Annotated in this window: 46 protein-coding genes; 18 read left to right on the forward strand and 28 right to left on the reverse strand. The window is 67.7% G+C overall.

The window, feature by feature from the left end:
• Nucleotides 1–175: 175 nt before the first annotated feature.
• Nucleotides 176–1,963, reverse strand: a complete 1,788-nt coding sequence (gene leuA, locus ACFFN1_RS16375) for a 2-isopropylmalate synthase (RefSeq protein WP_376841966.1) — start codon at nt 1,961–1,963, stop codon at nt 176–178.
• 219 nt (nt 1,964–2,182) lie between these two features.
• Nucleotides 2,183–3,475 carry a DUF6636 domain-containing protein gene (locus ACFFN1_RS16380; RefSeq protein ID WP_376841967.1) on the reverse strand — a complete coding sequence of 431 codons (1,293 nt, stop codon included), beginning with the start codon at nt 3,473–3,475 and terminating at the stop codon, nt 2,183–2,185.
• A gap of 100 nt (nt 3,476–3,575) precedes the next feature.
• On the opposite strand from ACFFN1_RS16380, the gene ACFFN1_RS16385 reads away from it, so the two are divergent.
• The 3 genes from ACFFN1_RS16385 to ACFFN1_RS16395 are packed head-to-tail and all read left to right on the forward strand — an operon-like array spanning nt 3,576 to nt 6,303.
• The gene (locus ACFFN1_RS16385; protein WP_376841968.1) at nt 3,576–4,478 is read left to right on the forward strand and encodes a L,D-transpeptidase family protein; all 903 of its coding nucleotides are present in this window, start codon (nt 3,576–3,578) and stop codon (nt 4,476–4,478) included.
• A 12-nt stretch (nt 4,479–4,490) separates the two neighbouring features.
• Nucleotides 4,491–5,288, forward strand: a complete 798-nt coding sequence (locus tag ACFFN1_RS16390) for a dihydrofolate reductase family protein (RefSeq protein ID WP_376841969.1) — start codon at nt 4,491–4,493, stop codon at nt 5,286–5,288.
• Between the two features lie 25 nt (nt 5,289–5,313).
• Nucleotides 5,314–6,303, forward strand: a complete 990-nt coding sequence (locus tag ACFFN1_RS16395) for a malate dehydrogenase (RefSeq protein WP_376841970.1) — start codon at nt 5,314–5,316, stop codon at nt 6,301–6,303.
• A 57-nt stretch (nt 6,304–6,360) separates the two neighbouring features.
• On the opposite strand, the gene ACFFN1_RS16400 is transcribed toward ACFFN1_RS16395, so the two are convergent.
• Entirely contained in the window at nt 6,361–7,743 is a 1,383-nt protein-coding gene (locus ACFFN1_RS16400) for an alpha/beta hydrolase family protein (RefSeq protein ID WP_376841971.1), read from the reverse strand.
• A 166-nt stretch (nt 7,744–7,909) separates the two neighbouring features.
• Between ACFFN1_RS16400 and msrB the strand changes: the two genes are divergently transcribed.
• Together msrB and ACFFN1_RS16410 are read left to right on the forward strand one after the other, a co-directional pair.
• A complete protein-coding gene (msrB, locus tag ACFFN1_RS16405) occupies nt 7,910–8,347 on the forward strand; it encodes a peptide-methionine (R)-S-oxide reductase MsrB (RefSeq protein ID WP_376841972.1) in 438 nt (145 codons plus the stop codon).
• On the forward strand, nt 8,344–8,889 hold the full coding sequence (locus ACFFN1_RS16410; protein ID WP_376841973.1) for a GNAT family N-acetyltransferase: 546 nt from the start codon (nt 8,344–8,346) through the stop codon (nt 8,887–8,889). Before msrB ends, ACFFN1_RS16410 begins: the two co-directional genes overlap by 4 nt.
• A gap of 20 nt (nt 8,890–8,909) precedes the next feature.
• Here the strand turns inward: ACFFN1_RS16410 and hemQ are convergent, their stop codons facing one another.
• The 3 genes from hemQ to hemE form a co-directional block, all read right to left on the reverse strand.
• Nucleotides 8,910–9,620, reverse strand: coding sequence for a hydrogen peroxide-dependent heme synthase (hemQ, locus tag ACFFN1_RS16415; RefSeq protein WP_376841974.1), 711 nt, complete (start codon nt 9,618–9,620; stop codon nt 8,910–8,912).
• Nucleotides 9,621–9,721: 101 nt separating this feature from the next.
• Entirely contained in the window at nt 9,722–11,185 is a 1,464-nt protein-coding gene (hemG, locus tag ACFFN1_RS16420) for a protoporphyrinogen oxidase (RefSeq protein ID WP_376841975.1), read from the reverse strand.
• Complete coding sequence (hemE, locus tag ACFFN1_RS16425; RefSeq protein WP_376841976.1) at nt 11,182–12,240, reverse strand: uroporphyrinogen decarboxylase; 1,059 nt, start codon at nt 12,238–12,240, stop codon at nt 11,182–11,184. The genes hemG and hemE overlap by 4 nt, the downstream gene beginning before the upstream one ends.
• A 107-nt stretch (nt 12,241–12,347) precedes the next feature.
• On the opposite strand from hemE, the gene ACFFN1_RS16430 reads away from it, so the two are divergent.
• On the forward strand, nt 12,348–12,896 hold the full coding sequence (locus ACFFN1_RS16430; protein ID WP_376841977.1) for a HutD family protein: 549 nt from the start codon (nt 12,348–12,350) through the stop codon (nt 12,894–12,896).
• Nucleotides 12,897–13,020: 124 nt separating this feature from the next.
• Here ACFFN1_RS16430 and ACFFN1_RS16435 read toward each other — a convergent pair whose 3' ends face one another.
• The gene (locus tag ACFFN1_RS16435) at nt 13,021–13,512 is read right to left on the reverse strand and encodes a flavin reductase family protein (RefSeq protein ID WP_376841978.1); all 492 of its coding nucleotides are present in this window, start codon (nt 13,510–13,512) and stop codon (nt 13,021–13,023) included.
• 153 nt (nt 13,513–13,665) lie between these two features.
• On the opposite strand from ACFFN1_RS16435, the gene ACFFN1_RS16440 reads away from it, so the two are divergent.
• Nucleotides 13,666–14,280, forward strand: coding sequence for a DUF3000 domain-containing protein (locus ACFFN1_RS16440; protein WP_376842060.1), 615 nt, complete (start codon nt 13,666–13,668; stop codon nt 14,278–14,280).
• The gene (locus ACFFN1_RS16445) at nt 14,277–15,488 is read left to right on the forward strand and encodes a ribonuclease D (protein WP_376841979.1); all 1,212 of its coding nucleotides are present in this window, start codon (nt 14,277–14,279) and stop codon (nt 15,486–15,488) included. The genes ACFFN1_RS16440 and ACFFN1_RS16445 overlap by 4 nt, the downstream gene beginning before the upstream one ends.
• Nucleotides 15,489–15,582: 94 nt before the next feature.
• Here the strand turns inward: ACFFN1_RS16445 and dxs are convergent, their stop codons facing one another.
• The 4 genes from dxs to ACFFN1_RS16465 form a co-directional block, all read right to left on the reverse strand.
• Nucleotides 15,583–17,523: a 1-deoxy-D-xylulose-5-phosphate synthase gene (dxs, locus tag ACFFN1_RS16450; RefSeq protein ID WP_376841980.1), complete on the reverse strand. Its 1,941-nt coding sequence runs from the start codon at nt 17,521–17,523 to the stop codon at nt 15,583–15,585.
• A gap of 230 nt (nt 17,524–17,753) precedes the next feature.
• A complete protein-coding gene (gene acnA / locus ACFFN1_RS16455; RefSeq protein ID WP_376841981.1) occupies nt 17,754–20,438 on the reverse strand; it encodes an aconitate hydratase AcnA in 2,685 nt (894 codons plus the stop codon).
• Between the two features lie 266 nt (nt 20,439–20,704).
• Entirely contained in the window at nt 20,705–22,093 is a 1,389-nt protein-coding gene (locus tag ACFFN1_RS16460; RefSeq protein WP_376841982.1) for a class I SAM-dependent RNA methyltransferase, read from the reverse strand.
• Complete coding sequence (locus tag ACFFN1_RS16465) at nt 22,090–24,114, reverse strand: APC family permease (RefSeq protein WP_376841984.1); 2,025 nt, start codon at nt 24,112–24,114, stop codon at nt 22,090–22,092. The genes ACFFN1_RS16460 and ACFFN1_RS16465 overlap by 4 nt, the downstream gene beginning before the upstream one ends.
• Nucleotides 24,115–24,188: 74 nt before the next feature.
• On the opposite strand from ACFFN1_RS16465, the gene ACFFN1_RS16470 reads away from it, so the two are divergent.
• Nucleotides 24,189–24,860 (forward strand): potassium channel family protein, encoded by a 672-nt coding sequence (locus tag ACFFN1_RS16470; protein ID WP_376841985.1) that lies wholly within the window; start codon nt 24,189–24,191, stop codon nt 24,858–24,860.
• The gene (locus tag ACFFN1_RS16475; RefSeq protein ID WP_376841986.1) at nt 24,857–25,519 is read left to right on the forward strand and encodes a potassium channel family protein; all 663 of its coding nucleotides are present in this window, start codon (nt 24,857–24,859) and stop codon (nt 25,517–25,519) included. The genes ACFFN1_RS16470 and ACFFN1_RS16475 overlap by 4 nt, the downstream gene beginning before the upstream one ends.
• A gap of 43 nt (nt 25,520–25,562) precedes the next feature.
• On the opposite strand, the gene ACFFN1_RS16480 is transcribed toward ACFFN1_RS16475, so the two are convergent.
• From ACFFN1_RS16480 to dut, 3 genes are read right to left on the reverse strand one after another with little or no spacing between them, the layout of a single operon-like run.
• Nucleotides 25,563–25,934 carry a single stranded DNA-binding domain-containing protein gene (locus ACFFN1_RS16480; RefSeq protein WP_376841987.1) on the reverse strand — a complete coding sequence of 124 codons (372 nt, stop codon included), beginning with the start codon at nt 25,932–25,934 and terminating at the stop codon, nt 25,563–25,565.
• Nucleotides 25,935–25,945: 11 nt separating this feature from the next.
• On the reverse strand, nt 25,946–26,752 hold the full coding sequence (locus ACFFN1_RS16485) for a DUF3710 domain-containing protein (protein ID WP_376841988.1): 807 nt from the start codon (nt 26,750–26,752) through the stop codon (nt 25,946–25,948).
• Between the two features lie 48 nt (nt 26,753–26,800).
• Nucleotides 26,801–27,277 carry a dUTP diphosphatase gene (dut, locus tag ACFFN1_RS16490; protein ID WP_376841990.1) on the reverse strand — a complete coding sequence of 159 codons (477 nt, stop codon included), beginning with the start codon at nt 27,275–27,277 and terminating at the stop codon, nt 26,801–26,803.
• A gap of 148 nt (nt 27,278–27,425) precedes the next feature.
• On the opposite strand from dut, the gene ACFFN1_RS16495 reads away from it, so the two are divergent.
• Nucleotides 27,426–27,890 (forward strand): DUF3093 domain-containing protein, encoded by a 465-nt coding sequence (locus tag ACFFN1_RS16495; RefSeq protein WP_376841991.1) that lies wholly within the window; start codon nt 27,426–27,428, stop codon nt 27,888–27,890.
• A 104-nt stretch (nt 27,891–27,994) separates the two neighbouring features.
• Here the strand turns inward: ACFFN1_RS16495 and ACFFN1_RS16500 are convergent, their stop codons facing one another.
• The gene (locus ACFFN1_RS16500; protein WP_376841992.1) at nt 27,995–28,294 is read right to left on the reverse strand and encodes a DUF4193 domain-containing protein; all 300 of its coding nucleotides are present in this window, start codon (nt 28,292–28,294) and stop codon (nt 27,995–27,997) included.
• 259 nt (nt 28,295–28,553) lie between these two features.
• On the opposite strand from ACFFN1_RS16500, the gene ACFFN1_RS16505 reads away from it, so the two are divergent.
• Nucleotides 28,554–28,781, forward strand: a complete 228-nt coding sequence (locus ACFFN1_RS16505) for a hypothetical protein (RefSeq protein WP_376841993.1) — start codon at nt 28,554–28,556, stop codon at nt 28,779–28,781.
• Nucleotides 28,782–28,987: 206 nt separating this feature from the next.
• Here the strand turns inward: ACFFN1_RS16505 and ACFFN1_RS16510 are convergent, their stop codons facing one another.
• Nucleotides 28,988–30,118 carry a ferrochelatase gene (locus ACFFN1_RS16510; RefSeq protein ID WP_376841994.1) on the reverse strand — a complete coding sequence of 377 codons (1,131 nt, stop codon included), beginning with the start codon at nt 30,116–30,118 and terminating at the stop codon, nt 28,988–28,990.
• 140 nt (nt 30,119–30,258) lie between these two features.
• Here ACFFN1_RS16510 and sepH point away from each other — a divergent pair, with 140 nt between their 5' ends.
• The gene (gene sepH / locus ACFFN1_RS16515) at nt 30,259–31,536 is read left to right on the forward strand and encodes a septation protein SepH (protein ID WP_376841995.1); all 1,278 of its coding nucleotides are present in this window, start codon (nt 30,259–30,261) and stop codon (nt 31,534–31,536) included.
• Between the two features lie 70 nt (nt 31,537–31,606).
• On the opposite strand, the gene cydD is transcribed toward sepH, so the two are convergent.
• From cydD to ACFFN1_RS16530, 3 genes are read right to left on the reverse strand one after another with little or no spacing between them, the layout of a single operon-like run.
• Entirely contained in the window at nt 31,607–35,110 is a 3,504-nt protein-coding gene (gene cydD / locus ACFFN1_RS16520) for a thiol reductant ABC exporter subunit CydD (RefSeq protein ID WP_376841996.1), read from the reverse strand.
• On the reverse strand, nt 35,107–36,144 hold the full coding sequence (gene cydB / locus ACFFN1_RS16525) for a cytochrome d ubiquinol oxidase subunit II (RefSeq protein WP_376841998.1): 1,038 nt from the start codon (nt 36,142–36,144) through the stop codon (nt 35,107–35,109). Before cydB ends, cydD begins: the two co-directional genes overlap by 4 nt.
• A gap of 9 nt (nt 36,145–36,153) precedes the next feature.
• The gene (locus ACFFN1_RS16530; RefSeq protein ID WP_376841999.1) at nt 36,154–37,725 is read right to left on the reverse strand and encodes a cytochrome ubiquinol oxidase subunit I; all 1,572 of its coding nucleotides are present in this window, start codon (nt 37,723–37,725) and stop codon (nt 36,154–36,156) included.
• Nucleotides 37,726–38,045: 320 nt separating this feature from the next.
• On the opposite strand from ACFFN1_RS16530, the gene ACFFN1_RS16535 reads away from it, so the two are divergent.
• Both ACFFN1_RS16535 and ACFFN1_RS16540 read left to right on the forward strand, forming a co-directional pair.
• A complete protein-coding gene (locus ACFFN1_RS16535) occupies nt 38,046–38,405 on the forward strand; it encodes a BlaI/MecI/CopY family transcriptional regulator (RefSeq protein WP_376842000.1) in 360 nt (119 codons plus the stop codon).
• A 17-nt stretch (nt 38,406–38,422) separates the two neighbouring features.
• Entirely contained in the window at nt 38,423–39,313 is an 891-nt protein-coding gene (locus ACFFN1_RS16540; RefSeq protein WP_376842002.1) for a M56 family metallopeptidase, read from the forward strand.
• Nucleotides 39,314–39,373: 60 nt separating this feature from the next.
• Here the strand turns inward: ACFFN1_RS16540 and ACFFN1_RS16545 are convergent, their stop codons facing one another.
• A complete protein-coding gene (locus ACFFN1_RS16545) occupies nt 39,374–41,494 on the reverse strand; it encodes a DNA gyrase/topoisomerase IV subunit B (protein WP_376842003.1) in 2,121 nt (706 codons plus the stop codon).
• A gap of 132 nt (nt 41,495–41,626) precedes the next feature.
• On the opposite strand from ACFFN1_RS16545, the gene ACFFN1_RS16550 reads away from it, so the two are divergent.
• Complete coding sequence (locus ACFFN1_RS16550) at nt 41,627–42,508, forward strand: N-acetylmuramoyl-L-alanine amidase family protein (protein ID WP_376842004.1); 882 nt, start codon at nt 41,627–41,629, stop codon at nt 42,506–42,508.
• A gap of 46 nt (nt 42,509–42,554) precedes the next feature.
• Here the strand turns inward: ACFFN1_RS16550 and ACFFN1_RS16555 are convergent, their stop codons facing one another.
• Together ACFFN1_RS16555 and ACFFN1_RS16560 are read right to left on the reverse strand one after the other, a co-directional pair.
• Entirely contained in the window at nt 42,555–44,348 is a 1,794-nt protein-coding gene (locus tag ACFFN1_RS16555) for an RNA polymerase sigma factor (RefSeq protein WP_376842005.1), read from the reverse strand.
• 243 nt (nt 44,349–44,591) lie between these two features.
• Entirely contained in the window at nt 44,592–45,881 is a 1,290-nt protein-coding gene (locus ACFFN1_RS16560; RefSeq protein WP_376842006.1) for a DUF4192 family protein, read from the reverse strand.
• Nucleotides 45,882–45,984: 103 nt separating this feature from the next.
• Between ACFFN1_RS16560 and ACFFN1_RS16565 the strand changes: the two genes are divergently transcribed.
• Both ACFFN1_RS16565 and ACFFN1_RS16570 read left to right on the forward strand, forming a co-directional pair.
• Nucleotides 45,985–46,794, forward strand: coding sequence for a spermidine synthase (locus ACFFN1_RS16565; protein WP_376842007.1), 810 nt, complete (start codon nt 45,985–45,987; stop codon nt 46,792–46,794).
• Nucleotides 46,795–46,884: 90 nt separating this feature from the next.
• Nucleotides 46,885–49,128 carry a HelD family protein gene (locus ACFFN1_RS16570; protein WP_376842008.1) on the forward strand — a complete coding sequence of 748 codons (2,244 nt, stop codon included), beginning with the start codon at nt 46,885–46,887 and terminating at the stop codon, nt 49,126–49,128.
• A gap of 285 nt (nt 49,129–49,413) precedes the next feature.
• On the opposite strand, the gene nrdR is transcribed toward ACFFN1_RS16570, so the two are convergent.
• The 6 genes from nrdR to ACFFN1_RS16600 all read right to left on the reverse strand — a co-directional run bounded on the left by nrdR (nt 49,414) and on the right by ACFFN1_RS16600 (nt 57,488).
• The gene (nrdR, locus tag ACFFN1_RS16575) at nt 49,414–49,872 is read right to left on the reverse strand and encodes a transcriptional regulator NrdR (protein ID WP_376842009.1); all 459 of its coding nucleotides are present in this window, start codon (nt 49,870–49,872) and stop codon (nt 49,414–49,416) included.
• Entirely contained in the window at nt 49,872–51,212 is a 1,341-nt protein-coding gene (hisD, locus tag ACFFN1_RS16580) for a histidinol dehydrogenase (protein ID WP_376842011.1), read from the reverse strand. The genes nrdR and hisD overlap by 1 nt, the downstream gene beginning before the upstream one ends.
• An 82-nt stretch (nt 51,213–51,294) precedes the next feature.
• Nucleotides 51,295–54,822: a DNA polymerase III subunit alpha gene (gene dnaE / locus ACFFN1_RS16585; RefSeq protein ID WP_376842061.1), complete on the reverse strand. Its 3,528-nt coding sequence runs from the start codon at nt 54,820–54,822 to the stop codon at nt 51,295–51,297.
• Nucleotides 54,823–54,977: 155 nt separating this feature from the next.
• Complete coding sequence (locus ACFFN1_RS16590) at nt 54,978–55,907, reverse strand: RluA family pseudouridine synthase (RefSeq protein ID WP_376842012.1); 930 nt, start codon at nt 55,905–55,907, stop codon at nt 54,978–54,980.
• Nucleotides 55,904–56,455 (reverse strand): signal peptidase II, encoded by a 552-nt coding sequence (locus ACFFN1_RS16595; protein WP_376842013.1) that lies wholly within the window; start codon nt 56,453–56,455, stop codon nt 55,904–55,906. The genes ACFFN1_RS16590 and ACFFN1_RS16595 overlap by 4 nt, the downstream gene beginning before the upstream one ends.
• A 217-nt stretch (nt 56,456–56,672) precedes the next feature.
• Entirely contained in the window at nt 56,673–57,488 is an 816-nt protein-coding gene (locus tag ACFFN1_RS16600; protein ID WP_376842014.1) for a DivIVA domain-containing protein, read from the reverse strand.
• Between the last annotated feature and the right edge of the window lie 183 nt (nt 57,489–57,671).

Raw genomic sequence — 57,671 nt, forward strand, 5'->3', positions numbered from 1 at the left:
TCCTGGCTCGAAGTTCGAATCAATCGAAACTCTTGCTGAAGTCGGTGTGCAGTCAGCGTCCTACGCCACGATCAAACCTGACTAATTTGAGCCAAGTCAGGTTACACCTACTCGGTACCTGCCAGCATCGTATTGCGCTCACGCCGAGCTCGTGTAGCGGGAAATCAATAACGGCTCACTGCTGGCCGGCGAAGTCCTTCTCATCGCGCATATAGCGGTTGATCGCCGAGACCACGGCCTTGAGCGAGGCCTTCGTGATGTTCGGGTGCAGGCCTGCTCCCCACATCACGCGGTCGCCGATGGCGATCTCGACGTAGGCGGCAGCGGTCGTGTCCGCACCGGCGCCGATCGCATGCTCGGTGTAGTCCTGGACGCGCACGTCGACGCCGAAGTTCTCGTTCATGACGTTGACGAGCGCGTTCAGCGGGCCGGTGCCGTGGCCTTCGTAGGAGCGCTCCTGGCCATCGGTCTCCAGGGTGACTTCGAGGCGCTCGGCGTTCCTGCCAGCGGCATCGTCATCGGCATGCGCCGACTCGGTGCGCAGCGCGGTGATCCGGAAGCGTCCCCAGCGGGTGCTGGGATCGTCCGAGGGCAGGTACTCGTCGGAGAAGATCTGCCAGATCTTGGCTGCCGGCACCTCACCGCCGGCCTCGCTGTGCTGCTGGACGACCTTGGCGAACTCCACCTGCATGCGGCGCGGCATGTCGAGGCCGTATTCGCTCTTGAGCAGGTAGGTCACGCCGCCCTTGCCGGACTGCGAGTTGACGCGGATGATCGCCTCATAGGTGCGGCCCAGGTCCTTCGGGTCGACCGGCAGATACGGCATGTCCCATTCCATCTCGTCGATGGGCACGCCGGCGTCGCGGGCCTTCTTCTCACGGTCGGCGAACGCCTTGTTGATCGCGTCCTGGTGGGAACCGGAGAAGGAGGTGAACACGAGGTCGCCGCCATAGGGGTGGCGTTCGTGCACGCCGATCTGGTTGCAGTACTCGACGGTGCGGATGACCTCGTCGATATCGGAGAAGTCGAGTTCGGGATCCACGCCCTGGGAGTACAGGTTGAGCGCGGTGGTGACGAGATCGAGGTTGCCGGTGCGCTCACCGTTGCCGAACAGGCAGCCTTCGATCCGGTCGGCTCCGGCCATGATGCCGAGTTCGGCAGCGGCCACGCCGGTGCCGCGGTCATTGTGCGGGTGCAGCGAGATCGCGATGTTCTCCCGGTAGGGCACGTGGCGGCAGAACCATTCGATCTGGTCGGCATAGGTGTTCGGGGTACCGCGCTCGACCGTGGCCGGCAGGTTGACGACGGTCTCCCGGCCGTCGGCCGGCTGCCACATGTCGAGGACATTGCCGACGATGTCGAGGGCGAACTCCGGTTCGGTGTCGACGAAGATCTCCGGTGAGTACTGGTAGCCGAAGTCAGCGTCGCCGAGCAGCGACTCAGCGTGCTTCATCACCGCCTGCGTGCCGCGCATCGCGATGTCGCGGGTCTGGTCGTAGCCTTCGCCGTCGAAGCCGAAGACGACCTTGCGGAACACCGGAGCGGTGGCGTTGTACAGGTGGACGGTGGGCATCTTCGCTCCGACGAGGCTCTCGACGGTGCGTTCGATGAGGTCCTCGCGCGCCTGGGTGAGCACGGAGATCCGCACATCACCGGGGATCACGTCCTCTTCGATGATCTGGCGGACGAAGTCGAAGTCAGGCTGGCTGGCGGCCGGGAAGCCGACCTCGATCTCCTTGAATCCGAGGCGGACGAGCAGATCGAACATCGCCCGCTTGCGGTCGGGGGTCATCGGGTCGATGAGCGCCTGGTTGCCGTCGCGCAGATCGGTCGACAGCCAGCGCGGCGCCTTCGTGATCCGCTGGTCGGGCCAGGTCCGATCGCGCATATCGAGGGAGAGGCGGTCGAAGAACGACTTGTACTTGGCGAAGGGCATCGGGGTCGGCTGTTGCAGATGTGCCATGGTGTCTCTTCCTCCGTGGTGTGCGTGGAGACCGGGCCTCAGAGCGGGTGGGCGGGTGGGCCCGGGGAATGTCAGCGACCGGCAGCACGGACTCCGCGGCGAGGATGCGGCCTGAGTCAGGCCTCGCCGCGGCACGGAAGGAGGAGGTTGTGCCTAGCCATGTCTTCACCCTAAGACGCGATGGCGTGCTTCCATCTCCGCGTCCGAGGTGTGAGACGGTCAGTTCTTGAAATCGACGCCGGCGCGGGCGATGGAGAATCCCTTGCCCGATTCCATATGGGTGCATTCGACGCCGCTCTCCTCAGAGGTGCAGCGCATGCCGTGGGCTTCCACGCTCTGCCCGTAGGCCAGCTCCTGGCTGTCTCCGGACGCTGGCGGCGGGTCAGCGCAGGAGAAGCCTGCTCCATCGGCGTTGGCGACGACGACCGAACCCCACGGATCGACCTTGCAGTCATCGGGCTTCTCCGCCTGCGGTTCGTAGTCGAAGCTGGAGATCTCGCAGCGGGCCCGCTCATTGCTGATGGTGCAGGAGATGTTGCCTGAGGGCGTGGTGAAGGCTTCAGCGACCTGTTCGCCGGAGGTCTCGGTCGGTTCCTGGCTCGCCTCGCTCGTCGGTTCGGCGGTGTCAGCCGGTGGCGGCGGGGGCGTCTCACCCTGGACGTCGTCGCTGCGGGTGCTGACGTCCCAGACGATGTAGCCGATGCTGCCGGCGACGATGAGTGCGGCGAGGATGATCGCAATGATGGCCGGGACCGGCAGACCGCCCTTCTTGCGCGGCGGCTGTGCCGGTGGCTGCGGAAACGAGCCGGTCGGCACGCCGGGCGGCTGCCCGAATCCGGCATGCTGCCCGGGACTCGGCGCGCCGTGTCCGGGTGCATATCCTGGTGCCGCTCCGCAGCTCTGGACGGGGCTGTGGCCTTGGGCCGCAGGGTAACCGGGCGGGGAGGCAGCGTAGCCGGATGCGGTGGCACCGTAGGTCTGCGAGGCGGCCGGGCTGACGGCCGGCGGCTGTGGCGGCGGTGGTGGCGCATCGGACGGCTGGCGTGCCGGCCACACCGAGGGTGCTGCCTGCTGTTCGGCGAATGCCTCATCGGCTTTGGTGGCCTTCGGCAGGTGATCACGCGGAATGTCCTGTTCCTGGGTGCCGTCGAGCCTGTCGTCGCGGGTCTCTGCAGCGAGTTCGCGCAGCTCTTCGAGGCTGAGCATCTTCGTCGACTCCGCACTGTCTCCGGTCGCGTCGGCTGGTTCCGTCGCCGGCTGGCCGGCAGGTGCCGTCTGCGGCTGGGGAGGCGCGGCAGGTGTTCCGGTCACCGGCGGCATCGCGGCGGTGGCACCAGCCTGAGCCTGGCTGCCGGACTGTCCGCGGCTTGCGGAACCGGCAGGGTCGGCAGAGCTGTCGGCGCCCGGCTTGGGCTGGCCGACGAAGAGCTGGGTCGTCAGCGACTCCTCGGGTTCGGAGTCGGCGCGGCGGCGCGGCTGCGGCCGGTACGACGGCGGTGGTGGCAGGGTCATAGTGCTCCCAGTTTAGTCTGCTGCCGGTATCCGCATACTCAGGAGGTGACCAGGCGCGCCGGAATCTGCACGGCCCGCTCAAGCATGGAATAATAGCCACATGCCCATCGTGCCGAAGACAGTCCTCCCGGCTGCTGTGCTGACAGCGGCCGCACTGCTCGTCTCCGGATGCGGCGCAGTCGGCAGCGCAAACGCGCAGGCAGCCGCTGAAGGCGCCCCGGTCTCTGCAGAGAGTGTCGGCTCCAGCCTCAGCGCCCCGCAGCTGCAGTCACCCGGTGACTTCCCGGCCCCTGCCGTTCAGGAGCCCATCGAGCCGAACGCAGCCGATTCCGCGCCAGGCGGCGAGGCTTCCAGCAGCACCGACGATGACGCTGTCGTACCCGCCGATGACATCGCTGCCGGCCAGACGTTCCCCACCCTGCCCGGTGTCGGCCCGGAGACCCGCGGCGAAGTGCCCGATACGGCCCGCCAGGTGCTGGTGGCCATCGGCGAGGACGCGAAGGACACCCGGAACCAGCTGGTACTCTACCAGCGTGCTGATGTCGAGGCTGACTGGGAGGCTGTCAAGGTCTTCTCCGCCCACAACGGCCGCAGCGGGTGGGCCGAAGAGCGCCGCGAGGGCGACGGCACCACCCCGGTCGGCGTCTTCGCGCTCACCGACGCCGGCGGAGCCAAGGCAGACCCGAACTCGAAGCTACCCTACACCCAGAACAGCGGCCTGCGCGACGGCGCTGCCCAGGTCTACGGTGAGGACTGGCGCGACGTGTTCGACTATGTCATCGCCATCAACTACAACCGCAAGGCCGGCACCGCCCCGACGGACAACACCCGCCCGATGGGCTGGGATGCCGGCGGCAAGATCTGGCTCCACGTCGACCACGACTCCCCCACCCGCGGCTGCGTGACCGTGCCGACCGATGAGATGCAGTATCTGCTGCAGACCATCGACCCCGAGCTCGATCCGCACATCGTCATGGGTCCTGCCGACCTCCTCGGCCGGTGAGCCAGGCAGCGCATGACGGCACACCCCGGCTTCCCCACCCGCACGACACTGCGCGAGCTCACACCGACACTCCGGCTGCTGCCCTATGAGCTCGGCGAGCCGACGCTGACAGCCCTCTACGATTCCAGCCCGCTGAGCGACCCGCACGGCATGCGCGTGCAGGCGAACATGGTCACCACCCTCGACGGGGCCGTCACCGGCGCTCACGACAGCTCCCGGGAGATCTCCACCCCTGCCGATATGCGGGTGTTCTCGGTGCTGCGCTCCCTTGCCGATGCCGTTGTCGTCGGAGCCGGCACCGCCCGGGCCGAAGGCTACACCCGGCTGGCCGCCAAACGCGCTCACCTCGCCCAGCGCCGCCGCCGCGGCCAGGCCGACGTGCCCGCGCTCGTCCTCATCACCGCCTCCGGGCTCATCGACACCAACCGGCTCGATGCCGCCGGCACCTCCGATGTCATCGTCCACACCTCGTGTGCCGATGAGGTGACGCTGGATCGGCTGCGCGGCTACTGCGGGGACGGCAATGTCGTCGCCCATGCAGACGAAGTCAGCCCGGCAGCGGTGCTCGCTGACCTCCGCGCCCGAGGCATGCGCCGGGTGCTGTGCGAAGGCGGGCCCGCCCTGCTCGGGACCTGGATCCAGGCCGGTGTCATCGACGAACTGTGCCTGACCGTCAGTCCCCTCATCACCGGCACCGGCCCGGGCCTGCTCTCCGGGCCGACCTTCGACCCGCCGCTGCGCGCCCGCCCCCTGTCCCAGCTGACCGATGGTTCGACCGCCATCCACCGGCTGCAGCTGGGGTCCCCCTGATCCACCCCACCGATAGGAGCACATCATGACCCGCACCATCGCTGTCACCGGAGCCGCCGGGCAGATCGGCTACAGCCTGCTCTTCCGCCTGGCTGCAGGATTCGTCTACGGTGATGAGCCGATCCGTCTGCGGCTGCTGGAGGTCCCGCAGGCGCTGCAGGCCCTCGAGGGCGTCGTGATGGAACTCGACGACTGCGCCTTCACCCGGCTCGAAGCCGTCGAGATCACCGATGACCCTGCCACCGCCTTCGACGGTGTCGATGCGGCACTGCTGATCGGCTCGATGCCGCGGAAGACGGGCATGGAACGCGCTGATCTGCTGCAGAAGAACGGCGAGATCTTCTCCACCCAGGGCCGGGCGCTGGTCAATGCCGCCGATCACGTCAAGGTCGTCGTCACCGGCAACCCGGCCAATACGAATGCGCTCATCGCCTCCCACCACGCCCCGGACATCCCGAAGACGCAGTTCACCGCCCTCACCCGGCTCGATCACAACCGGGCGCTGTCGCAGCTGGCGGCGAAGACCACCGAGGTCACCGGTGAGCCTGTGTACGTTCAGGACATCGAGCAGGTCGCCATCTGGGGCAACCACTCCGCCACCCAGTACCCCGACATCTCCCACGCCCGGCTGGCCGGCCGGTCGCTGGCCGAGGTCATCGGCGATGAGGCGTGGGTGGCAGATGAGTTCGTGCCGACGGTCGCCAAGCGCGGAGCTGCGATCATCGCCGCCCGCGGCGCCTCCTCGGCCGCCTCGGCTGCCCACGCGACGCTGGAGCACCTGCGCGACTGGGAGCACGGCAGCAGCGGACGCTGGGTGTCGATGGCCGTGCACTCACAGGGTGAGTATGATGTGCCGGCCGGGCTCGTCTCCTCGTTCCCGGTCGTGTGCACAGGCGGCGGCTATGAGATCGTCACCGGTCTGGAGATCGACGCGTTCTCCCGGCGGCGCATCGACGCCTCGGTCGCTGAACTGCAGGCCGAGCGGAACACCGCCCAGGACCTCGGCGTCCTGTGAGCCGAAACGTCCTGTGAGCCGGAACGTGCTGTGAACCCGAGCCTGCCGGCTGTTCGATCAGCGGTCGACGGGCCGTTCCAGGCAGCCGTCGCCACGTCCGAGTTGCCGGTTGCTCATATCGAGCAGCCGTGACGTCTCCTGGCCGGCTGTGTCACCCGATGCCGCGGCCGGGTCAGACCGCGTGGGCGACGTGCTTGCCAGCCGGGCCGGTGCCGCCGGTTGCTGACGGCTGGGAAGCGGGCTGCGCAGCACCTTCGATTCGAGGAAGTTCGCCACATCATCCGACCAGCGCTCCGGGTCGGTGTTCCACTCCTTGGTGTGCCGGCCCTTGGTGTAGCTGGGCATCGTCACGAGGTCGCGGCGCACATTCGCCAGCGCGTGCGAGGGACCGGTGGGCACGAATTCGTCGGTTTCGGAATGGATGAGCAGCAGCGGTGTGTCCAGTTCGGCAGCCCGCGTCAGCCAGTCCATCCGGTCGAGGTCGAGCGGGGTCTCCAGCCCGGTGATCCGCCTCGCCCACGGGCGGGTGATCATGTCAAGCGTCAGCCGTGCGATCGGGGTGGGCAGGAAGTTGAGTCTGGCCTGGTGGTCGAGCACGTTGTACCAGTCGACGACCGGCCCGTCGAGGACGAGAGCGCGGACATGGTCGCGGTTGCGGCCGCGCGAGGCGGCCTGGAAGGCGATGGCCCCTCCCATCGACCAGCCGAAGAGCACGACGTTCTTCGCCCCGCGGGCCAGCGCATAGTCGATGGCGACATCGACGTCGAGCCATTCGGTGTCCCCCAGCCCGTAGCGGGCTGACCGGCCGACCCGCACCTCGGCGTCGTTGCGGTAGGCCATCGCCAGTGCCGGCATGCTCAGCGAGTCGAGCACGGGACCTGCGCGCAGGCACTCCGCGCGGGTGGCACCGCGGCCGTGGATGAGGATCGCCCACGTATCGCTGGGCTTTTCGGCCGTCGTCGGCAGGTACCAGGCCGGCAGCTCGCCGACATCGGAGACGAGCGCGATGTCCTCATACGGCAGGTTGAGCTGTTCGGGATGCGAGTAGAACTGGCCGGTCCAGCGGCCCCACCGGGCGGTGCGCAGGTTGCCTGCGGTCACTCCCAGCACTTCGCGGGAGACAGTCTGGGAGACCGGGTCGTATTCGACGATGTCGCCGAGCTGGGCATGACCGGTCGCGGAGTCGAAGTACAGGCCGTAGCGTCCGTTGACGAGGGTGTCGTCGGTGGCCGGCAGGTGGACGCGCATATCGTCGTCGAAGCCGTCGACGTGCAGGATCTCCAGGTCTTCGGGTGCGTTCTCGGGGACGACGATGCGGCGGGCGAAGTAGGCGGCCAGACCCGATGAGGCCACGGAGACGAGCGCTCCGACGGCCAGGCCGATGCCCGCGCCGGCGGCGGTGAAGCGCAGAGCCCGATTCTTGAAGTCCACGTCAGTCATCACTGCTCCCTCCTGTGTGCCCATCCTACTCACCTGAGATGACCGCGGATTCCAGGAAGTACAGAGGATCTCAGCAGCTCTGCCTGCTTGCCGCTGCCGGGCCGGTCGCTGATAGCGTGTGCGCATGCGTGCATCTGCACATGCTCGTGTGGGAGGAGACGAGACCATGACCGATTCGACCCGTGCTCAGGACACCGCCGCAGACGGCAGCGCCACGGCTGCTCGCAGCGAACGCGACTGGCAGGAGATCCTCTCCCCAGCCGAGTTCGCGGTGCTGCGCCAGGGCGGGACCGAGCGACCCTTCACCGGCGAGTACACCGATCACACCGCCACCGGCACCTATTCCTGCCGGGCCTGCGGGGCGGAGCTGTTCCGCTCGGAGACGAAGTTCGACGCCCACTGCGGCTGGCCGGCGTTCTACGCGCCGCTGGCCGAAGACCGGGTGCGCTACATCGAGGACCGGTCGCTCGGCATGGTGCGCACGGAGGTGCGCTGCCGGGCCTGCGATTCCCACCTCGGGCACGTGTTCTACGGAGAGGGCTTCGGCACCCCCACCGATGCCCGCTTCTGCATCAACTCCATCTGCCTGGACTTCGCCGAGTGAGCGAGCCTAGGGCCGGTGCCGCGCCGCTCATCCGCAAGCCCTTCACCGAGCTCAGCACGACAGAGCTGTACGGGATCCTGCAGCTGCGCTCTGCGGTGTTCGTCGTCGAGCAGAGCTGTGTGTTCCTCGACCTCGACGGCATCGACACTCTGCCGGAGACCGTCCATGCCTTCATCCCGCAGCCGACCCGCGCGGCCCGGGACTCCCATGGTGCGCAGTCGGGGCTGTCTCTCATGCCAGCCGCCTACGCCCGGGTGCTGCCGCTGAGCTTCCCTGATGGCCCGGCCAGCGCCCCGGATGCCCGGTCGATCGGCCGGGTGGTGACCGACCCCGAGGTGCGGGGCACCGGGACGGGGCTGCGCCTGCTGGGTGCGCTGGTCGCCGTCTACGGGAACGCGCCGCTGGTGATGAATGCGCAGAGCCATCTGGAGGGCTATTACGGGCGGCTCGGCTTCGTGCCGAACGGCCCGCGGTTCATGGAGGACGGGATCGAGCACACCCCGCTGCGCCGTGACCCGGGGCCCGAGGCGCCCTCCAGCTGAGCCAGTGGTCTCCGTGAGGGTCAGCGCCAGAGAGCGATGATGTCAGCGAGATCCTTGCGCGGTCCGGTGAAGAACGGAATCTCCTCGCGCACGTGCAGGCGCGCCTCGGTGTTGCGCAGATCGCGCATGAGGCTGATGATCCGGTCGAGGTCATCGGCTTCGAAGGCGAGCAGCCATTCGTAGTCGTTGAGCGCGAAGGCGGCGATGGTGTTGGCCTTGACGTCCTTGTAGCCGGCAGCGGCCATGCCGTGGTCGCGCAGCATCTTCGCCCGCTCCTGCGGGTCGAGCAGGTACCAGTCGTAGGAGCGCACAAATGGGTAGACGCACAGGTAGTCACCTGGGTTCGGATCGGTGAGGAAGGCCGGCAGGTGCGCCTTGTTGAACTCGGCCGGACGGTGCTGGCCGATGCACGACCAGACCGGGTCGAGCAGCCCGCCCAGCAGCGAGCGGCGCACAACGGAGTAGGCCTGCTGCAGCAGTTCGACGCTGGGGGCATGCCACCAGAACATGAGATCGGCATCAGCGCGCATCGCCGAGATGTCATAGGTGCCGCGCACAACGAGATCCTCATCGGCAAGCGCTGCCAGGCCCTCATCGAGCTCGGCAGCGAGCTCAGCGCGGTCGGCATCGCCGAGCTCACCGGCGACGGCGAAGACGCTGTAGCCGGCGTAGCGGATCTCCTTGTTGAACTTCTCGATCTGTTCGGCGGTGGGCTGAACGTAGTCAGACATTTCTTCGTTCCTCTCTGCGGCCAACAGCGGCCATGTCTGTGCGGGCGGTTCAGGGTCAGTGGGCGGTTCAGGGTCAGCGGGCGGATTCGGTGGATGGACGTTCAGTGTGCTGCGGCGGCTCGGGGTTCGGCGCTGAGTGCTGCGGCGATCCGCGCGGCTTCGCTGGCGGCGCGCCGGAGGCACACCGGGATGCCGACGCCGTCATAGGCGGAGCCGGCCAGGCCGAGGCCCGGATGGTCGGTGAGCGCAGCATCGATGGCGCGGCTGCGGTCCAGATGCCCGGGCCGGTACTGCGGCAGCGACTGCGTCCAGCGCTGCACCTCGATGTGGCGACAGGCGACCGTGCTGCCGGTGATGTCGCGCCAGTCGGCGAGCGCGCGGGCGGCGAGCTCCGCATCGGGCAGGTGCTGCCAGGCATCCGGGGAGTCGCCGTAGCGACCGACGCTCATCCGCACCACAGCCGTGCCTGCAGGAAGCGCGTCTTTCAGCCACGGCCACTTGTTCGAGGCGAAGGTCGAGGCTTTGATGAACCGGCCTTCGGTGGGCGGGATGAGGAAGCCGGAGCCGGACAGCGGTGCATCACCGGTGTCCAGCACGGCGGTGACGACAGCCGAGTCGGCATAGTCGATGGCACCGAGGACGCCTGCGATCTCGGCATCGACATCGGCGAGGATCGAGGCTGCTGCGTAGGCGGGAACGGCGAGGGCGACGGCCTCGGCTGGAAGGTGCTCCTCCCCTGCGCGCACCGACCAGCCAGGCTCGCCGCTGCCCGGCTGGCCCGGCTGCAGGGCGGTGACGGGGGTGCCGACTTCGATGCGCACGCCGCGAGCGCGCAGGTCATCTGCCAGGGCGGTGATGAGCCGGCTGATGCCCCCGCGCAGAGTCATGAACACCGGTGGGGCGTCGGCGCGGGCGGCGCCGGGAATGTTCGCACCCGATGCCGCGCTGCGCTGGGCGCGCACCGTTCTGACGGCGTCGATGACCGAGGTGCCGGTCTGGGCTGCCGGCAGCAGCGCGGGAATCGTGGCCGCCATCGACAGCTCGCGGCAGCGTCCGGCGTAGACGCCGCCGAGCAGCGGGTCGACGATGACATCGGCGACGGCATCGCCGAGGCGGGAGGCGATGAACTCGCCGACGGCCACATCCCCTTCAGCAGGGTCGGTGAGCGTCTCTGCCTGGGCGCGGTCCACCTCGGCGGCGGTGAGGATCCCGGCCAGGCTGGCCGGGTCGCTCGGCACGCCCATGAGCGTGTCCTTCGGCATCGCATGCATGGTGCCGTGGACGTACAGCTGGGAGGAGTGTTCCCGGGAGGGGAACTCCAGGTCGAGGCCGAGCTCAGCGCACAGGCTCGTGGTCTCGGGCCTGAGGAACAGGCTCGCCTCGGCACCGACGTCCGCGCCGCCAGGTGCCGCGCCGCCCAGCGTCGAGGACTTGAGGCAGCCGCCGAGGCGCTCGGAGGCTTCGCAGACGGTGATCTGGGCTTCCGGCAGCGCGACCGCCAGCCGGTGGGCGGTCGCCAGTCCGGAGATGCCGCCGCCGACGATGACGATGCGCGCTGCGCTCACTGCAGGTCGTCTCCGCTCAGCAGTGCCGAGGAGATGCGGTGGACTTCTTCGACGATCCGGCCGGGCACCTCGGGGTCGGTGGTCGGCAGGACGCCGTGGCCGAGGTTGAAGATGTGGCCGCCGGGGTGGGCGAAGCCGGCGCGCACGATCTGCTCGATGCGCGGCTGCAGCGCCTCCCACGGGGCGAAGAGCAGCGCCGGATCGAGGTTGCCCTGCAGCGCCTGGCCGGGCTTGAGGCGGGCGGAGGCGTCGGCGAGGTCGACGCGGTAGTCAGCGCCGACGACATCGGAACCGGCTTCGGACATCGCAGGCAGCAGCTCACCGGTCTGCACCCCGAAGTGGATGCTCGGCACATCGTGGCCGGCAAGCTCGGCGAAGACGCGCGCCGAATGCAGCAGCACGTGTTCGCGGTAGTCGCGCGGATTGAGGAACCCGGCCCAGGAGTCGAAGAGCTGGAAGGCCTGCGCGCCGGCGCGCAGCTGCACGTCGAGGAAGGTCGCCGACATCGCCGCGAGCTTGCCGAGCAGCTGAGAGAACATCTTAGGGGCGCCTGCCATCATCGCCTTGGTCTTCTCATGGTTACGGCTCGGGCCGCCTTCGATGAGGTAGCTGGCGAGCGTGAACGGGGCGCCGGCGAAGCCGATGAGGGCGGTGTCCTCACGGGTGGCGAGCTCAGCGGCGATGCGCGAGATCGATTCGGCGATATCGGGCATCATCTCGGCGGTGAGCTCCGGCAGGCTGTCGACATCGGCCTGGGTGCGCACCGGGTGTGCGATGACCGGGCCGACGCCGGGTTCGATGACGACGTCGACACCGGCGGCCTGGAGCGGGACGACGATATCGGAGAAGAAGATCGCCGCGTCGACATTGTGGCGGCGCACCGGCTGCAGGGTGATCTCGGCGACGAGATCAGGGGTGCGGCAGGCTTTGAGCATCTGCGTGCCCTCGCGCAATTCGCGGTATTCGGGAAGGGAGCGGCCGGCCTGTCGCATGAACCAGACAGGGGTCCGGTCAACCGGCTGAGAGCGCGCCGCACGCACGAGAGTCGTCGTCATGCCCCCTATCGTCTCACTTGTCGCCTGAGGGAGGAAAGGCGTTCGCCCTCCAGAACAACCCGTCTCACATGGCTCGGTGTGCGGCGGCTGCGGCTAGGCTTGCCGGTATGACTTCTGCGCTGCGTCCCATCGCCTCTGCCGCCGAACTGCCGTCTGTGCCCTGGGCCAATGGGGCCGGTTCGACGATCGAACTCGTCTCCCTCGACGCCTCGGCACAGCTGACCCCGGACCTGCCGCGCTGGCGGGCTTCGATCGCCACCCTCGAACAGCCGGCGGAGTTCTCCGCGCTGCCGGGCGTGCGGCGGATCTTCCGGCCGATCGGCAGCGACCTCGTCCTCCTCATCGACGGCACCCGCCATACAGTCGCCGACGGCCAGGCCTGCCTCTTCGACGGCGCGTCGATGACGGGCCTGGTCGAGCTCGACCGGCCGTGCCGGGCGGTCAACCTCATGATCGCCGCGCCCGAGGCGCCGGTCGCCGCAGCCGAGGTGGTAGTCGCCGGATCGTCCAGCGCACCTGAGCCCGTTGTCGACGGGACCTTCGCCCTCACCCTCGGCGACTCCCACCTCGGGCCCGGCTTCACCCTGCTGCGCACAGACGAACCGGCACCCGGCGGCATGAGCGAACATGCCGGGGTACCGGTGCTGCGGTTCTGAGCAGCCGCAGCTGCAGCTGCTCTCAGGATGGCCGGCGACGAGGGCTTCATCGGCCGACGGCGCGGTCCGGCTGGAGGCCTGCTGCACAGTCCGGCTGCTGCCGGTTGTGTCGTCAGGCGGGTGCTCAGATCCGGTCGCTGCTGTTGAGCGCGTAGAACTCGCGGTCGACGTAGACGAGTGAGCGGCCGGGCTCGGAGGTGATGATGTCTGTGATCTCGCCGACGCACACCGTCGAATCTCCCGCCGGGGTCTGGGAGGCGAACCGGCAGTGCAGCACCGCATGGGCGCCGGGCAGATACGGGTCGCCGCCGGGCAGGGTCGCAAAGCCCTGCTCTGGGGTGAAGCGCGGCCCGTCAGAGCGGGCGAAGGCGCGGGCGATGTCGACGTGCTCAGCGCCGAGGGTGTTGACGACGAAGCTCTCCGCGCTCAGCAGCCGCGAAGCCGAATAGCGGGCGGTGGAGACAGAGAAGTGCAGTAGCGGAGGCTGCAGGGTGACGCTGGCCAGACTGGAGACTGTCAGTCCGATCGGTCCGTCCGGCGACTGTGCGGTGATGACCGCGACTCCGGCCGGGTGGTGGCGGAAGGCGTGTTTGAAATCCTCTGGGTCTGCGCTCATATGATAGCGGGCTCCTTTCCTCATGTCAGCCTCAGCGTCGTATCAGCCCTAACACGCACCGGCCCCACTTTAGTCCTGGGCCATCCCGCTGTTCTGGGGGCTGCCCGGCGTGGACGCTCGCCGTTGTCCGTGCCTCGACCTACAGTGATGAGTGTGATAGCCCCCTCACCGCTGAACCGGATACCGCAGGCTTTCGCTCGCGCCGCTGACGTGCTGCGCAAGCCGCGCGGAGACGCGCGCATCAAGGTCAGTGAGATCCCCGCCCCGTCCAAACTCGCCCCCTACGCCATCGCCCTCGGCGCTGAAGTCCATGCCGATGAGGCATTCCAGGCTGCCAGCGGCGAGGACATCGACGAGCTGGCCACCGGCCGGATCGTGCTGCTCTACGACCCGGATCGGCCGGAGGAATGGGACGGTGAGTTCCGGCTCGTCAGCTATGTGCGCGCCGAGCTAGAAGCGGAGATGGGCAATGAGGCGATGCTCGGACCGGTGGCCTGGTCATGGCTGACCGAGGCGCTGGAGACCAACGACTGTGAGATCACCAACACCGGCGGCACCACCACACGCGTGATGTCGGAGAGCTTCGGCACACTGGCCGGCCGGCCCTGGTCGATCGACCTGGAGCTGCGCGCCTCCTGGACACCGGTGCTCGAAGAGCCGGAGGACATCGGCAACCACGTCGATGCCTGGATCGATCTCATCGGCCTCGTCGCCGGCCTGCCCCCTGTTCCCGACGGCGTGACGCCGCTGCCGGGGCGACGCCGGTGAGCTCACGCCACGTCGACGAGAATCTGCCCCTGCTCGCCCGTCCGGCTGGCGGCGTGCCCGAGGTCATCGACACCCCTGCAGCCCTGCACGAGGCCATCAGCGCCCTGGCTGCCGGCACGGGCCCGGTCGCGATCGATGCTGAACGGGCTTCCGGCATCCGCTACGACGACCGCGCCTTCCTCATCCAGCTCAAGCGTGCCGGCAGCGGCATCATGCTCATCGACCCCGAAGCGCTGCCGGATCTCACCGAGCTCAGTGCCGCACTCGACGGAGTCGAATGGGTGCTGCATGCTGCCACCCAGGATCTGCCGTGCCTGGCGGATCGGGGCATGCGGCCCGCTGCCCTGTTCGATACGGAGCTCGCCGCCCGGATGCTCGGCGCAGAGCGCTTCGGGCTGGCCGCACTTGTCGGCAGCGAGCTGGGCGTGCGTCTGGCCAAGGAACACTCCTATGTCGACTGGTCGACCCGGCCGCTGCCGCTCGACTGGCTCAACTACGCCGCGCTCGATGTCGAACTGCTCGTCGAGCTGCGGGATGCGCTGGCGACGCAGCTGTGCGACGCCGGCAAGGATGAGTTCGCCCGCCAGGAGTTCGCTCATCTGCTCGGCTTCGAAAAGCGTGTGCACACCGATCCGTGGCGGCGCATCAGCGGACTCGGCAGCGTCAGGAACCGCCGCGCCCTCGCCCGTGCCCGCCAGCTGTGGCTCGACCGTGATGCGGCAGCCGCCAAGCAGGATCTGGCACCTGGCCGGCTGCTGCGCGACCGGCTGCTCGTCGCCCTGACGAAGGCGAAAGTCCGCACGATCGACGACATCTACGCGGTGCCCGGCGGCAAGGAGCTCTCCGGGAAGCAGGCGGCCGAAGTGCTGCACTCTCTGCAGCGGGCCGATGCGCTGCCGGCTGCCGAGCTGCCGCCGCTGCGGGCGCCGCAGCAGAATGCAGGCCCACGCGCCGACCGTGAGGTCGCCAAGGCCCGGTCGGAGCGGATGCGCGCCGCCGTGCGTGCGGTCGCCGAAGAGATGGAGATGCCGCATGAGGTGCTGCTCACCCCGCGGCTGGTGAAGTCGCTGGCGAATGAGCCTGTCGTCGGCGATACCGCTGCCGTCGAGGACTATCTGCAGGCTGGGCAGGCCCGGCCCTGGCAGATCGAGCGCACAGCCGCGGTGCTCGCTGAGGCGGCAGCAGCCGCTGATGCCGAGGCATCCTGAACCCTGTCGGCTCGGCTCCTGCCGGCTCAGCATCCCCGGCGGGCTCTGAGGTGAGCTCACATGCTCAGGTGACCCCCGCCTCGGGAGCGGGATCTCACATTGCGCGGCGGCTGGCGCGGTGGGCGCGTTCGGCCAGGTGCGAGGGCAGCATGTGCAGCGTGTTCTCCAACATCTGCGGCACCGACAGGCCGGCGTATTCGAGGATCTCCTCGCGCGTGCCGTGCGGCAGGAACTCATCGGGCACGCCGAGTTCGACAACACCGGTGCGCGAGTCCTCATCGCGCAGATCCTGACGGATCTGGGAGCCGATGCCGCCGATCTTCACACCGTCCTCGACGACAGCGACCAGCGCATGGTCTTTGCCCATCGTCAGCACGGACTCCGGCACCGGCAGCACCCAGCGCGGGTCGATGACCGTTGCGCCGATCGAGCGCTGGCGCAGTTCCTCGGCAAGTGCGAGAGCACGGTCGGCCAGCGCGCCGACGGAGACGATGAGCACATCGGGGTCGAGTCCGTCGGCGGGTTCGGCGAGGATGTCGACGCCGTCTGCTGTCCGGGACAGCGCCTCGATGTCGTTGCCGACCGAGCCGCGGGAGAACCGCACCACAGTCGGGGCGTCGTCGACAGCGACAGCTTCGTTGAACTCCTCGACCAACCGGGTGGCATCGCGCGGGGCCGCCAGCTGCAATCCGGGCACGACCTGAAGCATGGCGATGTCCCAGATGCCGTGATGGCTGGCTCCGTCAGGGCCGGTGATGCCGGCGCGGTCGAGGACGAAGGTCACTCCCTGCCTGTGCAGAGCCACGTCCATGAGCAGCTGGTCGAAGGCACGGTTGAGGAAGGTGGCGTAGAGACACACGACCGGGTGCAGGCCGCCGTAAGACAGGCCGGCGGCCGAGGCGACGGCATGCTGTTCGGCGATGCCGACGTCGAAGACGCGCTCCGGGAACTCCTCGGCGAAGCTCTTGAGCCCGACCGGGATGAGCATGGCCGCGGTGATCGCGACGATGTCCTGGCGTTCGCGTGCGATGCGGGTGATCTCGTCGCCGAACACTGAGGTCCAGGAGGTTGACTTCGACGGCTGCGAGCGGCCGGTCTCGGCGTCGATGACGCCCACAGCATGGAACTGGTCCTCCATGTCCGCCATCGCGGGTGCGTAGCCGTAGCCCTTCTGGGTCAGCGCGTGGACGATGACCGGGCCCTGGTCGTAGTCCTTGGCCTTGGCCAGGGCGCGTTCGAGGCTGTCGAGGTCGTGTCCGTCGACCGGGCCGACGTACTTGATGCCGAGTTCGTCGAACATGCCGGTCGCAGCCGGGGCCATCATGTCTTTGAGGCCCTTCTTCATGCCGTGCATCGCCGAATAGGCGGCCCGGCCGGGAGGCCCGGACTGCTGCAGGCGCTCCTTGCCCCATGAGAGGAGCTTCTCGTACTGCGATGAGGTGCGCAGCGAGTCGAGATGCTCCGCGAAGCCGCCGACAGTCGGGGCATAGGAGCGGCCGTTGTCGTTGACGACGATGACGAGCTTGCGCGGCGGCTGGGACTTATCGGCTGCGATCGTGTTCAGCGCCTCCCAGGCCATGCCGCCGGTGAGTGCACCATCGCCGATCACGGCGACGACGTGCCGGTCCCGCTCGCCTGTCAGCTGGCGGGCTTTGGCGATGCCGTCGGCCCAGGACAGCGAGCTGGAGGCATGGGAGTTCTCGATGACGTCGTGTTCGGATTCTGCCCTGGAGGGGTAGCCGGAAATGCCGCCGCGCTGGCGCAGTGTGGAGAACTCCGGGTACCGGCCGGTGAGCAGTTTGTGCACGTAGCTCTGATGGCCGACGTCGAAGAGGATCGTGTCACGCGGGGACTCGAAAACCCGGTGGATGGCGGTGGTCAGCTCGACGACGCCGAGATTGGGGCCGAGATGGCCTCCGGTCTGCGCCACGGTGGTGATGAGGCAGTCACGGATCTCCTTCGTCAGCACCTGGCACTCGGCGGTGCTGAGCTGTCTGACGTCCGCTGGCGAAGTGATGTTCTCCAGGAAGGTCATACGGTTGTCGGCTCCTTTTCGCTGCTCCTCATCGGCAGCTGACACACATGCGTCATATCCGATTTCATACGGTCAGAACGTCAAGTGTACTCTCTTGGCTTCTCGTATCCAGGTGGACACGGGGCCTGTTCAGACAGAACGGCCGGAGCACCTGGTGGTGCTCCGGCCGTTGCCGTGCCGGTTCAAGCGCTGCAGGTCAGGCCTGCCGCACCGTCATCCTGCCGTTGTCGTCACTGGCGCACGAGCGAGCGCAGCACGTACTGCAGGATGCCGCCGTTGCGGTAGTAGTCAGCCTCACCCGGCGTGTCGATGCGCACAACAGCATCGAATTCGACGGTCTCGCCGCTGTCCTTCGTCGCGGTGACCTTGACGGTCTTGGGCACAGCGCCGTCGTTCATCGCGGCCACACCGGTGATGTCGTAAGTCTCGGTGCCGTCGAGCCCGAGGGACTCGGCGGACTCACCGGCCGGGAACTGCAGCGGCAGCACACCCATGCCGATGAGGTTCGAACGGTGGATGCGCTCGAAGCTGCGCGCGATGACAGCCGAGACGCCGAGGAGCTTGGTGCCCTTGGCAGCCCAGTCGCGCGAGGAGCCGGTGCCGTACTCCGTGCCGCCGATGACGACGAGCGGAGTGCCCTGCTTCTGGTAGTTGACCGAGGCGTCGTAGATCGTCGTCTGCGGTCCGCCCTCCTGGGTGAAGTCGCGGGTGAAGCCGCCCTGCACACCGTCGAGCAACAGGTTCTGCAGACGGATGTTGGCGAAGGTGCCGCGGATCATCACCTCGTGGTTGCCGCGGCGCGAGCCGTAGGAGTTGAAGTCCTTGCGCTCGACGCCGTGCTCCTGCAGGTACTTGCCGGCCGGGGTGTCGGCCTTGAAGGAACCGGCAGGCGAGATGTGGTCGGTGGTGACCGAATCGCCCAGCAGAGCGAGGACACGGGCGCCGGAGACATCGCTGACCGGCTCCGGATCCATCGTCATGCCCTCGAAGTAGGTCGGCTTGCGCACGTAGGTGGACTCGTCGTCCCACTCGAACAGGTCGCCCGAGGGGGTTTCGAGCCGCTGCCAGCGCTCGTCACCGTCGAAGATCGCACCGTATTCCTTGGTGAACATATCGGTGTCGATCGAGCTGTCGATCGTGGCTTCGACCTCTTCCGGGGTCGGCCAGATGTCTTTGAGGAAGACATCGACGCCGTCTTCGTCCTTGCCCAGCGGCTGGTTCTCGAAGTCGAAGTCCATCGAGCCGGCCAGGGCGTAGGCGATGACGAGCGGCGGCGAAGCCAGGTAGTTCATCTTCACGTCCGGGCTGATGCGGCCTTCGAAGTTGCGGTTGCCCGAGAGCACAGCGGTGACCGACAGGTCGTTCTCCTGGATGGCCTCGGAGATCTCCGTCTCCAGCGGACCGGAGTTGCCGATGCAGGTGGTGCAGCCGTAGCCGACGGTGTAGAAGTTCAGTGCTTCGAGGTCCTCCATAACACCGGACTTCTCGAAGTACTCGGTGACGACCTTCGAGCCCGGGGCGACCGAAGTCTTGACCCACGGCTTGGTGTTGAGGCCGCGCTTGCGGGCATTGCGGGCCAGCAGGCCGGCAGCCATCATGACCGACGGGTTCGAGGTGTTGGTGCACGAGGTGATCGAGGCGATCGCCACGGCGCCGTTGGCCAGCTCGAAGCTGCGTCCGTCGCCCATGGCGACGCTGGCGGCCTTGTCCTCTTCGCCGGGCTTGGCGTAGTTGTGGATGTCCTTGCGGAACTGCTCCTTGGAGTCGGAGAGCTCGATGCGGTCCTGCGGGCGCTTCGGTCCCGAGATCGAGGGCACCACGGTCGAGAGGTCGAGCTCGAGGTACTCGGAGTACTCCACCTCGTTGGCCGGGTCGTGCCACAGGCCCTGCTCCTTGGCGTAGGTCTCGACGAGGCTGATCTGGTCCTCGTCGCGGCCGGTCAGGCGCAGGTAGTCGACCGTTACCTGGTCGATCGGGAACATCGCAGCCGTCGAGCCGAACTCGGGGCTCATATTGCCGATCGTCGCACGGTTGGCCAGCGGCACAGCGCCGACGCCCTCACCGTAGAACTCGACGAACTTGCCGACGACACCGTGCTGGCGCAGCATGTCGGTGATCGTGAGCACGACGTCGGTGGCGGTCACACCGGAGGGGATCTCACCGGTGAGCTTGAAGCCGACGACGCGCGGGATGAGCATCGACACCGGCTGGCCGAGCATCGCAGCCTCAGCCTCGATGCCGCCCACACCCCAGCCGAGCACGCCGAGGCCGTTGACCATCGTCGTGTGCGAGTCGGTGCCGACGAGGGTGTCCGGGTAGGCGCGGGTGACGCCGTTGACCCCACGGGCCATGACGACGCGGGCGAGGTACTCAATGTTGACCTGGTGGACGATGCCCATGCCCGGAGGCACGACCTTGAAGTCGTCGAATGCGGTCTGGCCCCAGCGCAGGAACTGGTAGCGCTCACCGTTGCGCTCGTACTCGATATCCATGTTGCGCTCGATGGCGTCTTCGAAGCCGAAGGCATCGATCTGCACCGAGTGGTCGATGACGAGCTCAGCCGGTGCCAGCGGGTTGATCTTCGAGGGATCGCCGCCGAGCTCCTTGACGGCCTCGCGCATGGTGGCGAGGTCGACGATGCAGGGCACACCGGTGAAGTCCTGCATGACGACGCGTGCCGGGGTGAACTGGATTTCGGTGCTCGGCTCAGCCGAGGCGTCCCAGTTGGCCAGTGCGCTGATGTGGTCCTTGGTGATGTTGGCGCCGTCCTCGGTGCGGAGCAGGTTCTCCAGCAGCACCTTGAGGCTGAACGGCAGCTTCTGGGAGCCCTCGACCGAGTTCAGGCGGTAGATCTCATAGGACTTGCCGCCGACCTCCAGGGTGCCCTTCGAGCCGAAACTGTCAACGTTACTCATCGTGACTCTCCTCTTCCGTGGCACACGACGTGCGGTTCTCGCGGCAAGCCGCACGGACAGACTCGCCGCTCGGTTTACGTCACAGATTTGTGCCGTAAATTATCTTGATATCAAGATAAATCTTACCGCATTCACCCCCTGGTTTCCACCAGCCCACGGGCATGCCGGGCACCATCTGAGGCCTGGTCCGGACACGGTTCCGCAGGCCTGCCGCGGCCGCTTCGCGCATGTGCGCGCCCATCGCCACACTCCGCCCGGCGGCAGGTTCAGCGGGTGAAGATCGAGACGAATTCGGCGTGTGCGGTCAGCGGGAAGAGATCGAATCCGCGGCAGCGCTCCAGCGCGAAGCCACCGTCGAGGAGTGCGCGGGCATCGCGGGCGAAGGTCCCGGCAGCGCAGGAGACGTAGACGATGCGCTGCGCCTGGGAGGCGATGAGCGCTGCGGTCACCGCCGGTCCGGCGCCGGCGCGCGGCGGGTCGAGGACGATGACATCGGCTGCGGGCAGCTCGGTGAGCTTCTCGATCCGGGCGACCTCGAAGCGGGCATCGAGCCCGGCAGCATTGGCACGGGCGGCGGCGATCGCCTCGGGCGCGCCCTCCAGCCCGGTGACCGGCACCTCGTGCGCGGCCCCGGCAGCGCAGGCGAACAGCCCGGCCCCGCAGAACAGATCGAGGATGCGGCCCGCCCCGGCGGTGGCGGCGACGACCTGCTCGGCGAGCACCGCGGCAGCGTCGACGTGGACCTGCCAGAAGCCGTCGGCACGCAGCCGGAAGTCGCGCACGAGCTCACCGCCAGAGGTGGTGAGCTGCAGACGCGCGGTCACCTCGCCGCTGCCGCTGAGCGTCGTGAGCTCGCTGTGCCCGCCCCGGTTGCGAGCAGCCCCGCCGCGGCCGCGCTGACCGGAGGGCTGAGCGGCGCGGTGCAGCAGCGTCCAGTCGCCCGGCTGCTGCGCCAAGCGCTCGCTGACGGCTGCGACAGTGTGCGGCTCCAGTGCGGTTCCGGCCCGGGTGTGCAGCACCACCGCTCCCGAGGTGTGGGCTGCGGTGAGTTCGATGCGTTCGAGTCCCGGCAGGCGCAGCCGGTGCAGGCCGAGTGCGTCGAGCACGGGCACTGCCAGGGGCACCGTGCCGACTGGGAGCACCGCATGCGATCCGGCGGCCCGCATTCCCGGGGTGCCGTCAGCATCGACGGCGAGCTGGATCCGGGTGCGCCACGCGGTGCCGGCGGTCGTGGCGGCAGCTTGCGGATCGGCGGCCTCGGCAGCGGCTTCGGCAGGCGCTGGGGTGATGCTGAAGCCGGTCGTCTCGATCCCGCCGAGGCGGCTGAGCTGTTCGGCTGCGGCCTGTGCTTTGAGGCTGCGGGAATGCGGCAGCTCGACATGGGCGAACTCGATCCCGCCGGCTCCGGCTGCATCCCAGGCGAGGCGGCGGTCTGCGACCCGGTGCGTGCTGGCTTCGAGCACTTCGCGGGTGCGGGCGTAGGCGAGCCGCTTCTTCACCTGGGTGAGTTCGGCGCGCACCCGCTCGCCGGGGATCGCACCGGTGACGAACACGACCCGGCCGTCGTGGCGGGCAAGCCCATAGCCCTCCCCCACCTGTTTGTCCACGGTGAGCTCCACGCTGCTGCCGGCCACCACCTCGGGCGCGGAGCTCATCGCTGCTCCCGGCCGATGATGCTGTCGTCGACATCGCCGGCACGCCGGATGAGGGCGTCCTGGTTGCGGGTGAAGGAGCGCAGCCGCCACGGCACGATCGAGACGACGACATTGGGGACGATGAGCAGCCGGGACTTCAGCCGCAGGACGGTCTGGTTGTGCAGGATGTTCTCCCAGCGGCGACCGACGATGTACTGCGGGATGTAGACGTCGATGAGGTCGTCGGGACAGTTGCGATGCATCTCGGCGATGTGGTTCATCACCGGGCGGACGAGTTCGCGGTACGGCGAGTCGAGGATCGTCAGCGGCACCGGCAGGCCCATCTCATCCCATTCGCGCTGCAGCTCCTCGGCAGCGTCCTCATCAACGGCGACGGTGAGCGCCTGCACGGATGTCGGGCGGGTGGCGCGTGCGAAGCTCAGCGCCCGCAGCGCCGGCTTGTGGATCTGGGTGATGATGACGACCGCGCGGGTGTTCGGCGGCAGGGTGGTGTCGGAGGCGTCCTCTTCGGGGGCGAGCTCGGAGGCGACCCGCCGGTAGTGGCGGTGGATGAGGCCCATGAGCACGTACAGCACGGCGATCGCAGCCACGGCGATCCACGCGCCGCCGGCGAACTTCGTGATGATGACGACGACGAGGACGACGGTGACGAGCACGAAGCCGATGGTGTTGATCGCGCGGTTGATCTGCATGTGCCGGCGGGTCGGCGAGGTCACCATCGTGCGGATGCGGTCGGTCCAGTGCCGGATCATGCCGAGCTGGCCGAGGCTGAAGGCGAAGAACACGCCGACGAGGTAGAGCTCGATGAGATCAGGCACGCGGGCGCGGAAGACGACGACGAGGACGATTGCGGCCGCCGACAGCAGCAGGATGCCGTTGGAGAAGGTCAGGCGGTCGCCGCGGGTGGCGAGCTGGCGGGGCAGGAAGCTGTCGCGGGCCAGCCTGGAGGCAAGGCCGGGGAAGCCTTCGAGGGCGGTGTTCGCTGCTGCCATGAGCACGAGCGCTGCCACCGCGGCCACGAGCGCCGGCAGCACGGGCACATCGGAGAACACCGCCTGTGCGAGCTGGCCCAGGACCGGGTCCTGGACGTAGTCGGCGCTGATCGGGGTGCCGGCGCGGTTGAGGAGGTAGATGTGGGGCTCGGCGACGTATTTGATGCCGATGACCGAGGCCAGCCAGGTGATGCCGATGAGCATCGTGGCCGACAGCGCGCCGGCCAGCAGCAGGGTGCGCCCGGCATTGTGCCCGCGCGGGGAGGTGAAGCGAGGAACGGCAGTGGCGACTGTCTGCACACCGGCCAGCGCCACCGAACCGGAGGTGAAGGCACGCAGCACGATGAACGCTGCAGCCAGTCCGAACAGCGGCGTGTCGAAGTCCGCCCGCGGCAGCACCCAGTAGTCGCTCGTGACCGCGATCGGCGTGTCGCCGCTCAACACCCGGTAGGCGCCGACGATGAGGGTGAGGAACACCGCGGCGAGGAAGAGATAGGTGGGCACGGCCAGCACCTTGGGGGTGGTGCGGGTGCCGCGCAGTGCGACGAGTGTGACGATGAGGATGCCGGCGACGGAGACGATGATGCGGTGCGGTTTGAGCTCGGGGATGATCGAGCCGACATAGCTGGCGAACATCGTCATCGAAACGGCCAGGGTCAGCACATAGTCGGTGAGCAGGGAGGCGGCGACCGCCCGGCCGGCGCGCACACCGAGGTTGGTGCCGGCGACCTCGTAGTCGCCTCCGCCGCCCGGATAGGCGCGCAGATTGAGCCGGTAGCACCAGACGATGACGAGGATGACCGCGCCGACGGCCAGCCCGATCCACGGGGAGACGGAGAGGGCGACGAGGCCCGACAGGGACAGGGCCAGCAGGATCTCGTCCGGCGCATAGGCGACCGAGGACAGCATGTCCGAGGCGAAGACCGGCATCGCCAAGCGTTTGCGCAGCGGGACCGGCCTGCGCCGATCACTGCGGAAGGGCCGCCCAACGAGTAGTCTTTTGACGGCAGACGAAACATTACGTGCCACGTGCACAATCGTAGAGCACCGTAGAGCACCCGCGGCCGGTCACTGCCGGACCGCTCGCAGGGAGAGGGGCAGGCATGCACTTCGTCATCATGGGATGCGGGCGTGTGGGCGCCTCGCTGGCGCGCACCCTCGACGAGCACGGACACACCGTCGCCGTCGTCGACCGCGACCCCGATTCCTTCCGGGCGCTCGGCCGGGGCTTCTCCGGTTCGACGGTCACCGGGATCGGCTTCGACCGCGACACCCTGGAGCGCGCCCGCACCGGTGAGGCCTATGCCTTCGCTGCCGTCTCCAGCGGCGACAACTCCAATATCCTTGCCGCCCGCGTCGCCCGCGAGACCTTCGGGGTGCGCAATGTCGCCGCCCGGATCTACGACCCGCGGCGCGCACAGGTCTTCGAACGCCTCGGGATCCCCACCGTCGCGACGGTGCGCTGGACAGCCGACCGGATGATGCGCAAGCTCATCCCCCAGGGCGCTGCCGCGGAGTTCCGCGACCCCTCGGGCCGGATGGTGCTCGCCGAGGTGCATCTCAACCCGGACTGGGTGGCGCGCCCCGTCGCCGAGGTGGAGGCTGCGATCCCGGGTCGGGTCGCCTACATCACGCGGCTGGGTGAGGGGATGCTCGCCCAGCCGGAGACGCTCATCCAGGACGGAGATCTGGTGCACATCATGTGCGAGCGCACGGAGCTCGACACCGTCACCCGGATTCTCGACGAGCCGATCACCGAGGAGGAGGCAGAATGAGGATCCTCATCGCCGGAGCCGGCTCGGTGGGCCGGTCAGTGGCCCGCGAGCTGCTCGACAAGGGCCACGATGTGCTGCTGGTGGACAAGAACAAGGATGCCGTCCGTCACGACCGGGTGCCCGGTGCCTCGTGGCTGCTGACCGATGCGTGCGAGCTCAGCGGCCTCGATGAGGCGAATCTGGAGGAGACCGATGTCGTCGTCGCCGCGACCGGTGATGACAAGACGAATCTGGTGCTCAGCCTCATCGCCAAGCTGGAGTACGGTGTGCCGCGCACGATCGGCCGGGTGAACAATCCGCGCAATGAGTGGCTGTTCGACTCGAACTGGGGTGTCGATGTCGCAGTGTCGACGCCGCGGCTCATGACCGCACTCGTCGAGGAGGCCGTCGAGGTCGGCGGGCTCGTGCATCTCATGAGCTTCGAGCGCGGGCAGGCCACGCTCATGGAGTTCACGGTGCATGAGAAGTCAGCGGTGGCCGGCAAGCGGATCGCTGCGATCTCCTGGCCGCCGAACACCGCGCTCACGGCGATCGTGCGGCATGAGAAGACCTTCGCGCCCTCTGCCGATGACATCATCGACAACGGCGATGAGCTGTTCTTCATCACCTCACCGGAGCAGCACGGGCGGCTGCAGGAGCTGCTGCGCACCGCCGACTGAGGCGTCAGCACACCCGTGTCGCCCGTCGGCGAGTGCCAGTCTGTCAGTCAGCGAGGCTGCCGATGAGTTCGTAGCGCGGGTTGAGGGCCATGAGGCTGGGCGCATCGCTGTGGGTGGTGAAGCAGCCGGTGAGCACCACTGTGCGTCCGGCGGTGATGCCGGGGATGGCGCGCATGCCGAGGAATCGTGCGCGCGCGGCACCGGTCCCGTCGGAGACGGTGATGTCCAGGCGCGGACTGTCCTGGGGCACCGACCGGGTCAGCGCCACCACAACACCGCCGACGGTGACTTCCTGGCGCGGCGCGATCCGGCAGATCGGCGTGGTGCCGTGCAGGTGGGCCAGCCGCCGGTGGAGGTCTTCGGCATCGGTCGTATCGGTCGAGCCGAAGCGGTCGAGAAAGCGCGTGAGGAGCATCGGAACGGTGATCAGCGGACTTCGGTGATCTCTGGCCCGCGCTCGAACGGGTTGATGTCGTCGTCCTTGTTCGCCTCGGCAACGGCGTCAGGCTGCTTGACGTTCGGCGCGGTCAGCGGCAGCAGCTCGCGCGGCGGCATCGGCTCGGTGCCGCGGTGGACGATGATGTTGCGGAACTGTTCGACGAAGAGCGCACGAACCTCCCCATCGTCGATCGCCTTGCCCGAGAACACGCCGCGGATGAACCAGCGCGGTCCGTCGATGCCGGCGAAGCGGGCGATCCGCAGACCCTTCCGGCCGTCAGAGGTCTGCACCGGGATGCGGGTGAGCAGTTCGCGGCCGAGCTCAGTGTAGAGCTCATCGGTCTGACCGCCGCGCTTGGCGATGTTCTGCTCGATCTGCCCGCGCACAGTGTTCCATACGCCTTCCGAGGTGGGGGCGGCGAAGACCTGCAGCTGCATGGCTCCGCCGCTGTGCTGGACGGTCACCGCAATGATCTTGTTCGTCTTCTCCTCGGCATCGAGCCTAAGCTGCATGCCGTCGTGCACCGGCAGGTGGAGGGCTCCCAGGTCGATCCGGTTGAGCTCGGGCGCCTCCTCCTCCGAGTCGAAGGGCCCCTTCTCCTCCCGATCGAGAGGTGCGGCCTTGGCGAACTCCTCCTCGTCGTCGCCCTCCTCATCGGCAGCCGCCTCGGCAGCGGCGACGGGACCATCCGCCTCGGCGGTGTCGTCGGTGTCCTCTGCGACGGCGTCGGTCTCCGGCGCGACCTCGTCGTCGGTGCTGTGCTTCTTCTTGGAGAAAATGTCGAACAGTCCCATATTTCCTTCCTCAGCGGATGATCGTCAGTGTCGTGCAGTTCCGGCCGTTCAATGCCGAGGGGCGTGGCCGTTCGCGGTGAAGCCGCCGGTCGAGCCGAAGCCGCCGGAGCCCCGCTCGGATTCCTCCAGACTCTCAACGACGTGGAAGTCGGCGTGGACCACGCGCTGGATGATGAGCTGGGCGATGCGGTCGCCGCGGCGGATGGTGCAGGCGCTGTGCGGATCGACGTTAATGAGCGGCACCTTGATCTCACCGCGATAGCCGGCGTCGATGGTGCCGGGGCTGTTGACGACGGTGATGCCGTGCTTGGTGGACAGGCCCGAACGCGGATGCACGAATCCGGCATATCCTTCCGGCAGGGCGATCGCGATGCCGGTGCCAACAGCGCGCCGCTGGCCGGGTTCGAGCACCACGTCCTCGCTCGCGCAGAGGTCGGCTCCGGCGTCCCCGCGGTGCCCGTAGGACGGCAGCGGGAGCTCCGGGTCGAGCTGTCTGATCTCTATCCGCAGTTCTTCATAAGCCACATTGACGCACTCTAGTCCCCTCTCAGCACCGGTGCCACCGTCGATTCCGGGGACGCAGGGCTGCGCAGGCGGCTGGCGCACTCTACGCAGCCGTGCTGCTGCGCTGCCCTGACTGCTGTGCTGCGTGCGGCTGTGGGATACTGGTGGCATGCCCGCCACGACTCAGACATCGCAGACTGTTCGCTATCGTGAACGCCTCTGGCCGCCATTCAGCTGGTGGCTGGTCGCGGCTTTCCTCTCGGCGATGACAGCTGCGATCGTGTTCCCGGTCTGGGTCTGGGGTGCACTCATCATCCCCGTTGTCGTCTTCATTCTCGTGGCGCTGTGGCTGCGCTCAGCATCCGCTGTCGTCATCGTCACCGACACTGAGTTCATCGCCGGGCCGGCGCACATCGATCGCAGCTTCATCGCCGAAGCCCAAGCCTGTGATGAGAAGCAGTCATTCGCCGAACGCGGCCCGCTCCTCGACGCGCTGGCCTTCCTCATGCTGCGGCCCTGGGAGAAGCGGTTGGTGAAGGTCATCCTCGACGACCCGGAGGATCCCACGCCCTACTGGCTGGTCTCCTCGAAGAACCCGCAGGCGCTGGCCGGCGCACTCAACTCACGCGGCTGAATCCGAGGCTGCTGAATCCGAAAGAGCACCGGCGATCTGAACGGATCCCGGTGCTCTCGTCGTGGGCTGCTCCCGTCCGGCAGGATGCTGCAGGCAGGTGCTGATCAGCCGGCGCAGTCAGTGCAGATCGGCATGCCGCCGTCATTGCTGGCCAGCTGCGAATGGTGGCGGACCAGAAAGCATTCCATGCAGGTGAACTCGTCGTTCTGCTTCGGAAGAACGCGCACCGACAGCTCCTCATTGGACAGATCCGCGCCCGGCAGTTCGAACCCTTCGGCAGCCGCAGCCTCGTCTTCGTCGACCTGGCTGGCCTCCTGCTGATTGCGCTGGGCCTTCAGCTCTTCGATGGAGTCGCTGCTGAGCTCGTCATCCTGCTTGCGAGGTGCGTCGTAGTCTGTCGCCATCTGGCCTGATCACTCTCCGCTGATATGGGGGTTGGAGTGGACGGTCGCCACAGGGTACCACGGACGTCCATGAAGCGATACCGTCTCGTATCTCATGGAATTGTGCACGCCATCGGGGCATTTCGCAACAGGGCGGCGGCAAAGACACTTGTGATTCATCACTTCGAAACTCTGCCGACGCCGGACGGGGCCACAATTGCCGCTGTCCTCGGTAAGCTGTGAGCCTATCCACCGTTGTCTACATCTGTAAGGAATCCCTATGAGCGAATTCGAGACTGAGCTCGACAAGCGGGTCAGTGAGCTGCAGGAGCAGCTTGCCGAAGCCCGCCGCAATGACGATGAGCATCTCGTCGAATCCCTCGTCGGGCAGCTGGAGGTGCTCGTCGATCTGGCTGATGCCAATGACGTCGACACCGGAGAGATGAAGCGGGTCCTGGCAGTTGAGACCGGACAGATCCCGGTCATCAAGGACCCGAACGACCACTGACTCTCCCCCGGTCTTCCCCACGCATCCCCGGACTTACCCGTCCCCACCGAGAGATCTCCGGCCCATGGCGTTCTGCGCTTCCGGCCGCAGCGCTGCAGCCCTGTGCTGCTGGAGCCGTTCATCCCCAGCCTGCATCTGCACCGCTGCACACTCATGCCCTCATCTGTGAGCAGATGAGGGCATGAGTGTGCAGCAGCGGAAACACGTCAGCCGGCAGCTGACTCCCACTGTGGGAGGACCGGCCGGTCCTTCATCCCCAGACAGCAGTCGATCGAGCAGGCGCCGGTGCCCGGCTGCAGCGCACCTTCGGGTGTGACGGCGGGAGCTTCGACGCTTTCGCCGCGGCGCTGCGCGGCGCGCTCTTCGACAAGGTCGACGAGTCCGCTCACAAATGCCTCATGCGTGCCGACGGTGGCGGCACGGGTGAAGGCCATGCCGAGCCGCTCAGCGGTCTCCTTGGCTTCGGTGTCGAGGTCGAACTTCACCTCCATATGATCGGAGACGAAGCCGATAGGCACGAGGATGACGCCGGTGACGCCGTCCTCCTTGAGCTCTTCCATCCGGTCGTTGACATCGGGTTCGAGCCACGGCACCTGTGGCGGGCCGGAGCGGGAGCAGTAGACGAGCTCGGATTCGAGGATGAGCTCCTGGCCGAGCTGTTCGGCGATCCAGTCGATGAGCTGCTGATGCTGCCCGCGGTAACCGGCGGTGCGGGCTTCCGAGGCCCTCTGCATGGCCGTGGGGATGGAGTGGGTGACATAGAGCAGGCGGTGCTGAGCCGGGTCGATCTCTCCGACCTGCGCGGTGAAGTCTGCGAGCGCCTGCCGCACGGCATCGAGCTCAGCGGCAGCGAATCCGGGATGGTTGTAGTACTGCCGGATCTTGTCGATCTCGACGCTGATGCCCTCCTCTGCCAGCTGCGCGGTGACGGCTCCGAAGTCCTCGCGGTACTGCCGGCAGGAGGAATAGGAGGAGTACGCCGAGGTGTCGATCGCAAGGAAGGAGCGTGCGCCCTCCGCGGCCTGTGCGCGCAGCACATCGGACAAGAACGGGGCCCAGTTGCGGTTGCCCCACAGCAGCGCGGCGTCGATTCCGCGTGCCTCGAAGGCAGCCTCCAGGGCGGACTTGAGGGCCCGGTTCTGCTCGTTGATCGGTGAGCGGCCGCCGAAGGAGAAGTAGTGCTCGCCGACCTCCTCCAGCCGTTCATCGGGGATGCCGCGCCCACGGGTGACGTTCTGCAGGAACGGCACCACCTCTTCGGGCTTCTCCGGCCCGCCGAAGGACATGAGCACAACTGCGTCAAAGGGTTTGAGATTCGAAGTGGTCACGGCCCCCATTCTAGGACTTCGGACTGTCGCTGCCCCGGGTGTCGGGCTGCTGGGAGCGTCTGTCTCACGACTCGCCCGCATATCTGCGCGGTTTGCCGCAGCGCGTGTGACACGATCGGGTGCAAGTGCGAAATGTGAAAGGTGAGGCAATGACGAAGCTGACGTTTCGCGGCGTGCACAGCGACGGCGAGCACCTGCAGCTGAGCGATGCCGCCGGCAACGACTACCTCCTCCCGATCGATGAGAGCCTCTACGCCGCGCTCCGCGCGCAGCGGATCGCAGCCGTTGAGCAGAAGCGCGAACGCGATGGCCAGCCGATCCGGCCCCGGGACATCCAGGCGATGATCCGCTCGGGCATGACCGCTGACGATGTCGCCGAGTTCACCGGCGAGCCCTTGGAGCACATCCGGCGCTATGAGCATCCGGTGCTCGCTGAGCGCGGCCATATCGCACAGCAGGCGCGCGAGACCCTCGTCTACCCCGACAGCGCCCCCGGCGATTCCCCGACCCCGCTCAACCGCCTGTGCGAAGAACGCCTCAAGCTGCGCAGCGTCGACATCGAGACGATGTCATGGGACGCCTGGAAGCAGAACAACGGCACCTGGTACGTCGAGCTGTCGTTCATCGCTGCCGACCGGCGTCGACGTGCCGGCTGGGAGTACTCCCGCGGTTCGATGACGCCGCTGGACGATGAGGCGCGCTGGCTGGCCGATTCCGGGCCGACCGACTCCGGGCCGATCCCGAACTTCGGTTCCGGCACCGAGCGGGCCTACAACGCCGCGCACCACACCGCCGGCAGCGATGCGGGCACAGCGAGCCCGCTGCGCGATCATCAGGCTGAGACCGGCCGGATCCTCGAAAGCCTGCGCCGCCGTCGCAGCCGCCAGGCCGACTCCGACGGTCCGGTCAGCCACAGCGCACCGCAGGATGCGCCGGATGCAGGACCGGGTCTTGCTCCGGTCGATGCCGCAGCCGATGCACCGGCCCCGCCGGCACCGCAGCTGCAGAGCCGCGGCCGCCTCCATGCCGTCGCCGATGAGCCGGCACCCCGTCCGGACGGCGCCCACACCGCGCTGAGTGCCCCGCAGGAAGCCGAGGACGCCGGCCGGCTGCCGCTGCCGCCGGAGAACCCGACGCGCGCACCGGCAGATGCCGGGCAGTCGACATTCGACATCTTCAACGATCAGCCCTCCCTGCTCGATGAGCCGGGTGTCAGCGATGACCGCAACTCCACACAGCCGATCATGCCGACGCCTGCTGATGCCGCACCCGGTGACAGCGCACCCGCGGCACCGAGTGCCGCAGATGCGAGCGAGGCGGATGCGGAGTCGGCTGACGAGTCCGCTGCCGAGGAGTCCAAGAAGAAGAACGGACGCTCCTCCGTGCCGAGCTGGGATGAGATCATGTTCGGCACCAAACGCGACTGACCGCCACCGCGCGCTGCAGCGCTCGCACGCATCTGAAGCCCCTGCCCAGCTGAACGGCTGAGCAGAGGCTTCAGTCTGCGGTCAGCCGACGGCTCGACCGGCCGGCGAGCCTCACCGGCACATCGGCCTCTGCGATGAGCGAGGTGTCGTGCGTGACGAGCACGACGAGCTCCTCTGCCAGCCCGGCACGCAGATCAGCCATGAGATCTGCCGCCATCTCCTCGTCGAGGTGCGCTGTCGGCTCATCGAGGACCACCACCTCGGCGTCGGCCAGCAGCGTCCGCGCCACGGCCAGCCGCTGGCGCTGCCCGCCGGACAGATGCCCGCCGCCGGCGCCGATGCGCTCATCGAGCCCGAGATCGTCGACGAGGCCGCCCAAGCCCACCCGGCGCAGCGCTGCCTTAAGCTCCGCGTCGCTGGGCCGCTCGTCCCGGGAGCGGGCGATGAGCAGATTGGCCCGCAGCGTGGAGTCGAAGACGTGCGCCTCCTGCGGGCACCAGGAGATCCGGCCGGCCAGATCCATCGGCAGGCTGGCAAGCGCATCGGTGTCGTTGAGCCGGTAGCTGCCGGTGCGCGGATCGAGGAACCGCAGCAGCACGCTCACCAGCGTCGTCTTGCCGGAACCCGACGGCCCGGTCACCGCCGCCACACCGCCGCGGTGCAGCTTCGCATTCAGCCCGGTGAAGACATCGTCCTGCGTGCCCGGCCAGCGGGCCGAGAGCTCCTCCACGCTCAGCTCTTCGATGAGTGCCGGGCTCACGCCGGTGGCCAGCGGCTGCGCGCCGAGGTCCGGATCGAGGTCGTCGACGCGGGCGAGGATCCGGGCCAGTCCCGGCCACTGCTGCACGCTCGAGAGCGCATCGGCGTAGGCGTCGATGAGTGCTAGCGGCAGCAGCACCGTGACCGCCAGCAGTTCGCCGGGCAGCTGCCCGGCGGCCGCCTGGCCGGCGAGCACCGGCAGCATGATGACGCCGGTGATGACGCCGACGACAGTGATGAGGCCTTCCCCCACACCGGTGGCGTGCACGGCCGCCGCCTCATGTGCTGCGGCCTTTTCATCGGCGGCGCGGAACTGCGCGGCCGGGTCTGCGGTGCGGCCGGCGGCGATGAGGTCTTCGCGTGCGTAGAGGAGTCGTGAGAGCAGCGCCAGCGCCTGCTGCCGTGAGCTGAGGGTCGCACTGCTGGCGGCCCGGTCGGCCAGCAGCGTCGCCCACGGAGCTGCGATGAGGCAGATGAGCCCGCCGATGAGCATGACGACAGCGGCCTGCCAGGCGATGAGCGCCAGCGTCGTGACAGCACCGAGTGTGACACCGAGAGCGACGATCGGCGGCAGCACGACGCGCGGGACCAGATCGCGGATGTCGTCGACATCGGCGATGAATCGGGTGAGGGCGACATCACCGCGCAGCAGGGTGCGGTTGGCAGTGCCGGTGCGGGCGAAGCCCGTCCACATTCGCTCCCGCAGATCGATGAGCGCACCGAGCACCGCATCGTGGAGGGCGAGGCGCTGCAGATAGGTGAGCACGGAACGCGACAGCCCGAACAGCCGCACCCCCACGATCGCGACGAGCAGATACATGATCGGCGGCTGGGCGGAGGCGCGGACGATGAGCCAGGCGGAGACTCCCGTCAGCGCGGCGCCGGCAGCGACTGCGGCGATGCCGTAGACGACGGCCAGCCAGAACTTCGCGGTGCGCATGTCCGCGGCGGCCGCCAGGCGGCGCAGCAGTGTGCGCCTCGGCACCGGCGCACCGGATCCGTCCGTGGTCCGGGAGTCCTCGGCCGTGCCCGAGGTGTCGGCTCGGTCCTCGTGAGATCCCGCGCCCGAGGCGGTGGCCGGGTCGGCCTGCACCGCGACTCGAGGCTCACTCACCTGAGCGTCGCTGTCAGAGGTGGGCGGCTCCGGGACGCGCGGGGCTTCCGGGACGCGCGGGGCTTCCGGGGCGCTGCCGTGTGGGGCGGTCAGCGCGATGACCGCATCGGCGCCGGCGATGAGGGTCTCATCGTGGGTGGCGGCGATGACCGGGCGGGTGCGCGCCAGCGTGTGGAGGGTGGCCCGCACCTGCGCGGCCGCCGCGGCGTCGAGGTGCGCGGTGGGCTCATCGACGAGCACGAGCGCGGCATCGGGCTGCGCGCACACGCGGGCGATCGCCAGGCGGCGCTGCTCGCCGGGGCTCAGCGCTGCACAGGCAGTCGCCGGATCGATGTCCAGGGCGACGGCAGCTGCCAGCTCTGCCACCTCGAGCGCGCTCAGCTGCCGGTCGGCGTAGAGCGAGAGCTCCTCGGCGACGGTGTGCGCGTACATCCGCGGCCCCTGCCCGGCATAGGCGGTGCGGGCGGGCACGCCGGCCACCTCGCCGGTGATGACGGTCTGTCCATCCTCGGTGCTGCGCACCAGGCCGGCGAGCACGCCGAGCAGTGTGCTCTTGCCCGATCCCGAGGTGCCGGTGAGCACCGTGACGCCGGTCGCCGGCACCGTCGCCGACAGCGCCGGGAGCGCCGGCTGCTGGCGGCCGGCATAGGAGACTGCCAGCCTGTCGATGCGGATCGGTGCGGGTGCGCCGCTGGGCTCATCCGCCTCGGCGGCGGTGGGAGGCGCGCTGCGGCCGGCGCGCGGGGTGGTGGGATGTTCGGTCATCTCGCTGACGCGCCCATAGGCGGCCACACCGTTCTCGGTGGAGTGGAATGCGGCGCCGAGCCGCCGCAACGGCAGGAAGCACTCCGGGGCGAGGATGAGGGCGAAGAGCCCGGCTTCCAGGCCCATGTGCCCGTAGACGAGGCGCACGCCGATGAACACCGCGACGACAGCCACGGAGATGGTGGCGATGAGCTCAAGGGCCAGCGCGCTGAGAAAGGCCACGCGCAGGGTCTGCATCGTCGTCGCCCGGTAGCTGGTGCTCATGCGCCTGAGCGCAGCGGTCTGGGCGGCCACGCGGCCGAGGCCCACGAGCACCGGCAGGCCGCGGGCGAGTTCGACGATATTGGTCGAGAGCTGGCCGAGGGCGCGGGTGGCGTCGCTCACCCGGTTCTCGGTGTACCTGCCGATGAGGATCATGAAGATCGGCACGAGCGGCAGGGTGAGGACGAGGATGAGGGAGCTGACCCAGTCGGTCAGCAGCACCCGGACGATGATGAGACCGGGGATGAGGGCGCTGGCGGTGAGCGCCGGGAGCACGCCGGTGAAGTAGTCGTCGAGGTCATCGAGGGTGCGGGTGGCGGTCAGCGCCAGCGCCCCGTCGGAGGCCGGCAGATCCCGTCCGGAGCCTGCCAGGCTGCGCTCGACGAGGCGGGCGCGCAGTGTCGTCTTGAAGCCGACTGCCGCCCTGGCGCCGGCGGTCTTCGCAGCCCAGGTGGCCAGGCCGCGGATGAGTGCACCGGTCAGTCCGAACGCGAGCGCCGTGGTGATCGGCCTGCCGTCCATCGCTGCGACGATGCCGCGGGCGATGCCGTCGGCGACGAGGATGAGGCCGATCGCCTGCGCTGCGGCGATGAAGCCCAAGTGCCACAGCGCCCGCCGGCCCTGTGGGGCTGCGAGCGCTATGGCGATCGGTGAGCGGCTCGGGGTCCGCGTCACTGATGGTGGCTGCGGATGGCGATCGGCACCTGGTGCGCCGGCGGGATGTGCTCGACCTTCAGCCGCTTGGCAAAGACCGAGTAGCTCCAGATCTGGTAGACCAGCACGATCGGGACGAACACGATCGCCACGACGAGCATGACGGTGAGCGTGTAGCCCGAGGACGAGGCGTTCGAGACGGTCAGCGAGAAGCTCTCATCGATCGTCGAGGGCAGCACATTCGGGTAGATCGCCTGGAAGACCGTGGTGACGCCGACGGCCAGGAACAGCGCCTGGGCGATGAAGGCCGGCTTCTCCGCTCCGCCGCGGATCTGCATCCACATGACGGCAGCCAGTGCGGCGGCGACGACGATGAGGATCCAGCCGAGGATTCCGCCGTTCATGACCTGAACGATGATGACCCAGGCGACGAGCGGCAGCAGGAGCACCGGCGCCAGCTTGGCGGCGGTGTCACGGGCCCGGACCCGCACCTCGCCGTCGGTCTTGAGGGAGATGAACAGCAGGCCGTGCAGCAGACAGAAGCCGACGACGCCGAGTCCGCCGATGATGGCGTAGATGTTGACCCAGGCGAAGGGTCCGCCGATGTTGTCGCCGTTCTCATTGAGCGGCAGACCGGTGGTCGTGAGTGCGAGCATCGCACCGACGCAGAACGCAGCCACGGCCGAGCCGCCGGCCAGGCACCAGGTCCAGCCGTTGCGCCACGCCTCGGTGTGGCCCTTGCCGCGGTATTCGATGGCGACCGCACGCAGGATGAGGGCGAGCAGCGCGAGGGTGAGCGGAAGGTACAGCGCCGAGAACAGCGAGGCGTACCACATGGGGAAGGCTGCGAAGGTCGCACCGCCGGCGGTGAGCAGCCAGACCTCGTTGCCGTCCCAGACCGGGCCGATCGTGTTCAGCAGGACACGGCGCTCCTTCTCGTCGCGGGAGAAGCCCTTGAGCAGCATGCCCACACCGAGGTCGAAGCCTTCGAGGAAGAGGTAGCCGAGCCAGAGGACGGCGATGAGAATGAACCAGATTGTCGGCAGAAGTTCCATGTTCTCCCCTTAGTACGCGAACGACAGGACGTCGTCGTCACTCGAGTCGACTGTGGGTTTGTAGTTGGCCTTGTCGAGCTCGGGCATGGCCGAGACGACACCGCCGCGGGCGTAGGCCATGATGAGCTTGAGCTCGAAGACCATGAGCACTCCGTAGATGAGCGTGAGCGCGATGAGGGAGAACAGCAGCTCTCCGGCACTGACCGATGGCGAGATCGCAGCCGCGGTGTAGAGGAACACTCCGTCGATGCCGGAGGGATCCGGATTCGGGGCGACGACGAAGGGCTGACGGCCCATCTCGGTGAACACCCAGCCGGCGGAGTTCGCGATGAACGGTGCGGCGATGCCCCACAGCGCCAGCCGCGACAGGAACGCTGAGCGCGGGACCGTGCCCTTGCGGGTGGCCCAGAGGGCGTAGGCGGCTGCGGCTGCGCCGAGCACACCGAAGCCGACCATGAAGCGGAAGCCCCAGTACGTGACGATCATGAGCGGCTGGTAGTCGACCTCCTGGCCGGAGTACTCGCCGTACATCTCACCTTCGGGCAGGTGGGTGCCGTACTGCTCCTGGTATTCCGGGATGAGGGTGTTGACGCCGGGCACCTCGGTGCTGAAGTCGCCGTTGGCGAGGAAGGACAACAGGGCGGGGATCTCGATGACCGGGGTGACGTCGCCGCACTCATTGGAGGACAGGTCGCCGATGGTGAGCACGGAGAACTCGGTGCCGTCGTGGCAGGCGCCTTCGGCTGAGGCCATCTTCATCGGCTGCTGCTCGAACATGAGCTTGGCCTGGATGTCGCCGGTGATGGCGACGAAGACGAAGGCGATGACCGCGGCCCAGGCACCGATGCGCAGCGACCTGTGCCATACGGTGTGGTCCTTCTCGTCACGGCCGGGCACCTCGGGAGCGGATCCAACGACGACACGGCCGGTCTCATCGACGGTGTCGATGCCGTCGACCCGGCGCCGCCACAGGTGGTGCCAGGCGATGCCGAGGAGGAAGGCGCCGCCGACGGCGACGGAACCGGCCAGCGTGTGCGTGTAGGCGGCCCAGGCGGTGCTGTTCATGAGCACCGCAGCGACGTCGACCATCTGCGGGCGGCCGTCGATGATCTCAACGCCGACCGGGTGCTGCATCCAGGAGTTGGCGACGATGATGAAGTAGGCCGAGAGCCAGGATCCGATGACGGCGGCCCAGAGGACGCCGAGGTGGAGCTTGCGGTTGAGGCGACCCCAGCCGAAGATCCACAGGCCCAGGAATGTCGACTCGAGGAAGAAGGCGATGAGCGCCTCCATGGCCAGGGGAGCACCGAAGACGTCGCCGACGAAGCGGGAGTACTCCGACCAGGCCATGCCGAACTGGAACTCCTGGACGATGCCGGTGGCCACGCCCATGATGAAGTTGATGAGGTAGAGCTTGCCCCAGAACTTGGTGGCGCGCAGCCAGACCTCGTTTCCGGTGCGGTGGTACATGGTCTGCAGGACCGCGACCAGCAGGCCCAGGCCCAGAGTCAGCGGCACCATCCAGAAGTGGTACACCGTGGTGATGCCGAACTGCCATCGGCCGATCAGTACCGGATCCACCTTGTCCTCCTGTCTCCGCGCAGGCTGGGGAATTCCTGCCTGCGGGCTGGGAAATCTACCTGCAAGTAGAGTATCGGCTTGACAGCGCTTGCGTTCGAAAGCCCACATCGCACGCCCCGCTGTCTCATTAGCTGAACTTACGACGAGACAGACCCGAAGTGCCCGCTGGCCATATTTTCCTTGACCCTGCTGTGCCCCTGGGCTTTACTGGGAGGTGGCCTGAAACAGACACGCCGTTTCGGGCCATGCCAGGTGCTCAGCATTATCAGCACTAAACTGTTGCTAAAAGCAGGCGAAACCACGACAGGGAGAGTACGTAGGTGGCAACTCTGGGTGAACTCGAGCGCAGCGTCATGAATGCGCTGTGGAACTCAGTCGATGGAATGACCGCCGCGGATCTGCGCACTGCGCTCGCCGATCGCGATCTGGCTCTCACCACTGTTCACACTGTGCTCACGCGCCTGGAGAAGAAGGGCTTCGCCCGCCGCGACCGTTCGGAGCGCCCCCACCGCTATCTGGCGCTGTCCACCCGTGAAGAGCATGTCGCCGAGCTCATGAACGAAGTGCTCAACCAGGCCCCCGACCGCCAGGCGGTGCTCGCCCGCTTCCTCGGCACGGTCTCGGACTCCGACACCGCCTTCCTCAGCCGACTCCTGCAACGCCGCGGCGCAGATACCTGACGGATCAGCCCGATCCGATGGCATTCAGCGCAGCGCTGCTGACAGCGCTTGCGGTTGCCCTTGCGTGGCCGATCCCCCGGCTCTTCGCCCGTCACCCCGGCAGCCGTGACCCGGCTGCCCGCCTGCTGCTGTGGCAGGCGATCGGCCTGGCCGGCGGACTCTCGCTGACATCTGCCGTGCTGCTGTGGGCGTTCCTGCCCTTCACCCGCCAACCCGGTGCCGCTGGGCTGCTCGACGGGCACGGTCTCAGCGTCCTGAGCTGGTGGAACTGGATGCTCGCCGGGCTCGGAATCCTACTGCTGCTGCGGCTGCTCAGCAGCCTGGCCATCCACTGGTTCCGCGTGCGCCGTCAGCGGCGCCGCCACGCTGCGCTCATCACTGTGCTCACCGAACCCTCCCAGGAGCTGCCGCACACCCGGATCCTGCCCGTCGACGAGGCCGTCGCCTACTGCCTGCCGCACGGCCAGCACGGCACGACGGTGCTCTCCACCGGACTCATCGATGCACTCAGCTCTGCCGAACGCGATGCAGTCGTCGCCCATGAGCGGGCGCACCTGAGCTGCCGGCACGAACTCGTCGTGCTCCCCTTCGCAGCCTGGCAGCATGCGCTGCCGTTCCTGCCGGTGGCTCGCCAGGCACTCGATCAGGTCACCCGCCTCATCGAGGTGATGGCCGATGACATCGCCCGCCGGCAGGTCGATGCCGCTGACCTGGCTGCTGCTGTGCGGCAGATGAGCCGGCTGCAGGCAGGGCGCCACAGCCGCAAGCTCACCGCCGAACGACTCGCCCGGCTGGCACATCCGCCGGAGACTCCCTCAATGCGGCTGCGTGCTGCGGTCACCATCGTCTCGGCGGCGCTCGTCATCAGCCCGCCGGTCGTGGCAGCGCTGGAACTGGCCGGGCTCTGAGCCGAACGGACCGCGGTGCCGCCGGGCTCTGAACCGGCTCAGGCGTCGAGGCAGGCCGGCTCAGGCGTCGATCTTCTCCGCGTCGAGCACTGCGGCACCGGAGACGATGAACTCCTTGCGCGGGGCGACTTCAGAGCCCATCAGCAGTCCGAAGGTCGTCTCCGCGGCCTCGGCGTCGGCCATCGTCACCCGGCGCAGCGAGCGCAGCGCGGGATCCATCGTCGTCTCCGCCAGCTGATCGGCGTCCATCTCGCCGAGTCCCTTGTAGCGCTGCGGTGTCTTGTAGGTCTTCTTCGACCGGTCGAGCTTGCGCAGTGCGGCCGAGAGCTCCTTCTCCGAGTACGTGTAGACGTAGTCGTTGGGCTTGCCGCGGTTGATGACTTCGATGCGGTGCAGCGGCGGCACGGCGGCGTAGACGCGGCCGGCTTCGACGAGTGGGCGCATATAGCGGAAGAACAGCGTCAGCAGCAGGGTGCGGATGTGGGCGCCGTCGACATCCGCGTCGGTCATGATAATGACCTTGCCATAGCGGGCGGCGTCGACGTCGAAGGTCCGGCCGGTGCCGGCGCCGATCACCTGGATGAGGGCCGAGCACTCAGCATTGGCGAGCATGTCGCCGACCGAGGCTTTCTGCACATTGAGGATCTTGCCGCGGATGGGGAACAGCGCCTGGAACTCGGAGTCGCGGGCCTGTTTGGCGGTACCCATCGCCGAATCGCCCTCGACGATGAACAGCTCGGAGCGGTCGAGGTCGTTGTTGCGGCAGTCGTAGAGCTTCGCCGGCAGAGAGGAGGACTCCAGGGCCGTCTTGCGGCGCTGGTTCTCCTTGTGGGTGCGGGCGGAGATCCGCGACTTCATCTCGGAGACGACCTTCTCCAGCAGCAGCATCGCCTGCTGCTTCTGCGGCCGCTTCGTCGAGGTGAGGATCTCCCCGAGCTGGGCGTCGACGGCGCGGGCGACGATCTGCCGGACCGCTGCGGTGCCGAGCACCTCCTTGGTCTGGCCTTCGAACTGCGGTTCGGCCATCCGGACAGTAACGACGGCGGTCAGGCCGGCGAGCACATCGTCCTTCTCCAGTTTGTCCTTGCCGACCTTGAGCTTGCGCGCATTGGCTTCCACCGACTTGCGGATCGTGCGCAGCAGCGCGGTTTCGAAGCCCGCCACGTGGGTGCCGCCCTTGGGGGTGGCGATGATGTTGACGAAGCTCTTGATCCGGGTCTCGTAGTCGCGTCCCCAGCGCAGCGCGATGTCGACACCGACTTCGCGTTCGACTTCGGTGGAGACCATATGGCCCTGCTCGTCGAGCACCGGCACCGTCTCGGTGAAGGTCTCGGTGCCGCTCAGCCGCCACGTGTCGGTCAGCGCCTCGTCGTGGGCGAGGTGGTCGACGTATTCGGAGATGCCGCCGTCGAACCGGAACTCCTCCGCCCGCGATTCGATGATCTCGCCGGTCTCGTCGCGGGCGACACCGCGGTTGTCGGTCACGCGGATGGCGAGGCCGGGCACGAGGAAGGCCGTCTGCCGGGCCCTGTCGATGAGGGCGTCGTAGGTGAAGTCAGCGTCCTTGAGGAAAATCTGCGGATCGGCCCAGTAGCGCACCCGGGTGCCGGTCACGCCGCGCTTGGCCTTGCCGACGATGTCGAGTTCGGAGGCCTTCTTGAAAGGAGTGAACGGGTTGTCCGGCGAGGGCTGGCCGCTGCTGTCGTCGAACCGGCCGGGCTTGCCGCGCTGGAAGGACATCCGGTAGACCTTCGATGCACGGGTGACTTCGACGTCGAGGCGGGAGGACAGGGCGTTGACGACCGAGGCACCGACGCCGTGCAGTCCGCCGACGGCCGCATACGAGCCGCCACCGAACTTGCCGCCGGCGTGCAGCTTGGTCATGACGACCTCGACACCGGTGAGGCCGGTCTTGGGTTCGATGTCGACGGGGATGCCGCGGCCGTGGTCGGCGACGGTGACGGCGCCATCCGGGTGGAGGGTGATGTCGATGTCCTCGCCGTAGCCGCCGAGGGCCTCGTCGACGGAGTTGTCGATGATCTCCCACAGGCAGTGCATGAGTCCGCGCGAGTCGGTCGAGCCGATGTACATGCCCGGGCGTTTGCGCACAGCGTCGAGCCCTTCGAGGACGGAGAGCTGCCGCGCTCCGTATTCCTTGTCCGAGGCCTTCTTGACTGCCACGCTTCCACCTTCCCTTGCCGTGCGGTGCGCCTGCTGTGCCGCGGGTCGCCATCAGAGTCTATCCGCTCACAGCGCTGATCGCGTGCTGCCATGCCGGGCTGCAGCCGATCGACTCTCCGCTACGCTGGGAGTGTGAGACGCCCCTCCCCTCCCCTGCGCCTGTCCGCTGCTGCCAGCCTCCTGCTGAGCAGCTGCCTCGTGCTGGGCGGCTGCGGTGGGGGCTCCGGCGCCGAAGCGGAGCACACCTCGGGCGCGGACACCACACCCATCGCCGAGGAGCCGGTTCCGTCCCGCACATCGGAGACCGAGGCCTCGGCGCCGGAGAAGACCTCCGCACCGGAGACCTCGGCGCCGGCTCTTGAGGGCAAGACGGTGGCACTCGATCCCGGGCACAACGGCGCCAACGCGCGCAACGCCTCGGAGGTCAACCGCCAGGTTCCGGATGGCCGCGGCGGGACGAAGGCCTGCAATACGACAGGCACCGCCACGGCCGGCGACTACGCCGAGCATGCCTTCACCTTCGATGTCGCCGAACGCGCGCGCACCCTGCTCGAGGATGCCGGCGCCGAGGTGGTGATGTCGCGCGAGGACGATGAGGGCGTGGGGCCGTGCGTGGATGAGCGCGGCCAGTTCGCCGGTGAGGCCGGGGCCGATGTGCTCGTGAGCATCCACGCCAACGGCACGGAGGACACCTCAGCGCGCGGATTCCATGTCATCGTCGTCGAGGACGCCCAGCACGAGGGTGTCGAGGAGCCCAGCCAGGCGCTTGCCGAGCAGATGGTGGCAGCCTTCGAAGACGCGGACTTCGCACCGAATCCGGCCTATGGGGCCGATGGCATTGTGGCGCGCACCGATATCGCCGGGCTCAACCATGCCTCGGTGCCGGCGGTGCTCGTCGAATGCGGTGAGATGCGCAATCCGGACGAGGCTGCGGTCATGGAATCCGAAGAGGGCCGGCAGCGCTATGCCGAGGCGATCACTGCGGGAGTGACGGAGTCACTCGCTGAGAACTGAGCGAGCCGGGCACCAGCAGATGCTGGCACCCGGCTCATGAGGCGTCTCAGTCAAGGTAGTCGCGCAGCACCTGCGAACGCGAGGGATGGCGCAGCTTGGCCATCGTCTTCGACTCGATCTGGCGGATCCGCTCACGGGTGACGCCGTAGACCTTGCCGATCTCGTCGAGGGTCTTCGGCTGGCCGTCATTGAGTCCGAAGCGCATCGACACGACACCGGCTTCGCGCTCGGAGAGGGTGTCGAGCACCGAGTGCAGCTGCTCCTGCAGGAGCGTGAAGCTGACCGAGTCAGCCGGGACGACAGCCTCGGAGTCCTCGATGAGGTCACCGAACTCCGAATCGCCGTCTTCACCGAGCGGGGTGTGCAGGGAGATCGGCTCGCGGCCGTACTTCTGCACCTCGATGACGCGCTCCGGGGTCATGTCGAGTTCCTTGGCCAGCTCCTCCGGGCTGGGTTCCCGGCCCAGGTCCTGGAGCATCTGGCGCTGCACGCGCGCGAGCTTGTTGATTACTTCGACCATGTGCACCGGGATGCGGATGGTGCGGGCCTGGTCGGCCATCGCGCGGGTGATCGCCTGGCGGATCCACCACGTGGCGTAGGTCGAGAACTTGAACCCCTTAGTGTAGTCGAACTTCTCGACAGCACGGATGAGGCCGAGGTTGCCTTCCTGGATGAGGTCGAGGAAGAGCATGCCGCGGCCGGTGTAGCGCTTGGCCAGGGACACGACCAGACGCAGGTTCGCCTCCAGCAGGTGGTTCTTGGCCAGCCGGCCGTCGTGGATGATCCACTTGTAGTCGCGGACGTCCTTTGCCTCGGTGACTTCGCCTTTGTTGAGCAGGTGCTCAGCGTACATGCCGGCCTCGATGCGCTTGGCGAGGTCGACCTCTTCGGCTGCGTTCAGCAGCGCGACCTTGCCGATGAGCTTGAGGTAGTCCTTGACAGGGTCAGCGGTGGCTCCGGCGGAGACGACCTGCTGGGCCGGCTGGTCGTCGTCATCGGCGTCGGAGACGACGAAGCCGCCGGCTTCCTTGACCGCCTCGTCCTTCTTCTCCTCCTGAGCGTTCTTCGTCTCAGTCTGCTCGTCGTTGGCCAGCGCTTCTGCTTCGAGCTGCTCGACCGGGGTCTCCGGTGCGGCACCGTCAGCGCCCTTGGCTGCTGCAGCGGCGTCCTTGGCCTTGGCAGCACCCGACTGGCTCGTCTTCTTCGCCGCCGTGGTCTTCTTCGCTGCTGTGCTCTTGGCCGCGGTCGTCTTCTTGGCAGCAGTGCTCTTGGCAGCGGTGGCCTTCTTCGCAGCCGTGGTCGTCTTCTTGGCCGTTGTCGATTTCGCGGCAGTGGTCTTCTTCGCTGCGGTCGTCGAGCTGGTCGACTTCTTCGCAGCCGTCGACTTCGGCGCAGTTGACTTAGAGGCAGCTGACTTCGACGCCGTGCTGGACTTCGCAGCGGTCGATGTGCCGGTGCTGCTCTTGGTCGCCGTCGTCTTCTTGGCCGCGGCGGTCGTCTTCTTGGCCGCGGTCGTCTTCTTGGCCGCGGTGGTCTTCTTCGCAGTCGTCGAGGAGCCGGTCGTCTTCTTGGCAGCCGTGGACTTTGCAGCAGGCGTTTTCTTTGCTGCCGGCTTCTTCGCCGCAGTGGTGGAGCTGGCCGACTTCGCGGCGGTCGACTTCGCAGTCGTCTTCGACTGTGCAGCGGTCGTCTTGCGTGCGGCGGTGGTCTTCTTTGCTGCCGGCTTCTTGGCAGCAGTGGACTTCGCAGCGTTCGTTGCCGACTTCTCCACTGTCGTCGACTTCGACGGCGTGCCCGTCGATGCGGCAGTGGTGCTCGAATCCTTGGCGTCTGTCGGCACTGGATCACCTTTCGGAAGAGTCGTGTCTGGCCCCGCTGACACTCTTCGAGCATCAGTAAGACCCTTGTCAAGCATGGGAGCAAACCCCCGTGTGGGGTTGCTCCGCCTGACCGGGTCAACGCCTCATTCTGTCACGATATTCCCGCGCGTGCGAATCCCACGCATGCGCAGACCAGAATGACAAGACCTCACGCAAGTGATATCCACCACACAGGCAGCACCGCATGCAGGCCCCGGCCGCGCTCATCCCTCCAGCACCGGCGGGTCGTCCCAGCCGAGCACCATCGGTCCTGCCCCGTCGCTGGAGTCCTGCCACGCATTCTCCTCCGGACCCTGCGCCTCAGACGCGGTGGCGAGCAGGTCGTCAGACACCTGCTCCCCTGGGACATGCGGTTCTTTCGCCCAGCCCGGCAGGGTGCCGCTCTCCACAGCGTGATCGACGAGGTGGGCCAGTTTGTGCTCGCTGTCGAAGCTCAGCGCATTCCGGGCGAAGCGCTGCGCGAACGAGGCTCGGCCGACGGACCATTCCATCCATGCGATGAGCGCCAGCACAGCCGGCAGGTGGTCCATGCTGACGTAGGTGGCCATCATCTTCAGCAGCATGATCCCGTAGTGGGTGCGGCGGGCATCCGGCCGGCGCTCGCTGATCCCGGGCACATCGGCGGTCGCCTCCGCCAGGGGAGCCACCGCCTCGGCGTAGGGACCGAACTCGCCTGGATCGAGCAGACGCATATCCTCGGGCAGGAAGGCGCTGTGCTCGAAGCACACGAGCATCTGCACGGCATCGCGTCCCCACTCTTGAGCGCACAGGTCCTCCAGGCCGAGCACTGCGAGCGGATCCGGCTGCGGCAGCGCCTGCAGATCGTGATGCTCACCGGACTCCACGAGGTCGGCATAGCGCAGCGCTTCCGCCAGCCACGCGTCATGCAGGTCTGAGCGGTGATGGCCGGCCGCCCTTGCGGCGTCGATGGCCCGTTCGGTGTCGACATCGCAGGCCGGCAGCGCTGCTGCAGCAGAGAAGCTGGCATGCGGAGCGCCATTGCTCAGGGTCAGCTGCTGGACTGCCCTGGTGCTGGCCAGCTGCGGGACGAAGCCGACCTGTGCTCTGCCGTCGAAGGTGCCGTAGCTGAACGGGGAGACCCACCATGGCCGGAAGGTCTCGAAGCCGGCACAGTGCAGGGCTTCGCATATGAAGTCCAGCGGCTGTGCGAAGGCGCTGCGCTCAGCGCCGGTCGAGTCCGGCAGCCGGGACTGCAGCACCGCTGCCTGCTTCTCATCGCAGAACAGCACAGGCATCGCGCATTCCGTCGCCGTCACCCTCCGCAGTGCGCACACCGGCGTCAGCAGCGCCTCCTCCGTACAGTCGGAGACGGCTTCGGCAGTGAAGTCGATGCGCAGGGCCGGGCCGAAGGTGATGGTGCTCTCGCCTCGATCGAAGGTCACGAGTACGAGTGAGTCGGTGGGCTGGTACTCCAGCAGGTAGGGAACGGTGCTGATGATCTCGGTGGCGATCTCTTCTGGTGCGTCTTTCATACTCCTCACCCTGCGGCGAGCGCCCAGGTGTGAGACTGCACCGCGGCCGGGCTGTGGACGACCGCCGGATATCCACAGTGCAGCGGCGTCTACAGTAAGCCGCATGGGACGCAGACGAGCCAAGGACACAGCCGAGCAGCGGGAGTTCGCCATCTCGACCGGCACCGCACGCCTCGAGCCGGTCCCTGCGGAACCGGATTCCTGGGTGCTCTACGTCAACGGCGTGCCCAGCTCGTGCATCACGCTCAGCGATCCGACCCGTCTGGACTTCGAGTACCTCGACTGGATGGCCCGCATCATCGACACGGTCTTCCACACCGGGCAGACCCTGCGTGCCGTGCACATCGGCGCGGCCGGCTGCTCGCTGGCCCGGTCCATCGACGCCACCCGGCCGGGCTCCCGGCAGACTGCCATCGACATCGATGCGCAGCTGCTCGACTATGTTCGCGAGTGGTTCGAGCTGCCGCGCTCCCCTGCGCTCAAGCTGCGTGCCGGTGACGGCGCGGAGGAGATCGCGACGTTCCGCGATGATGCGCTCAGCCTCATCGTCCGCGATGCCTTCGCCGGCGCTGAGACACCGGCCCAGCTGGCCGATGACGTCTTCTTCGGCCATGTCTCCCGCACACTGGCAGCAGAGGGCCTGTACCTGGCCAATATCGCCGACCGTCCCCCGCACCAGTCCGCCCGGGCAGAGCTGACGCGCATGCGTGAGCACTTCGGTCATATCGCCCTCGTCGCCGATCCCGGCCAGCTGCGCGGGCGCCGCTACGGCAATCTCCTCGCTGTCGCCTCGGGAGCGGAGTTCGACGTCATCGCAGTCGCCAAGGCGCTGCGCGCCGGCCCGGCGATGGCCACGGTGCTCACCGGCCGGGAGCTCGCGGACTTCTGTGGCTGGCCGGCCACGCCCAGATGAACTCCTCGCCAACACTTCACCCGGCGGGCCCCTGTGGTGACGGGCGCGGGAGAACCCGGCATAATTGATTGCCGACCAGAAAGGCGGAAGGTGAGCGAAGAGACCGAGATCAGCTACGAACAGCAGCACCTCGACACCGTCTATGCGCGTCTGGACGCGCTGCGCGAGGAGACCGCTGCCAGCCTCAGCCAGGTGCGCAGGACGCATGTGGGAGGCAACCACCAGAACCGTTCCGAGCGCGATGCCTTCGCCAGCATGTATGAGGATCAGCTCATCCGGCTGCGCAGCGCCGAGGAGGGACTGTGCTTCGGGCGCATCGACTCGGTGACCGGGTCGACGACCTATATCGGGCGGATCGGGATCTCTGCTCACGACCGCACCCAGCTGCTCATGGACTGGCGTGCCCCGGCCAGCGAACCGTTCTATCGCGCGACAGCGGAGAATCCTCTCGACCTGGCACGCCGCCGCCATATCGCCACCCGCCGCCGCACAGTCGTCAGCGTCGAAGACGACGTCCTCGATCTGGAGGCGCTGAGCGATCAGCAGCGCGCCGGACTGCACGGCGAGGGTGCGCTCATCGCCTCTCTCGACGCGCACCGCACCGGCCGGATGGGCGATATCGTCGCCACCATCCAGGCCGAACAGGACCGGATCATCCGCCGTCCCCTCGACCGCCTCGTCGTCGTGCAGGGCGGGCCGGGCACCGGCAAGACTGCGGTGGCGCTGCACCGGGCGGCCTATCTGCTCTACCAGCACCGCGAGCGGATCGCGAAGTCCGGTGTTCTGCTCATCGGCCCCTCGCCGGTGTTCCTCAAGTACATCGAGCAGGTGCTGCCCTCCCTCGGTGAGACCGGCGCAGTGCTGCTGACACCCGGCCAGCTCATGCCCGAGGTCAACGCCACCGCCCACGACCGGCCGGCGGCAGCGGCGGTCAAGGGCGATCTGCGGATGGCCGAGGTGATCCGCAAGGCGGTGCGCGCCTATCAGCGGGTGCCGCGCGAGCCGAAGCCGCTCAAGACGATCAGCCACACCGTCACGATGACCCCGGCGATGGTGAAGGAGGCGCAGGAGCGGGCGCGCCGCAGCGGCAAACCGCACAACGGCGCCCGGCTGACCTTTGTGCGCCATCTGCTGAGTCTGCTGGCAGCTGAGCTCGCGGCCGTCAAGCACTATGAGCCCACGCCCGAGGTGCTGGCTGAGCTGACCGACGAGCTGCGCCGCTCCCAGGACGTGCGGGTGGCGATCAACCTGTGCTGGCTGCCGCTGACCCCGCGCGGGGTGCTCGATGCGCTGCTGAGCAAGCCGCACCGTCTCGTCCCGGCCGCGGACAGGATCCTGAGCCTGGAGGAGATGGCGGCCATCCGCCGTGTGCGCGGCAGCGCGATCACCGTGGAGGATGTGCCGCTGCTCGACGAGATCGCTGAGCTCATCGGACCAGCCACCGAGGTGATCGAGGCGCAGGAGCGCGGCGAGCGGCCCAGCGCCGAGGTGGAGTACGCCGAGGCGGTGCTGGAGATGACCGGCACCGGCGCTCTCGTCTCTGCTGAGACGATCGCCAGCCGCTACGAGCAGGACGTCGATGAGCGGACTCTGGCTGAGCGGGCGATGCAGGACCGCGAATGGACCTATGGGCACCTCGTCGTCGATGAGGCGCAGGAGCTGAGCCCGATGCAGTGGCGGCTGCTGTTCCGGCGCGTGCCGAGCAAGTCCGCCACGGTCGTCGGCGATCTGGCGCAGGCCTCGACGATGGATGCCGAGCGCACGTGGTCATCGGTGCTCGCCCCGCATGTCGGCGATCGCTTCGAGATGGAGGAGCTGACGGTCTCCTACCGCACGCCGGGCCGGATCATGACGGTGGCCAACGGCCTGCTGCAGGAGTACTTCCCGCAGCTGGCGGTGCCCTCACCGGTGCGGGAAGGCAGCTACGATCCGCTCGCCGAGGGCTTCGCAGATGTGGCGCAGCTGTGCCATGAGCTGCCGGGCATCGTCCGGCAGGAGCGGGAGGAGCTCGGCGGCGGGCAGGTCGCCGTCATCACCATGGCCGAGCACCTCGACCAGGTGGTCGCTGCGTTGGCCTCGGATCCGCAGAGCGACTTCGCAGCCGGCACGGCCGGCATCGATCATGCGGTCGCGGTGCTCGAACCCGGTGATGTCCGCGGTCTGGAGTTCGACAGCGTCATCATCGTCGACCCGGCGTCGATCGCCCCGGCCGGCAGCGCTGCAGGGGTCGGTCAGCTGTATGTGGCGCTCACCCGGTCGACGGCTCGGCTGCGGATCCTCAGCATCGGCGAGTCGGTGCTGCAGCCCTTCATCTCCGCCCAGCAGCATCGCTGACCGGCACCGCTGATCAGCCGCTCAGCTGGTTCCGCCGCCTGGCAGCCGCATCCGCTGCCGGGCAGCGTCTGCATTCGGGCAGAAAGTGCGGGCATGTGAAAGCCGCCTGTGGCGTCGGCTTCCCCTCCGATGCCACAGGCGGCGATGCGCCTTGGGCGCACGATTCATCTTACACACAACTTCGGGCTATTCACGAACCAGATCCAGGACCTTTTCACATTCTGTTCAGCTTGCCCGCGCGCCCCACCTGCGCGGACATGTGCCGGGCCCGAGGTGGTGTGCGGCTCAGGCTTCTTCATCGCGCTCCGCCCGGAGCGAGGCGATCGCGGTCTCGAAGTCCTCGAGCGATTCGAAGCCCTGGTAGACGCTGGCGAAGCGGAGGTAGGCGACCTGGTCGAGTTCGCGCAGCGGCTCCAGGATCGCCAGGCCGACTTCATCGGCTTCGATCTCGGCGATGCCCTGGGAGCGGATCTTCTCCTCCACCTGTTGGGCGAGCTTGGCCAGATCGTCCTCTCCCACCGGGCGCCCCTGGCAGGCTTTGCGCACACCGGCGACGACCTTCTGGCGGGAGAACTCCTCAGACACGCCGGAGCGTTTGACGACCGAGAGGCTGGTGGCCTCCATCGTGGTGAAGCGCCGCGCACAGGCAGGGCACTGCCGGCGGCGGCGGATCGAGGCGCCGTCCTCAGCGGTGCGGGAGTCGACGACCCGCGAATCGGGGTGGCGGCAGAACGGGCAGTGCATCAGACCTCCTTGTCCTGGCGGCCGCGGCGCAGACGCACCGCTGCACCGTGGGCGGGCAGATCCTCGACAGCAGCGAGAGTCTCGATGTGGTCAGCGACGGCAGCCAGCGCCGGTGCCGGATAGTCGATGACCTGGCTTCCCTTGAGGAAGGACTGCACACCGAGCGCCGAGGCGTGGGCTGCGGTGCCGCTGGTAGGCAGCACATGGTTGGACCCAGCGCAGTAGTCGCCCAGGGCCACAGGTGAGAAGGCGCCGATGAACACGGCTCCGGCGCTGATGATCTGTGCGGCGGCGGCGTGCGGGTCAGCGACGAGCACCTCGACGTGCTCACCGGCGTAGGCGTTGACGACGGCGATGCCGGCACTGCGGTCGGCGACCTTGAGGATCGCCGACTGCTCTCCGGCCAGGGCCGTGCGGATGCGTTCGCTGTGCACGGCAGCAGCTGCCTGTGCGCTGAGCTCCTGCTGCACCGCGTCGATGAGATCCTGGCTGTCGGTGACGAGGACCGCCGCGGCCATCGGGTCGTGTTCGGCCTGGCTGATGAGGTCCGCGGCGATGAGATCGGCTGCGGCGGTGTCATCGGCGAGGATGATGATCTCCGTCGGCCCGGCGATTGTGTCGATGCCCACAACGGAGCGCACCTGTGCTTTGGCGGCAGCGACATAGGCGTTGCCGGGACCGGTGATGAGGTCGACGGGTTCGAGCTCCTCACCGTCGTCGAAGCCGTAGGCCAGCGCGGCGACGGACTGCGCACCGCCCATCGCCCACACTTCGTCGATGCCCAGCAGAGCGGCGGCTGCGAGCACCGTCGGATGCGGCAGACCGGTGTCCTGGGGCGGGGAGACGATCGCGATCGATGCGACGCCGGCGGCCTGTGCCGGCACGGCGTTCATGATGACGGTCGAGGGATAGACGGCCAGACCGCCGGGCACATAGAGGCCAACGCGCTCGACCGGCAGCCAGCGCGAGGTCACGGTACCGCCGCCGGTGAACGTGGTGGTGGCTGCACTGCGGCGGTCATTGGCGGCGACCACGCGGCAGCGCCGGATCGTCTCCTCCAAGGCCGCGCGCAGCTGCGGATCGAGGTTCTCAACGGCGGCGCGGATCACATCCGCCGGCACGCGCAGACGCTCAGGGCTGACCGCGTCGAAGCGCTGGGTGTACTCCAGCACAGCGGCCCGTCCACGGGACTCGACGGCATCGACGATCGGGGCGACCGCCTCGGCAGCGGATGCCGAATCGTGCCGGGCGCGCGGAACCGAGCGCCGCAGCGTGCGGCGGTCGAGCGGTGTGTCGGTGAGGTCGACAGCATTCATGAGCGCGTGAGTCACGCGCTCCATTCTACGACCTCTGCTCCCCCGCTGTCCGGCCGCCCCAGGATCCCGGCCGGGATGCCTGAGCTGCAGCCGGAGGCAGCTGCGGTCAGAAGATCGAGGTGCTCGCCGGTGTCGTCAGGCAGCTGGGACCCAGCAGGCCTTTGAGGTCGCCGAACAGGCTCGGCGCAGCGGTGACCCGCAGGTTCCGGTCCAGGCGCATGATCGTCGTGCGCTCCCGGTTCGTCAGGCACAGCCGCACCTCGGTCTCGCCCGGATTGGCTTCGAGGATCATCTTGAGGTTGTCCACGAGGTCCGGGGTGCAGCGTTCGACCGGCATCGACACGTACAGCGGCCGGTCGGCCCGGTCGGTGACATCGGGGATCGTCATCGACATCGCCATGAGCGAAGTCGGCCGGTCGTCGGAGCGGCGGATGCGTCCGGTGACGGTGATGACGAGGTCGGTGGTGAGCAGTGTCGCCACCGGCTCGTAGGTGTCGCCGAAGAACATCACCTCCATGCTCGCTTCGAGGTCCTCGATCGTGACGATCGCATACGGCCGCCCGGAGTTCTTCGAGACCTTGCGGGAGACCTGCGTGATCATCCCGCAGATCGTGGTCTGGGAGCCGTCGGGGCGCTTGTTCTCCGGGTCGAGCAGCTGGGCGATCGAACCTTCGGATTCGGACTGCAGGATGTCTTCGAGCCCGTTGAGCGGATGGTCGGAGACGTAGAGGCCGAGCATCTCGCGTTCGAAGGCGAGCAGCTCCTTCTTCTCCCACTCGGCACGGTCGGGGATCTTGACCGCGAAGCTCGACTCGTCCTCTTCGCCCAGGCCGGCGAACAGGTCGAACTGCCCGGCGGCCTCCTGGCGCTTGACGCCGATGACGGCGTCGACGGCCTCTTCGTGGATCTCGACGAGACTGCGCCGGTTGTGGTCGAGGGAATCGAAGGCACCTGCCTTGATGAGCGATTCGATGGTGCGCTTATTGCACACCTGGCTCGGCACCTTGTCGAGGAAGTCGTTGAAGGAGGTGAACTTCCCCTTCTCGTCGCGGGCTTCGACGATGCCCTGGACGACATTGCCGCCGACATTGCGCACCGCGCCCATGCCGAAGCGGATGTCGTCGCCGACCGGGGTGAAGTTGTGGGCCGATTCGTTGACATCCGGGGGCAGCACCGTGATGTGCATGCGGCGGCACTCGCTGAGGTAGAGGGCGAGTTTGTCTTTGTTGTCACCGACCGAGGTGAGCAGCGCGGCCATGTACTCGGCCGGATAGTGGGCCTTGAGATAGGCGGTCCAGTACGACACCAGACCGTAGGCGGCCGAGTGGGCCTTGTTGAAGGCGTAGTCGGAGAAGGGCAGCAGGATGTCCCACAGCGCCTGTGCGGCCTCCTCAGAATAGCCGCGCTCCTTCATGCCGCCGAAGAATCCGACCTGCTGCTTGTCGAGCTCGGCCTTCTTCTTCTTGCCCATCGCACGGCGCAGAATATCGGCCTGGCCCAGCGAGTAGCCGGCGACCTTCTGCGCGATGGCCATCACCTGCTCCTGGTAGATGATGAGCCCGTAGGTGGTGTCGAGGATCTCCGCCAGCGGTTCGGCGAGCTCCGGGTGGATCGGAGTGATCTTCTGCAGCCCGTTCTTGCGGAGCGCGAAGTTCGTGTGCGAGTCAGCGCCCATCGGGCCGGGCCGGTAGAGGGCGATCGTTGCGGAGATGTCTTCGAAGTTGTCCGGGCGCATCATCCGCAGCAGTCCGCGCAGTCCCCCGCCGTCGAGCTGGAACACGCCGAGCGTGTCGCCGCGAGAGAGCAGCTGATAGGACTCAGCATCATCGAGCGCGAGGTGTTCGAGGTCGAGTTCGAAGTCCTTGTTCAGCCGGATGTTCTCGATCGCATCGGAGATGATCGTGAGGTTGCGCAGCCCCAGGAAGTCCATCTTGATGAGGCCGAGTCCCTCACAGGTCGGATAGTCGAACTGGGTGATGACCTGCCCGTCCTGGAACCGGCGCATGATCGGGATGACGTCGATGATCGGCTCAGAGGACATGATGACGCCGGCGGCATGCACGCCCCAGCCCCGCTTGAGGCCTTCCAGACCTTTGGCGGTCTCGAAGGTCTCCCGCGCCTCGGGGTCGGTCTCCAGCAGTTCGCGGAACTCACCGGCTTCCGCATAGCGCGGCGCCTGGGTGTCCTCGATATCGGCCAGCGGAATGTCCTTGGCCATCACCGCCGGCGGCAGCGCCTTCGTGAGCTTCTCGCCCAGGGAGAAGGGCTTGCCCATGATGCGCGCGGAGTCCTTGAGCGCCTGCTTCGTCTTGATGGTGCCGTAGGTGACGATCATCGCCACCCGCTCATCGCCGTACTTCTCGGTCACATAGTCGATGACCTCGCCGCGGCGGCGATCATCGAAGTCGACGTCGAAGTCGGGCATCGAGACGCGGTCGGGGTTGAGGAACCGCTCGAAGATGAGCCCGTGCTCCAGCGGGTCGAGGTCCGTGATGCGCAGCGCATAGGCGACCATCGAACCGGCACCGGAGCCGCGGCCGGGACCCACCCGGATGCCGTTCTCCTTCGACCAGTTGATGAAGTCGGCCACGACGAGGAAGTAGCCGGGGAAGCCCATCTTGATGATGACGTCGAGCTCGTAGTCGGCCTGCTTGCGGACATCCTCGGAGATGCCGTTCGGGTAGCGGTAGTGCAGACCCTTCTCGACCTCCTTGATGAGCCAGGAGGTCTCGTCCTCCCCCGGCGGACAGGGGAACAGCGGCATGTAGTTGGCGTCGGTGTCGAAGGAGATCTCGCAGCGTTCGGCGATCTCGAGGGTGTTGTCGCAGGCCTCGGGCATCTCCTTGAACAGCGCCCGCATCTCCGCCGGGGTCTTGAGGTAGTAGCCGGAGCCGGAGAACGCGAACCGGTTGCCGCCCTGATCGTAGGTCGGTTCGATGAGCTTCGATCCCGACTGCAGCGCCAGCAGCGCCTCATGGGCCTTCGCATCGGATTCGTGCGTGTAATGCAGGTCGTTGGTCGCCACCAGCGGCAGGTCGAGGTCCTTGGCCAGCCGCAGCAGGTCGTTGACGACCCGGCGCTCGATCGTCAGACCGTGGTCCATGATCTCGCAGTAGTAGTTGCCCTTGCCGAAGATGTCGCGGAACTCCGCAGCCGCTTCGACCGCGGCGTCGTACTGGCCCAGCCGCAGCCGGGTCTGCACCTCGCCCGAGGGGCAGCCGGTCGTGGCGATGAGGCCCTCGGAGTAGGTGTTGAGCAGTTCGCGGTCGAGGCGCGGGTACTTCGCGAAGGCGGAGTCGAGGCTCGCCAGCGAGGAGGCTTTGAAGAGGTTGCGCATGCCGGTGTTGTTCTCCGCCAGCAGCGTCTTGTGCGTGTACGCGCCGCCGCCGGAGACATCGTCACCGCGCTGGCTCTCATCGGTGCGCCACTTCACACGCGTCTTGTCGGTGCGCGCGGTGCCCGGGGTGATGTAAGCCTCGACACCGATGATCGGCTTGATGCCGGCCTTGGTGGCCTGCTGCCAGAAGTCGAAGGCGCCGAACAGATAGCCGTGGTCGGTGGTGGCGATCGCGCTCATCCCCGAGGCCTTCGTCGCCTCCATGAGATCGCCCAGGCGGGCGGCCCCATCGAGCATCGAGTACTCGGTGTGCACGTGCAGATGAACGAAATCCTCAGCCACGGATCCTCTTCCTCACAATCAGCATTCCCGGCCGCCGGCGACGCACCCCAGTCTAGCGATCGGCACGGACATCGCCGGTGTGGGATCGCTCCCCTTTCCGTCCCGACCTCTCAGCCCTGCGCCCCGCGCAGCCAGTCGAGGGCGCGCTGCAGGTCCTCGGGATAGCCGCTGGTGAACTCGACCCACTCCCCTGATTCCGGATGGGTGAAGCCGAGCTCGACAGCGTGCAGCCACTGGCGCTCAAGACCGAGCTTCTGTGCCAGCACCGGATCGGCGCCATAGGGCAGATCGCCGCAGCACGGATGCTTCGTCGCCGCCATGTGCACGCGGATCTGGTGTGTGCGGCCGGTCTCCAGCTGCACTTCGAGCAGCGTCGCCGAGAGGTACGCCTCAAGCACCTCGTAATGGGTGACGGCGTGCTTGCCGTCGGTGCGCACGGCATACAGGCCGTCGCGGCGCAGATTGCGGCCGATCGGCGCTTCGATCGTGCCGACGACCGGATCGGGCAGCCCCTGGACGAGCGCATGGTAGGTCTTCTTGACGGTGCGCTCCTTGAACGCCCGTTTGAGCACCGAATAGGCGTGTTCGCCCTTCGCCACGACCATGACGCCCGAGGTGCCGACGTCGAGGCGATGGACGATCCCCTGGCGTTCGGCCGCGCCCGAGGTGGCGATGTCGTATCCGGCCGCGGCGAGCCCGCCGATGACGGTCGGGCCGCTCCACCCGGCCGCCGCGTGGGCGGCGACGCCGATCGGCTTGTCGACGACAACGAAGGCGTCATCGTCGTAGATGATGCGCATGCCCGGAACGGGTTCTGCGGTGATGCCGAGCGGTTCCGGCTCCGGCGGCATCTGCACGTCGATGCGCGAACCGGCGATGAGCCGCTCGGATTTGCCGACGAGGACATCGTCGACCCGCACGCCGTCATCGGCGGCGATCGCCGCGGCAGCTGAACGGGACAGCCCGAGCAGCCTGCTGAGCGCCACATCGACGCGTTCGCCTTCGAGTCCTTCGGGAACGAGGAATGACCGCTCTGTCATGACTGTGCTCGCGCCTCCTCAGTCGACGTGTCAGTATCCCCCGCGGCTGCAGCGCTGCTTTCGACGGTGCCGTCAACGCCGATGCTGCGCAGCGTCGTCAGCACGATGATGACGGCTGCGGCGGAGATGGCGATGTCGGCGACATTGCAGACGAAGAAGTACAGGTCGATGAAGTCGACGACGGCGCCGTGGAAGAGGCCCGGCGGGCGGAACAGACGGTCGACGAGGTTGCCGGTCAGCCCGCCGAGCAGCAGCCCGAGCCCGGCGGTCCAGGCACGCGATCCGAGCCGCCGGCTGACGACGAGGATCGCAATGAACACGCCGATCGCGATGACCGCGAACAGCCATGTCGTGTTCTCCCCCAGGCCGAGGGCGGCGCCGGGGTTGCGGTAGAAGGTGAAGCCGGCCAGCTCGCCGAGCACCGGGATCCGTGCGCGGCCCTCCAGCGTCTGCACGGCGATGTACTTCGTCACCTGGTCAAGGATGAGGACGGTGATGGCGATGGCGAACAGCACCAAGCGCAGGTGGTGCGGTTTCGTCTGCGCCACGGCCTGCCTCCTCGTGTCTGGCCGGAGCACAGGGATGCTGTCCCGTCACCGGCTGCGGGTGATTCAGCTGTCCATACTACCGATGCGCGCGGCCTCCGTGCATGCCTGCGCAATGAGGCCGCAGACGCGCAACGGCCGACCGCCAGATGGCGATCGGCCGTTGTGCGCAGTTCCGGCTGCTCAGCTCAGCTGAGCGGCACCAGCTGCCTCAGGTCGTTCAGATCGAGTGACCCCGCTGCTGATTGCCGCCGAGCGTCTCGGGTGCGAGCGATCCTGAGTTCTCCAGGTCGCGCAGCTGGTCGCTGAGGTAGCTCTTGAGGCGGGTGCGGTATTGGCGTTCGAAGTTCTGCAGTCCGTCGATCTCGCGCTCCAGGCTGCTCTTCTGGGTCTCCAGGCTGCTGAGCGTGTCATCGCGCTTCTTCTCAGCATCCTTGACGATCTTGTCAGCCTCGGTGCGGGCATCGCTGATGAGCTGGTCGCGGGTGCGCTCACCCTCAGCGACGTGCTCATCGTGCAGGCGCTGTGCCAGCGAGATGAGGCCGTGGGCGTCGCCACCGGAGGATGCAGCTCCACCGGCGACTGCACCGACAGCGGCACCGGTGCCGGCGGCTGCGGCGGTGTGACCCTGCGAAGCAGCTCCCTGCTGGGGCTCTTCCTGGGCCGGCTGCTGCGGCGCAACGGGCGGCTCGGACTTCTGCCCAGCGGCGTCGGCGGGCTGCTCGGGAACAGCGGCCGGCATCGCCTGGGTTGCCTGCGGATCCTCAGACGCCTGCGGCGCGTCAGCGGCGGGCTCAACGGCCGGCTGTGCACCGGTCTGCTCGGCACCTGCGGCGGGCTGTGCCTGGCTCAGCTCCTGGTTGCGCTGTTCGCAGGCCGAGAGCTTCTGACGCAACTCATCGTTCTCCTGGTACAGACGGCGGAGCTCCAGGACGACCTCATCGAGGAAGTCGTCGACTTCCTCCTGGTCGTATCCCTCGCGGAACTTCACATGCTGAAACCGCTTATTGACAACGTCTTGAGGCGTAAGAGCCATGAGGACACCTTCGATCGGCAACAATTCCTGTTTACTCTACTGTTATACAACAGATGTCGATGACACTGTACAACAAGGCCGGCTTATTTGTCGTGCACCCCCTGCCTTGACTCGCATCATAATACGCACCTGGCATTACACCTCGGAATTGAGGTGGCGCGGCGCTGAATGAAAGCATCCGCG

It is taken from the genome of Brevibacterium otitidis (assembly GCF_042429315.1).
Lineage (GTDB): Bacteria > Actinomycetota > Actinomycetes > Actinomycetales > Brevibacteriaceae > Brevibacterium > Brevibacterium otitidis.

Excerpts from the sequence above, each read along its gene's own strand:
- leuA (WP_376841966.1), bottom strand. The coding sequence starts at position 1,963 with ATGGCACATCTGCAACAGCCGACCCCGATGCCCTTCGCCAAGTACAAG.
- ACFFN1_RS16380 (WP_376841967.1), bottom strand. The coding sequence starts at position 3,475 with ATGACCCTGCCACCACCGCCGTCGTACCGGCCGCAGCCGCGCCGCCGC.
- ACFFN1_RS16385 (WP_376841968.1), top strand. The coding sequence starts at position 3,576 with ATGCCCATCGTGCCGAAGACAGTCCTCCCGGCTGCTGTGCTGACAGCG.
- ACFFN1_RS16390 (WP_376841969.1), top strand. The coding sequence starts at position 4,491 with ATGACGGCACACCCCGGCTTCCCCACCCGCACGACACTGCGCGAGCTC.
- ACFFN1_RS16395 (WP_376841970.1), top strand. The coding sequence starts at position 5,314 with ATGACCCGCACCATCGCTGTCACCGGAGCCGCCGGGCAGATCGGCTAC.
- ACFFN1_RS16400 (WP_376841971.1), bottom strand. The coding sequence starts at position 7,743 with ATGACTGACGTGGACTTCAAGAATCGGGCTCTGCGCTTCACCGCCGCC.
- msrB (WP_376841972.1), top strand. The coding sequence starts at position 7,910 with ATGACCGATTCGACCCGTGCTCAGGACACCGCCGCAGACGGCAGCGCC.
- hemQ (WP_376841974.1), bottom strand. The coding sequence starts at position 9,620 with ATGTCTGACTACGTTCAGCCCACCGCCGAACAGATCGAGAAGTTCAAC.
- hemE (WP_376841976.1), bottom strand. The coding sequence starts at position 12,240 with ATGACGACGACTCTCGTGCGTGCGGCGCGCTCTCAGCCGGTTGACCGG.
- ACFFN1_RS16430 (WP_376841977.1), top strand. The coding sequence starts at position 12,348 with ATGACTTCTGCGCTGCGTCCCATCGCCTCTGCCGCCGAACTGCCGTCT.
- ACFFN1_RS16435 (WP_376841978.1), bottom strand. The coding sequence starts at position 13,512 with ATGAGCGCAGACCCAGAGGATTTCAAACACGCCTTCCGCCACCACCCG.
- dxs (WP_376841980.1), bottom strand. The coding sequence starts at position 17,523 with ATGACCTTCCTGGAGAACATCACTTCGCCAGCGGACGTCAGACAGCTC.
- acnA (WP_376841981.1), bottom strand. The coding sequence starts at position 20,438 with ATGAGTAACGTTGACAGTTTCGGCTCGAAGGGCACCCTGGAGGTCGGC.
- ACFFN1_RS16460 (WP_376841982.1), bottom strand. The coding sequence starts at position 22,093 with ATGAGCTCCGCGCCCGAGGTGGTGGCCGGCAGCAGCGTGGAGCTCACC.
- ACFFN1_RS16470 (WP_376841985.1), top strand. The coding sequence starts at position 24,189 with ATGCACTTCGTCATCATGGGATGCGGGCGTGTGGGCGCCTCGCTGGCG.
- ACFFN1_RS16475 (WP_376841986.1), top strand. The coding sequence starts at position 24,857 with ATGAGGATCCTCATCGCCGGAGCCGGCTCGGTGGGCCGGTCAGTGGCC.
- ACFFN1_RS16480 (WP_376841987.1), bottom strand. The coding sequence starts at position 25,934 with ATGCTCCTCACGCGCTTTCTCGACCGCTTCGGCTCGACCGATACGACC.
- ACFFN1_RS16485 (WP_376841988.1), bottom strand. The coding sequence starts at position 26,752 with ATGGGACTGTTCGACATTTTCTCCAAGAAGAAGCACAGCACCGACGAC.
- ACFFN1_RS16495 (WP_376841991.1), top strand. The coding sequence starts at position 27,426 with ATGCCCGCCACGACTCAGACATCGCAGACTGTTCGCTATCGTGAACGC.
- ACFFN1_RS16500 (WP_376841992.1), bottom strand. The coding sequence starts at position 28,294 with ATGGCGACAGACTACGACGCACCTCGCAAGCAGGATGACGAGCTCAGC.
- ACFFN1_RS16505 (WP_376841993.1), top strand. The coding sequence starts at position 28,554 with ATGAGCGAATTCGAGACTGAGCTCGACAAGCGGGTCAGTGAGCTGCAG.
- ACFFN1_RS16510 (WP_376841994.1), bottom strand. The coding sequence starts at position 30,118 with ATGGGGGCCGTGACCACTTCGAATCTCAAACCCTTTGACGCAGTTGTG.
- sepH (WP_376841995.1), top strand. The coding sequence starts at position 30,259 with ATGACGAAGCTGACGTTTCGCGGCGTGCACAGCGACGGCGAGCACCTG.
- cydB (WP_376841998.1), bottom strand. The coding sequence starts at position 36,144 with ATGGAACTTCTGCCGACAATCTGGTTCATTCTCATCGCCGTCCTCTGG.
- ACFFN1_RS16540 (WP_376842002.1), top strand. The coding sequence starts at position 38,423 with ATGGCATTCAGCGCAGCGCTGCTGACAGCGCTTGCGGTTGCCCTTGCG.
- ACFFN1_RS16560 (WP_376842006.1), bottom strand. The coding sequence starts at position 45,881 with ATGAAAGACGCACCAGAAGAGATCGCCACCGAGATCATCAGCACCGTT.
- ACFFN1_RS16565 (WP_376842007.1), top strand. The coding sequence starts at position 45,985 with ATGGGACGCAGACGAGCCAAGGACACAGCCGAGCAGCGGGAGTTCGCC.
- nrdR (WP_376842009.1), bottom strand. The coding sequence starts at position 49,872 with ATGCACTGCCCGTTCTGCCGCCACCCCGATTCGCGGGTCGTCGACTCC.
- hisD (WP_376842011.1), bottom strand. The coding sequence starts at position 51,212 with ATGGAGCGCGTGACTCACGCGCTCATGAATGCTGTCGACCTCACCGAC.
- dnaE (WP_376842061.1), bottom strand. The coding sequence starts at position 54,822 with ATGCTCGATGGGGCCGCCCGCCTGGGCGATCTCATGGAGGCGACGAAG.
- ACFFN1_RS16590 (WP_376842012.1), bottom strand. The coding sequence starts at position 55,907 with ATGACAGAGCGGTCATTCCTCGTTCCCGAAGGACTCGAAGGCGAACGC.
- ACFFN1_RS16600 (WP_376842014.1), bottom strand. The coding sequence starts at position 57,488 with ATGGCTCTTACGCCTCAAGACGTTGTCAATAAGCGGTTTCAGCATGTG.